Annotated in this window: 56 protein-coding genes and 3 pseudogenes (1 of these 59 cut by a window edge); 15 read left to right on the top strand and 44 right to left on the bottom strand. The window is 59.2% G+C overall.

Going from position 1 to position 55,996, the window contains the following annotated elements; translation table 11 throughout:
* Positions 1 to 715, top strand: the 3' portion of a protein-coding gene (locus AB3X96_RS37075; RefSeq protein ID WP_368593636.1) for a porin. It extends 437 nt beyond the left edge of the window; the window shows 715 of its 1,152 coding nt (coding positions 438-1,152); its start codon lies off the left edge, out of view; its stop codon occupies positions 713 to 715.
* 918 nt (positions 716 to 1,633) lie between these two features.
* On the opposite strand, the pseudogene AB3X96_RS37070 reads toward AB3X96_RS37075, so the two are convergent.
* A pseudogene (locus AB3X96_RS37070) lies at positions 1,634 to 1,815 on the bottom strand (helix-turn-helix domain-containing protein); the annotation flags it as partial.
* A gap of 132 nt (positions 1,816 to 1,947) precedes the next feature.
* Here AB3X96_RS37070 and AB3X96_RS37065 point away from each other — a divergent pair.
* Entirely contained in the window at positions 1,948 to 2,211 is a 264-nt protein-coding gene (locus tag AB3X96_RS37065) for a helix-turn-helix transcriptional regulator (protein WP_368593635.1), read from the top strand.
* 25 nt (positions 2,212 to 2,236) lie between these two features.
* Here AB3X96_RS37065 and AB3X96_RS37060 read toward each other — a convergent pair whose 3' ends face one another.
* From AB3X96_RS37060 to AB3X96_RS37050, 3 genes are all read right to left on the bottom strand, one after another.
* On the bottom strand, positions 2,237 to 3,544 hold the full coding sequence (locus AB3X96_RS37060; RefSeq protein ID WP_368593634.1) for an MFS transporter: 1,308 nt from the start codon (positions 3,542 to 3,544) through the stop codon (positions 2,237 to 2,239).
* A 542-nt stretch (positions 3,545 to 4,086) separates the two neighbouring features.
* Positions 4,087 to 4,458, bottom strand: a complete 372-nt coding sequence (locus AB3X96_RS37055) for a type II toxin-antitoxin system VapC family toxin (protein ID WP_368593633.1) — start codon at positions 4,456 to 4,458, stop codon at positions 4,087 to 4,089.
* The gene (locus tag AB3X96_RS37050) at positions 4,455 to 4,652 is read right to left on the bottom strand and encodes a type II toxin-antitoxin system VapB family antitoxin (RefSeq protein WP_086910444.1); all 198 of its coding nucleotides are present in this window, start codon (positions 4,650 to 4,652) and stop codon (positions 4,455 to 4,457) included. The genes AB3X96_RS37055 and AB3X96_RS37050 overlap by 4 nt, the downstream gene beginning before the upstream one ends.
* 319 nt (positions 4,653 to 4,971) lie before the next feature.
* Here AB3X96_RS37050 and AB3X96_RS37045 point away from each other — a divergent pair, with 319 nt between their 5' ends.
* Positions 4,972 to 5,517, top strand: coding sequence for a hypothetical protein (locus AB3X96_RS37045; RefSeq protein ID WP_368593632.1), 546 nt, complete (start codon positions 4,972 to 4,974; stop codon positions 5,515 to 5,517).
* A 92-nt stretch (positions 5,518 to 5,609) separates the two neighbouring features.
* Here AB3X96_RS37045 and AB3X96_RS37040 read toward each other — a convergent pair.
* Together AB3X96_RS37040 and AB3X96_RS37035 are read right to left on the bottom strand one after the other, a co-directional pair.
* Positions 5,610 to 5,792: pseudogene (locus AB3X96_RS37040) on the bottom strand (DUF1488 family protein); the annotation flags it as partial.
* Positions 5,793 to 6,262: 470 nt separating this feature from the next.
* Positions 6,263 to 7,729, bottom strand: coding sequence for an ATP-binding protein (locus tag AB3X96_RS37035; RefSeq protein ID WP_368593631.1), 1,467 nt, complete (start codon positions 7,727 to 7,729; stop codon positions 6,263 to 6,265).
* A 701-nt stretch (positions 7,730 to 8,430) separates the two neighbouring features.
* On the opposite strand from AB3X96_RS37035, the gene AB3X96_RS37030 reads away from it, so the two are divergent.
* On the top strand, positions 8,431 to 8,604 hold the full coding sequence (locus AB3X96_RS37030) for a hypothetical protein (protein ID WP_368593629.1): 174 nt from the start codon (positions 8,431 to 8,433) through the stop codon (positions 8,602 to 8,604).
* A 72-nt stretch (positions 8,605 to 8,676) separates the two neighbouring features.
* Here the strand turns inward: AB3X96_RS37030 and AB3X96_RS37025 are convergent, their stop codons facing one another.
* On the bottom strand, positions 8,677 to 8,994 hold the full coding sequence (locus AB3X96_RS37025; protein ID WP_368593628.1) for an XRE family transcriptional regulator: 318 nt from the start codon (positions 8,992 to 8,994) through the stop codon (positions 8,677 to 8,679).
* Between the two features lie 19 nt (positions 8,995 to 9,013).
* Complete coding sequence (locus tag AB3X96_RS37020; RefSeq protein ID WP_368593627.1) at positions 9,014 to 9,358, bottom strand: hypothetical protein; 345 nt, start codon at positions 9,356 to 9,358, stop codon at positions 9,014 to 9,016.
* Here AB3X96_RS37020 and AB3X96_RS37015 point away from each other — a divergent pair.
* Positions 9,357 to 9,650 (top strand): hypothetical protein, encoded by a 294-nt coding sequence (locus AB3X96_RS37015; RefSeq protein WP_368593626.1) that lies wholly within the window; start codon positions 9,357 to 9,359, stop codon positions 9,648 to 9,650. The genes AB3X96_RS37020 and AB3X96_RS37015 overlap by 2 nt on opposite strands.
* 738 nt (positions 9,651 to 10,388) lie before the next feature.
* Here AB3X96_RS37015 and AB3X96_RS37010 read toward each other — a convergent pair.
* The 4 genes from AB3X96_RS37010 to AB3X96_RS36995 form a co-directional block, all read right to left on the bottom strand.
* A complete protein-coding gene (locus tag AB3X96_RS37010) occupies positions 10,389 to 10,511 on the bottom strand; it encodes a DUF3717 domain-containing protein (RefSeq protein ID WP_368593625.1) in 123 nt (40 codons plus the stop codon).
* Between the two features lie 55 nt (positions 10,512 to 10,566).
* A complete protein-coding gene (locus tag AB3X96_RS37005) occupies positions 10,567 to 10,761 on the bottom strand; it encodes a hypothetical protein (protein ID WP_368593624.1) in 195 nt (64 codons plus the stop codon).
* Entirely contained in the window at positions 10,758 to 11,078 is a 321-nt protein-coding gene (locus AB3X96_RS37000; protein ID WP_368593623.1) for a hypothetical protein, read from the bottom strand. Before AB3X96_RS37000 ends, AB3X96_RS37005 begins: the two co-directional genes overlap by 4 nt.
* Before the next feature lie 61 nt (positions 11,079 to 11,139).
* The gene (locus AB3X96_RS36995; RefSeq protein ID WP_368593622.1) at positions 11,140 to 11,553 is read right to left on the bottom strand and encodes an antirestriction protein; all 414 of its coding nucleotides are present in this window, start codon (positions 11,551 to 11,553) and stop codon (positions 11,140 to 11,142) included.
* A 299-nt stretch (positions 11,554 to 11,852) separates the two neighbouring features.
* On the opposite strand from AB3X96_RS36995, the gene AB3X96_RS36990 reads away from it, so the two are divergent.
* Positions 11,853 to 13,757, top strand: coding sequence for a ParB/RepB/Spo0J family partition protein (locus tag AB3X96_RS36990; protein ID WP_368593621.1), 1,905 nt, complete (start codon positions 11,853 to 11,855; stop codon positions 13,755 to 13,757).
* A 269-nt stretch (positions 13,758 to 14,026) separates the two neighbouring features.
* Here AB3X96_RS36990 and AB3X96_RS36985 read toward each other — a convergent pair whose 3' ends face one another.
* Positions 14,027 to 14,509, bottom strand: a complete 483-nt coding sequence (locus AB3X96_RS36985) for a conjugal transfer protein TraD (RefSeq protein WP_368593620.1) — start codon at positions 14,507 to 14,509, stop codon at positions 14,027 to 14,029.
* A gap of 86 nt (positions 14,510 to 14,595) precedes the next feature.
* Here AB3X96_RS36985 and traA point away from each other — a divergent pair, with 86 nt between their 5' ends.
* Positions 14,596 to 17,559, top strand: a complete 2,964-nt coding sequence (gene traA, locus AB3X96_RS36980; RefSeq protein WP_368593619.1) for a Ti-type conjugative transfer relaxase TraA — start codon at positions 14,596 to 14,598, stop codon at positions 17,557 to 17,559.
* A gap of 455 nt (positions 17,560 to 18,014) precedes the next feature.
* On the opposite strand, the gene AB3X96_RS36975 is transcribed toward traA, so the two are convergent.
* The 12 genes from AB3X96_RS36975 to virB11 all read right to left on the bottom strand — a co-directional run bounded on the left by AB3X96_RS36975 (position 18,015) and on the right by virB11 (position 29,896).
* Entirely contained in the window at positions 18,015 to 19,025 is a 1,011-nt protein-coding gene (locus AB3X96_RS36975) for an alpha/beta hydrolase (protein WP_368593618.1), read from the bottom strand.
* 51 nt (positions 19,026 to 19,076) lie between these two features.
* Positions 19,077 to 19,646: a TetR/AcrR family transcriptional regulator gene (locus AB3X96_RS36970; RefSeq protein ID WP_368593645.1), complete on the bottom strand. Its 570-nt coding sequence runs from the start codon at positions 19,644 to 19,646 to the stop codon at positions 19,077 to 19,079.
* A 449-nt stretch (positions 19,647 to 20,095) separates the two neighbouring features.
* Positions 20,096 to 20,824 (bottom strand): hypothetical protein, encoded by a 729-nt coding sequence (locus AB3X96_RS36965; protein WP_368593617.1) that lies wholly within the window; start codon positions 20,822 to 20,824, stop codon positions 20,096 to 20,098.
* Between the two features lie 523 nt (positions 20,825 to 21,347).
* Positions 21,348 to 22,649: a DUF1173 domain-containing protein gene (locus AB3X96_RS36960; RefSeq protein ID WP_368593616.1), complete on the bottom strand. Its 1,302-nt coding sequence runs from the start codon at positions 22,647 to 22,649 to the stop codon at positions 21,348 to 21,350.
* Positions 22,642 to 23,160: a PH domain-containing protein gene (locus AB3X96_RS36955; RefSeq protein WP_368593615.1), complete on the bottom strand. Its 519-nt coding sequence runs from the start codon at positions 23,158 to 23,160 to the stop codon at positions 22,642 to 22,644. Before AB3X96_RS36955 ends, AB3X96_RS36960 begins: the two co-directional genes overlap by 8 nt.
* A 20-nt stretch (positions 23,161 to 23,180) precedes the next feature.
* Positions 23,181 to 24,836: a type IV secretion system DNA-binding domain-containing protein gene (locus tag AB3X96_RS36950; protein WP_368593614.1), complete on the bottom strand. Its 1,656-nt coding sequence runs from the start codon at positions 24,834 to 24,836 to the stop codon at positions 23,181 to 23,183.
* Positions 24,837 to 24,838: 2 nt separating this feature from the next.
* Positions 24,839 to 26,314, bottom strand: a complete 1,476-nt coding sequence (locus tag AB3X96_RS36945) for a hypothetical protein (RefSeq protein ID WP_368593613.1) — start codon at positions 26,312 to 26,314, stop codon at positions 24,839 to 24,841.
* An 11-nt stretch (positions 26,315 to 26,325) separates the two neighbouring features.
* Positions 26,326 to 26,925, bottom strand: a complete 600-nt coding sequence (locus tag AB3X96_RS36940) for a phospholipase D family protein (RefSeq protein WP_368593612.1) — start codon at positions 26,923 to 26,925, stop codon at positions 26,326 to 26,328.
* 222 nt (positions 26,926 to 27,147) lie between these two features.
* Positions 27,148 to 27,801, bottom strand: coding sequence for a hypothetical protein (locus AB3X96_RS36935; RefSeq protein WP_368593611.1), 654 nt, complete (start codon positions 27,799 to 27,801; stop codon positions 27,148 to 27,150).
* Positions 27,792 to 28,139, bottom strand: coding sequence for a hypothetical protein (locus AB3X96_RS36930; RefSeq protein ID WP_368593610.1), 348 nt, complete (start codon positions 28,137 to 28,139; stop codon positions 27,792 to 27,794). Before AB3X96_RS36930 ends, AB3X96_RS36935 begins: the two co-directional genes overlap by 10 nt.
* Complete coding sequence (locus AB3X96_RS36925; RefSeq protein WP_368593609.1) at positions 28,129 to 28,899, bottom strand: lytic transglycosylase domain-containing protein; 771 nt, start codon at positions 28,897 to 28,899, stop codon at positions 28,129 to 28,131. Before AB3X96_RS36925 ends, AB3X96_RS36930 begins: the two co-directional genes overlap by 11 nt.
* A complete protein-coding gene (gene virB11 / locus AB3X96_RS36920) occupies positions 28,886 to 29,896 on the bottom strand; it encodes a P-type DNA transfer ATPase VirB11 (protein WP_368593608.1) in 1,011 nt (336 codons plus the stop codon). The genes AB3X96_RS36925 and virB11 overlap by 14 nt, the downstream gene beginning before the upstream one ends.
* Here virB11 and AB3X96_RS36915 point away from each other — a divergent pair.
* Positions 29,871 to 30,188 (top strand): hypothetical protein, encoded by a 318-nt coding sequence (locus AB3X96_RS36915; RefSeq protein ID WP_368593607.1) that lies wholly within the window; start codon positions 29,871 to 29,873, stop codon positions 30,186 to 30,188. The two genes, virB11 and AB3X96_RS36915, sit on opposite strands and share 26 nt — an antisense overlap.
* Here AB3X96_RS36915 and AB3X96_RS36910 read toward each other — a convergent pair.
* From AB3X96_RS36910 to AB3X96_RS36890, 5 genes are read right to left on the bottom strand one after another with little or no spacing between them, the layout of a single operon-like run.
* Complete coding sequence (locus AB3X96_RS36910; protein ID WP_368593606.1) at positions 30,158 to 31,411, bottom strand: TrbI/VirB10 family protein; 1,254 nt, start codon at positions 31,409 to 31,411, stop codon at positions 30,158 to 30,160. The genes AB3X96_RS36915 and AB3X96_RS36910 overlap by 31 nt on opposite strands.
* A complete protein-coding gene (locus AB3X96_RS36905) occupies positions 31,408 to 32,184 on the bottom strand; it encodes a TrbG/VirB9 family P-type conjugative transfer protein (protein ID WP_368593605.1) in 777 nt (258 codons plus the stop codon). Before AB3X96_RS36905 ends, AB3X96_RS36910 begins: the two co-directional genes overlap by 4 nt.
* A gap of 17 nt (positions 32,185 to 32,201) precedes the next feature.
* The gene (locus tag AB3X96_RS36900) at positions 32,202 to 32,582 is read right to left on the bottom strand and encodes a TrbG/VirB9 family P-type conjugative transfer protein (RefSeq protein ID WP_368593644.1); all 381 of its coding nucleotides are present in this window, start codon (positions 32,580 to 32,582) and stop codon (positions 32,202 to 32,204) included.
* 31 nt (positions 32,583 to 32,613) lie between these two features.
* Entirely contained in the window at positions 32,614 to 33,321 is a 708-nt protein-coding gene (locus AB3X96_RS36895) for a type IV secretion system protein (RefSeq protein WP_368593604.1), read from the bottom strand.
* Positions 33,315 to 34,406, bottom strand: a complete 1,092-nt coding sequence (locus tag AB3X96_RS36890; RefSeq protein WP_368593603.1) for a type IV secretion system protein — start codon at positions 34,404 to 34,406, stop codon at positions 33,315 to 33,317. Before AB3X96_RS36890 ends, AB3X96_RS36895 begins: the two co-directional genes overlap by 7 nt.
* Between AB3X96_RS36890 and AB3X96_RS36885 the strand changes: the two genes are divergently transcribed.
* Complete coding sequence (locus tag AB3X96_RS36885; RefSeq protein ID WP_368593602.1) at positions 34,405 to 34,932, top strand: hypothetical protein; 528 nt, start codon at positions 34,405 to 34,407, stop codon at positions 34,930 to 34,932. The two genes, AB3X96_RS36890 and AB3X96_RS36885, sit on opposite strands and share 2 nt — an antisense overlap.
* Here the strand turns inward: AB3X96_RS36885 and AB3X96_RS36880 are convergent.
* The 4 genes from AB3X96_RS36880 to AB3X96_RS36865 form a co-directional block, all read right to left on the bottom strand.
* The gene (locus AB3X96_RS36880) at positions 34,914 to 35,765 is read right to left on the bottom strand and encodes a type IV secretion system protein (RefSeq protein WP_368593601.1); all 852 of its coding nucleotides are present in this window, start codon (positions 35,763 to 35,765) and stop codon (positions 34,914 to 34,916) included. The genes AB3X96_RS36885 and AB3X96_RS36880 overlap by 19 nt on opposite strands.
* Before the next feature lie 101 nt (positions 35,766 to 35,866).
* On the bottom strand, positions 35,867 to 38,386 hold the full coding sequence (locus AB3X96_RS36875) for a hypothetical protein (RefSeq protein WP_368593600.1): 2,520 nt from the start codon (positions 38,384 to 38,386) through the stop codon (positions 35,867 to 35,869).
* Complete coding sequence (locus tag AB3X96_RS36870; RefSeq protein WP_179741880.1) at positions 38,373 to 38,657, bottom strand: VirB3 family type IV secretion system protein; 285 nt, start codon at positions 38,655 to 38,657, stop codon at positions 38,373 to 38,375. Before AB3X96_RS36870 ends, AB3X96_RS36875 begins: the two co-directional genes overlap by 14 nt.
* A gap of 9 nt (positions 38,658 to 38,666) precedes the next feature.
* On the bottom strand, positions 38,667 to 39,050 hold the full coding sequence (locus AB3X96_RS36865; RefSeq protein ID WP_368593599.1) for a mating pair formation protein: 384 nt from the start codon (positions 39,048 to 39,050) through the stop codon (positions 38,667 to 38,669).
* 433 nt (positions 39,051 to 39,483) lie between these two features.
* Between AB3X96_RS36865 and AB3X96_RS36860 the strand changes: the two genes are divergently transcribed.
* On the top strand, positions 39,484 to 39,771 hold the full coding sequence (locus AB3X96_RS36860) for an Arc family DNA-binding protein (protein WP_368593598.1): 288 nt from the start codon (positions 39,484 to 39,486) through the stop codon (positions 39,769 to 39,771).
* A gap of 71 nt (positions 39,772 to 39,842) precedes the next feature.
* Here the strand turns inward: AB3X96_RS36860 and AB3X96_RS36855 are convergent, their stop codons facing one another.
* The 6 genes from AB3X96_RS36855 to AB3X96_RS36830 form a co-directional block, all read right to left on the bottom strand.
* On the bottom strand, positions 39,843 to 40,562 hold the full coding sequence (locus AB3X96_RS36855; RefSeq protein WP_368593597.1) for a fatty acid desaturase: 720 nt from the start codon (positions 40,560 to 40,562) through the stop codon (positions 39,843 to 39,845).
* Between the two features lie 238 nt (positions 40,563 to 40,800).
* Complete coding sequence (locus tag AB3X96_RS36850) at positions 40,801 to 41,520, bottom strand: autoinducer binding domain-containing protein (protein ID WP_368593596.1); 720 nt, start codon at positions 41,518 to 41,520, stop codon at positions 40,801 to 40,803.
* 14 nt (positions 41,521 to 41,534) lie between these two features.
* A complete protein-coding gene (locus tag AB3X96_RS36845) occupies positions 41,535 to 41,798 on the bottom strand; it encodes a hypothetical protein (RefSeq protein ID WP_368593595.1) in 264 nt (87 codons plus the stop codon).
* Between the two features lie 326 nt (positions 41,799 to 42,124).
* Positions 42,125 to 43,180 carry a hypothetical protein gene (locus AB3X96_RS36840; protein ID WP_368593594.1) on the bottom strand — a complete coding sequence of 352 codons (1,056 nt, stop codon included), beginning with the start codon at positions 43,178 to 43,180 and terminating at the stop codon, positions 42,125 to 42,127.
* A 258-nt stretch (positions 43,181 to 43,438) separates the two neighbouring features.
* On the bottom strand, positions 43,439 to 44,467 hold the full coding sequence (gene mnmH / locus AB3X96_RS36835; protein ID WP_368593593.1) for a tRNA 2-selenouridine(34) synthase MnmH: 1,029 nt from the start codon (positions 44,465 to 44,467) through the stop codon (positions 43,439 to 43,441).
* A gap of 516 nt (positions 44,468 to 44,983) precedes the next feature.
* Positions 44,984 to 46,192, bottom strand: a complete 1,209-nt coding sequence (locus AB3X96_RS36830; protein ID WP_368593592.1) for a replication initiation protein — start codon at positions 46,190 to 46,192, stop codon at positions 44,984 to 44,986.
* A 981-nt stretch (positions 46,193 to 47,173) separates the two neighbouring features.
* Here AB3X96_RS36830 and AB3X96_RS36825 point away from each other — a divergent pair.
* Complete coding sequence (locus AB3X96_RS36825) at positions 47,174 to 48,400, top strand: ParA family protein (RefSeq protein ID WP_368593591.1); 1,227 nt, start codon at positions 47,174 to 47,176, stop codon at positions 48,398 to 48,400.
* Positions 48,397 to 49,416, top strand: coding sequence for a ParB/RepB/Spo0J family partition protein (locus AB3X96_RS36820; protein ID WP_368593590.1), 1,020 nt, complete (start codon positions 48,397 to 48,399; stop codon positions 49,414 to 49,416). The genes AB3X96_RS36825 and AB3X96_RS36820 overlap by 4 nt, the downstream gene beginning before the upstream one ends.
* Before the next feature lie 343 nt (positions 49,417 to 49,759).
* Here AB3X96_RS36820 and AB3X96_RS36815 read toward each other — a convergent pair whose 3' ends face one another.
* The 3 genes from AB3X96_RS36815 to AB3X96_RS36805 form a co-directional block, all read right to left on the bottom strand.
* Positions 49,760 to 50,356 (bottom strand): tyrosine-type recombinase/integrase, encoded by a 597-nt coding sequence (locus tag AB3X96_RS36815; protein WP_368593589.1) that lies wholly within the window; start codon positions 50,354 to 50,356, stop codon positions 49,760 to 49,762.
* A gap of 752 nt (positions 50,357 to 51,108) precedes the next feature.
* On the bottom strand, positions 51,109 to 51,774 hold the full coding sequence (locus AB3X96_RS36810) for a hypothetical protein (RefSeq protein ID WP_368593588.1): 666 nt from the start codon (positions 51,772 to 51,774) through the stop codon (positions 51,109 to 51,111).
* Positions 51,775 to 52,324: 550 nt separating this feature from the next.
* Entirely contained in the window at positions 52,325 to 52,579 is a 255-nt protein-coding gene (locus AB3X96_RS36805) for a hypothetical protein (protein WP_368593587.1), read from the bottom strand.
* Positions 52,580 to 53,883: 1,304 nt separating this feature from the next.
* On the opposite strand from AB3X96_RS36805, the gene AB3X96_RS36800 reads away from it, so the two are divergent.
* Positions 53,884 to 54,255 (top strand): hypothetical protein, encoded by a 372-nt coding sequence (locus AB3X96_RS36800; RefSeq protein WP_368593586.1) that lies wholly within the window; start codon positions 53,884 to 53,886, stop codon positions 54,253 to 54,255.
* A gap of 306 nt (positions 54,256 to 54,561) precedes the next feature.
* Here AB3X96_RS36800 and AB3X96_RS36795 read toward each other — a convergent pair whose 3' ends face one another.
* Positions 54,562 to 54,876 carry a hypothetical protein gene (locus AB3X96_RS36795; RefSeq protein WP_368593585.1) on the bottom strand — a complete coding sequence of 105 codons (315 nt, stop codon included), beginning with the start codon at positions 54,874 to 54,876 and terminating at the stop codon, positions 54,562 to 54,564.
* An 86-nt stretch (positions 54,877 to 54,962) separates the two neighbouring features.
* Here AB3X96_RS36795 and imuA point away from each other — a divergent pair, with 86 nt between their 5' ends.
* Both imuA and AB3X96_RS36785 read left to right on the top strand, forming a co-directional pair.
* The gene (gene imuA, locus AB3X96_RS36790; protein ID WP_368593584.1) at positions 54,963 to 55,670 is read left to right on the top strand and encodes a translesion DNA synthesis-associated protein ImuA; all 708 of its coding nucleotides are present in this window, start codon (positions 54,963 to 54,965) and stop codon (positions 55,668 to 55,670) included.
* A pseudogene (locus AB3X96_RS36785) lies at positions 55,600 to 55,996 on the top strand (DNA polymerase Y family protein); the annotation flags it as partial. The gene imuA and the pseudogene AB3X96_RS36785, both read left to right, overlap by 71 nt.

The following is a 55,996-nucleotide window of genomic DNA, read 5'->3' as shown; positions in this document are numbered from 1 at the left end:
TACCGACAATACCTTCCGCGTCAACAACACCGTCAAGTACACCAGCCCATCGTTCGCTGGCTTCCAGTTTGGTGGAACGTACAGCTTCAGCAACGACACGAACTTCGCCAACAATCGACAGTACAGTGCAGGCGCGCAATACACCGTTGGAGGGTTGCTGCTCGCGGCGGCGTACCTGCAGGCCAACAATCCGTCCGCAACGTCATATGGTGCCATCAACAACGGCGGCGATGAAAACTTCGTCGCCAAACGTCTGCAAATTTTCGGGGCGGGCGTGAATTATGTGTTTGGCTCGACAACCGTCGGTTTCGCCTACACCAACACCTATCTTACGCAGCCACTCAGTTCCGCTTATGTTGGCCCGATCACGCCTGCTGGCGGTGCGACGTTGTCATCACTTCGCTTCAACAACTTTGAGGTCAACGCAAAGTACCAGTTCACACCGGCCTTCTATGTGGGCGGAATGTACACCTACACGCACGTGAGCTTCGATGCGACGAGCGGAAAATCGCACCCGGTTTTCCATCAGGCGGGACTCATGGCGGACTACAACCTGTCAAAGCGGACGGACGTCTACGTTCAAGGGGCCTATCAGCACGCAGGAGGTGACAAGACCGGCTCAGTACTGGACTTCGCCTATGTGCCCGGCGCCGCCGACGTATCCTCGACATCCAATCAAATTGTGGCCAGGGTCGGAATCCGGCACAAGTTCTAAGGCGGTGTTCGTCTGAGACGTGTGAGTGCGTCTCGGACGAAGAGCCTTTGACGAAGCTCGGTAACGTGAGCCTGGATCGACAGTGGGACCGTCGTTGGTTCAATACAGCAAAATGGTTATTACGACAGGATCTGGAATCAATCGAGCTACGACACCGTCGACTGATAGTTGGACTCGAAGCGAGTAAGTTCAATTGGTGGGGGAAACGACATGGAACGCAGCGAGGGTATGAAAGATAGCGAGGCATTTTGCCGGGAGGCAGGGAGGCAGGTTAACACCTGCGCTTCGGGATCATTGCAATTGTTGAGCCCGGTCATGTCGGCATCACCCCTCGCATTTGCTATAAGTGCTCATTTTGAGCCTCGATCCACGCCAGCCGGAAAACCGGAAGGGCCGCAATCGATGGGTTTGCCAGGACGGAGGGCATTGCAAAGGTCGCTGACTCATCGTGCGCATCGTCTCTGTCTCGAGTTGACGGTAATCCTCAGGCATACCGCGAGCAGCTACTTAAGTCGGTATAGTTGTTGAATTAAGCCATGCACGTCGTTAACGACAGCTATCGCCGCAGAAAGAAGCATGTTTTAGGGGGCCAGCTATAGCCGTTGCGACCCATCCGGCAAGTTCGATTTAGGCGGTGCGCACATTCAAGATACTCCGCGGCCAGCCCGATATCGAAGGGCGCGCAGTTTGCCTGCGGATTAGAGTGGTTCTGCGTCTTGGATGCGGTAGAGTAGATACCTCTACGCGGCGTCCTGGCACGTCATCAGGTCACACGCTCGACGGAACTGGCCGAACTCGGAAGTCCGTCCAAAGGACGCCGGATTATCCCATTCATTGGCTTCCCAGAATGACCCGAGCAGTCCTCGTCAAGCGCTCGAGAGGAGTGCGAATTGACGAACGGAACGCCTTGCGCTTGCGTGAGGCGCTGCCTGCAACGCCGGATTCACAATACCGCGTCACCAGTCGTTCGACTGACGCACAGCGAGGTCCAGACGTTCCGCGACGCGGCCGGGCTTGAGTCCCATCTCGACGATCGCCTGAATGACATTGAGTCGGTCCAGTTCTCGCATCGTCATCGTGATCGTCCCATTCGCGTTCATCGCCGGCTCCCTAAACGGGTGTCCGAGGGTCGACCGAGATTCGCGAATACCTGAAGCTTCGGGTATTCACGAATCGCGGCCAACCCTCATATTCAGGCGCACCTGACCGAAGACGAACTCTCCCCTGAAAATGTGATAAATGCGCTTCAACTTCCTCGCCCGACCATCTATCGCCTGTTTCAGCATGAAGGCGGCATTGGCGCTTATATCCGCCACCTGAGGCTACGCCATGCGGCCGATGAACTGATCCGGTATCCGCACTTGGCGGTGATGGAGATTGCCTACGGGCTCGGCTTCAAAAGCGCGTCCGATTTCACGCGCGCCTTCCGGCGAGCCTACGACATGGCGCCGCAGGATTTTCGGGCTCTGCACCACAAGATGGTTCAGACGCTGTGATAGGCGTCAACGCTTGCGTGACGGTTCAGGTTTCGAAGCGCCTTTCCTTGAAAAGCATCAGCGCACAGAAGCTCACCACGCACGCCGGCGCCACATACCAGGCTGGAGACATGGGATCGCCGGTCCACCTGATCAATGCCGTCACGATGAATTGAGCAGTACCGCCGAACAAGGCGACGTGCAGCGCATGCGAAACGGCCATGCCGCTGGCGCGCACCCGGGCAGGAAGCGCTTCGAGCACAAGCAGGGCGACCGCGCCGGCGCCGAACGCCACCACTGTGCTAATGAGCCCGACGCCGCACAGGACAGGCAGCGCGCTGGTCGCACGGGTAATCATCAGAAAGACCGGATAGACCAGAAGCGCCGTGCATCCGGAGGCGAGGAGAGCCAGTGGCTTGCGGCGAGGCAGACTGTCTATGAGACGGCCAGCCAGCGGCGGAATGACGACCAGCAGCAGCGCAGACAACGCGGAAGCCAGAAATCCGATGACGGGGGGCATGTGCATCACGCGAGTCGCATAGCTCGGCATGAAATAGACGATCGCGTAAACCGGTATGGTTTGCCCGATCATCATCAGCATCGCCAGCAGGATCGTCGTCCCATGTTCGCGACACAGTTCGGCGAGCGGTGTCCCGGCGTTTCTGGTGGTGTTGGTGGGAATCGGATCATCGCGCAGCCGGTAGCGAACGTAGAGGCCGACGGGCGCGATCAGCAGACCGATCAGGAATGGGATCCGCCAGCCCCACGAAGCAAGGGCGGCCGGCGACACCGTGCTGGTGAGAAGCACGCCCAGGGTTGCGCCTAGCAACGCGGCCGCGCCCTGGCTAGCGAGCTGCCAGCTGACCCGATAGCCGCCACGCGACACGGGCCCTGCCTCCAGCACGAAGGTCGCGGCAACGCCGATGTCGCCGCCGACGGCAAAGCCCTGCAACGATCGAGCGGCGATGACAACGAACGGCGCAATAACGCCCACGCTGGCAAATGACGGGCACAGGGCGAGAGCGGCGGCTCCCAGAGCCATCATCCAGCTGGTCCTCGTCATCGCGGCGCGGCGTCCCACGCGGTCCGCGTAAGCACCGATGATCATCGCGCCAACAGGTCGCATGAAAAAGCCGACGCCGAATGTACCGACGGCCCACAGCAATGAAGTCATCGGATCGTTCGCTGGGAAGAACCGGTCTCCAATCATCACCGCGAAGAATCCGAAAACGGTGAAATCGAACATTTCGAGGCCAGTGACAAGCGATGCTGCGACCACGGTTTTGAGAAGCTCGCGGGGATTTTCCTGATTGCCGGCAGGCTGGTCGCACGTCGCGAAGGGAGGCGTGAACATTTTTTTGTAAGGTCGTCAGTAAGGGCGCATGAGTTTCACGTTGAAAACGCATTCTCGCTACGCGGCGCGTTGCACGATACCACGTGCGCCCCTTCTCTGACCGGCTGCGCACATGGCTCTCGCCCCGGCAGTCTGGTCCGGTAACATGCCTTGCCAGATGAGGATATTCGATAATGTTTGCATCTTGACAAAGCGAATGTCCAACGAGGGGGCAAAGCCCTAATCCGCACTACACGGAAGTCGACGGACATAAACTGGTAACTGGGGGAAAGGCGCGGCAGCTTTCCCAGACGTTCATTCGAAACGTCATCGGCGATTGACTGGTGCTGGCCTTGGAACGGACCGTGGTAAATCTCGTCGGATCGGCTGCTTCACGCCCTGAGGCGGTCCGTCAAGGTTTTTCCGAGGCCAGATGCAGCCCACATCTCTGGCCTAGTAGCCTCGGGTGCCGCTCATTCATCGCAACTCCTTATTCGGATGAAAGTTGACTGAGGCCTTGTCTCGCTCGCTGACGATTTGCTTTTTTCAATTCTTCTAAATTCTTAGTGCTCCAGAACCGCGCTCAGGGCAAGCTCGTCGGCGATTTTTTTCAACCTCTTGTCCCGCGTCCAGATCGTCACACCAGGCTGTAGCCTCGCAGATGCGAGCAAGGATGCATCCACGTAGCCAATTCCCCGACTGAACAATTGCTGTTGCTCGATCAGATAGAAGACTTCGTCAGGCATGGCGACGGGCACGCGAGGCAGGTCATTCAAAGCACGAAGCACAGTGGAACGGTCGCGCAAACTGCCTAGCGATATTTCGCCGATCACATATGGATGGATCCGGACTCGGTCATGGAGCAGAAGGTCGACCATTATCGGCTCTGAACGATCGATGTGATCAATCCACACAGACGTGTCCACGAGGATCATTCAACCTCCTGCCGCCGGCGCGGCGCGGCAGTGATGCCCGGCTGACTGCCACCCAGGGCGGCGAGCCTGCGCGCAGCTTCACGTTCGATCAGCGCCTTCAATGCTTCCCGCACAAGAGCGGACTTCTCGTTCAATCCCGTGTAGTCTTGTGCCCGGGAGACCAAATCATCGTCCAAAGCAATTGTGGTTCGCATCATAACCTCCATGATAATGCACGATTATAGCATCGTTTGACGTCTAAATGTGTGCCTAACAAAGGAGGGAGTTGGACTAGATTTGACATAAAAGAAATGATCAACATTTGAACGGTCGTGCTTTTATTTCGCCCCATGGGACATCGATCCCGACGAAAGAATTGATCTCCGCCTCGATAACTGACAGCGTCCGTTACCGCCCGGATGAATGCATTCCGTGCAACGCACGCTGATGCATATTTACGTTACGCGTAACGAAATATAAAATTATCGTTACGAATAACGTAAAGTAGATGTGATCAACCACCTAGGAGGGATCATGTCGCCCCCGGCCAACGACAAGGTAACCGGCACCACGGAAAAACGTGGCCGTGGCCGGCCACGGAAGCCCGATGCACTGTCGAACGCCGAGCGCCAGGCGGCGTGGCGGGCCCGGCATGGTGTTCGCACAAAATCCGTTACTGTAACGAAAAATATCCCGCCGCCAACCGAGGCCTATGACGCCCTGGTGCGGGAGTGCGGCCAGCTGCATGGTGAACTGGCGCAGGCGCGGCGCGAGCTTGAGGCGATGTCACGGGCGACGCCGTCTGCCCGGGCGGCTTCGGACGCAGCGGCGGTCCTCGGACGTCGTCCGGGTCCGGAAGACCCCGGTTCTGGCGAGCGGCGTCTCTCCTTGACGATGAATGGCTCCCGAGTTTTCGCACTGGAACGGCTGGTCGCGCACGTTGGCCTATCCAGGCGCGCGGTGATCGAGCGCCTGATCGACTGGGCCGACGACGCGCTGTCGAGGTCATTTTACGAGGACGAGGCCGCATTTAACCGTTACATCGACCGTGGCATAACGAAAAATAGACCGGCCAGATAACCTCGAGGTGTTAAGGACGGGACATGAACGATCGCGCTTTTATTTGACCGAGGCGTCCCCGGGATTGCAATCATGCGCCCGTCAATCGCGGTTTACCGCCTTGCGAAGTCATTGACGGCTAGCCGTAGCGGCTCGTCCGGGCGCGCCGACAATTTTCTCAGCGCAACGGCGACGATCCGGTTACGCCCGTCTTCGAAAGTCTTGAGCGTACGGGCTGCATCGGCGCCGCGCGGCAACCAGAAATCCTGTTCAAGCGCGTGACGCGCGACGTTGCATTCGACTTGCCTGCGCTTTTAATGAGGTCAGCATACGCACACCAACCGTCCGTACGTGCGGCACCATCTTTGTCAGCGGGTTTTTTGGTTTGCTGTCTGTCTGCGCGATCGATATCGACCGTTAGTTGCGTATTTTCCACAGACGCCAGCCTTGATGGTGAGCATTTTCGGGAGCACGTTCGGACCCTTGTGATTTACTTCTCGCAAAAGAATGGGGGGCCGAGCAGTCATGCTGGACTTCTTGCGACTGGGACAAGTCGGCGTGAGAGCCTAGCGCCTTGAGCGCCACACGAGCCGATACAATTTTTGGCGAGCCGTCGTTGGGGACGGCCACCTGCCCGGCCGCGCTATCAAATGAGCATCAAATAGAAATTTCTACGCTAATCACTTGATTTTAAACACAAAAGCACCTGCTCCTATCCGACTTTTCGGCATCGTTGCGATGTCGGATCAAATAAGATCAGCTCGGTCTAGGCCCAATGAGGCACATACTTCATGTATTTTCGACCCGCCAGTTCGTCATAGGGTCGGATTACTCCGGCTTCGACCGCTTCCTTTATGTAGCGGGATGCTGTGGCACTATTTTGCGGCTCGATGCCAAACCGTTCTCGCAGCGACGTGTTAGTCATGTAGTCTCGCGAGACATATCGCAAGCACGCGTGTAGATAACATGCACGGATGCGATCGCGTTTGTCCATCTGGCCCAACTCCTGATGGGCGAACAGACAAGCTCGCGTACTTTCACTTGCCGTTGCGAAATCTGGAGCCGGAAGCTGATACAACTCTGTCTGATAGACGACTTTGTCGACGCCGCTCCCTCGCTCCTCGCAGATACCGAAACGCCGCATCAGGGAAGCAAGAGTTTCATTGCGGGATCGAGGAGGCGTATCAAGAAATCGGTCGACGTCCACCAGCGGAATACCTGGATTAGATATCTCCATCCGGTCAGCGAAAATCTCGATCATTGGTCCAGAGCCGCCGACAGTGAAGTCCTGGTGGATAAGGGCATTAGCTACCAGTTCGCGCACAGCCAACTCAGGATACATGGGTACGGTGCGACGCAGCGCTTTTCCGATGACCTCGTTCGACGGAACAAGATTATTTACAAATCCGATCAGTCCTTCGAACCCGGAGGCATACCCTTTATTGCCTACCTGCTCCTTCAGCGTTTCGATCCGGCTATTGCTCGCATACGCGATGACCCGGACTGCCTTCCGACGCAGATGTGGGAAATCATCAAGCCGCTTTGCAAAGAGAATCGCGCCAAGATTCGTGACGTCCCATCGACCGGAGATATTCCTGGTAACTAGCCCTTCACTTCTGAGACGCTCGAGTATCTGTGATCTGCTCTCTGGCAACGGCACTTCGGCCAGATCAAAATATGCTGGGTAGTCGAGTAGGGTAACAAGATCCTCCTCGCTCACATCCGGCGCTGCGATCATCGCTTCGAAAGGGGTTTCGTCAAAGATGCGCCAGAGCGTTCGCTCTTTTTCAGGGTGATCCTTGAGCTTCTTGCGATACGAACCGATCCGGATAAATTCCGTATTTTGAAATTGTACTGGGTGTCGGTACGCCCGCCCAATCTCCAATAATACGAGGCGTTTGTCGTCAATGACGATGTTAAAAAACTGAAACGGTACCTTCGGCGTCAACAACCGCAACAACCAGTTTTCCAGCTCCTCATTTCCGACTTTCGCTGACGTCGGATCAAACGTCGTGCCGACGATGGCATGTGTCCTGTCGTCTATTCCCCAAAGCAGATACCCAAATGCCTTATTTAACAACGCAGCAGAGTTCGACAGTGCCGATATATATTCGCCGATGTCTTCGGGCCGCTCGTTGTTCGCCTTGAACTCTACCCATCCTGTCTCGGACGGTAATCCAGCGAGTTCTCTAACAAGGCTGATGAGGCGTTCGGGGTGTCTGATCTGAATCATGTATGGTGCCAAGAATTGACCTGTATATTACCGCAGAGAGGAGCGTCCTGAAGATTCGACTCACCCTCGAAACACGATCCGCTAGCGCCTCCCTGTGCCTTTCCAATGGGAGGAGACGGGATACAGTTCATGGACTCTGCTGAGCGAACTCAGATCAAATTCGGCGCCGTTGAGGCATACGCGAAACGCCGCTTACGTTTGCAACAAGGATAGTGCGCGCTGGACCATGAAGTAGTCGCGGTCAGCAAAGCTGCCTGTGCGCGGGGTATCGATCCCCGCGTCGATGACGATGTTGCCTGAAGCATCGAACAGGAGCATCAAGCCCAGATTATTTCGGCTGTACGCTGTCGAACAGGAGCTGATTTCGCAGACGGGGTGCCACGGCCATCACTTGCGGATTGCCGAGTCCGTCAAAACTCTCTGCAGTGAAAGCGCGTACAGCTCGATATCGCGCTCTACAATGAGCGTGACGTTTCGCGAGTTTTCGCGTGGCCGGTCCGGCGCGCCCTGTCGGCTTTCGTACAGGAAGATTGCGCATAGCGGCCCCATGACGAGAGCGATGACAAAGCCGCTCAAAAAACAGTGCGCGGTCCCATGATCCATCTGGGCAGGTTTTTCCTGTTGGGCAGTGACAGCATGTTTACCTTGTTTTTATAGAGTTGGAGCGCTGCGACAGGAGGCTAAACAGAGTCGACCGGTAAATGCCGAACAACGAGGCGATAGATCTGGTCAACCTGCGCCCGCGAAAGCATCGGTTTGCGGCCGAACTTCGTGCCGCAAACCTTGGCCACAGCCCCGCCGCTGCTCTGAAAACCTCTCAGGTTCTGGCTGGCCTCGAAATCAGCCAGGACATTCAGCCCATCTCCTTATCGTGAAATGCATTCAGCCTGCGCGCCTCGGTGCGCAGGCACTTCTTTTTATCGCGCAACATCAAACGTAACGTCTGGTCATTCGTCGTCGGGCACTGACTCAGCCACACCACTCAAGCCCAATTCAAGGGTTTTGCCGCGCCAGATTGTGCCCAGGCCCGCCATATCACAGAGAATTGCCCACGCTATATAGGGAACGGGCGTTTCTCCGCTTATCCAGCGTCTGACCTGGCGGCCGCCATGCTCACTCAGCCCGAGCACTCGGGCAAGAGCCCGACCCGACAGGCCGATGCGGCGGACCACCTCCTGAACTTCAGCGCCTCGAGGCCGCTCCCATCCCTCATCCGCCGGAAGCAGACACTCGGCCCGAATGGGTGTATGAATATCAACCGTCATTTTTCTACCACCTTTTCTCTTAGTCGGACTTCCTGGTTCGGACGGAACTTCGCGCCCGGTCGATCGCGTCCGCAGCGACCTTTTCCTCCAGCCGTAATATGTGCGCGTGGAACTCATACTCTGGCCACCGCGCTTCGCACTCCTTGAGCGTCTTGACTGCCTGATCGCGAGTCATCGGGTGCGATACCCGGGCAGGTTCGTACACGTCGCCGCCGGCACTCGTCACCCGTATACGCACGGCAAGCTGGATGATCCAGTCGTCCGTCCAGATTTCGGGGGCTGCCGAAGATTCACCGGTCTCTATGCCAACCTCCGGCAGATTGCGCCCATCAAAGTGTCGCTCCCCGGTCGGCATGTCGAGCATGCGTAACGATCGCGTCGCCGAATCGTTCCTGCAGGTCAACTGCATCTCGCCATGCCTCCCCCGGATCGTCGTATTCCGCCAGCGTATCGCCCAACTGCGCGTGTCTGAATCCGACCGCGCCCCACTGGTCAAAACTGAGCACCACATCAACGTGGCAGTTCGCGTCGTCATCCCAGACCTGAACTCGAAACATGGTGCCCTCCTGATCCTGAACGATTCATTGCTGCGCCGGACCTCGATCCAGCCCTACGGCCTCGCCGCGGATGGAAACACGCAGCCTGCGGCTGCTTGACGACCCCGGCCACAGGTGCACAACGCCTCACCGGATCGTCCCTCCCCTGCACTCCGGTCCGGCGCTCTCCCCACGCTGCCGGCGCGGGTCCCCGTGCGCCTCGATCCGGGCGCGCAGGCGCGCGCGATACGCTTCCGGTCATTACGAGTCCTGGTTTAGCAGGAAGGAGGCGCCCGGCACAGATGTCTGCGATCGGGCTGACGAACCGGAGCCTGTCAGCCTCGGACCCGCCTACCAACCAACGTAGTTCAGCAGAAGCTCCGCTATCAAGCTTGCGACGAACAATGTCAAGCCCTGACAGGTCGGTAAAGCCCCTGATGCCTGCTTTCTCCCACAGAAGAACGCTATCGTCCGAGTTGTAGCGCAAATACAGCGCGCCAAGGAAGGTGCGCTCGCCGCTGCTGAGAACACCGAAGGCACCGAGAATGACCGCCCCATTGGGCGCGAGAGCCGACTTGTCTTTTGCGTTCTCAACGGCCTCTCTGGTGCCATCGCCGAAATAGACTGGACCGGCCAGCATGACAGCCTGGATCCATGCCTCAAAAAAGCCGCGCAGGCGCGGTAGTAAAGTGGGCGTCGCTTTTCTCCTGCTCGCGGCGGAACTGTTCGAGCACATAGGGGGAAATTTTCGATTTGTCGGTCATAGCGGCAATTCCTGTTGATAAAGGGCGGTGGTCACAGCTTCCGCCTGCTCGGTGGTCAGGGTAGACACGTCGACGGCCGTTGCATGTGTATAGATCATCTCGCCATCTCGGCAAGGTGACGCGCTTTCGGGCACAGCGCCGCGCCTTCTCCTGACGCCTGGCGGTTGCGCCATACGTTGATCGCCTGTTCAATCCCGGCAATTGTAAAGGTTGGCATGTCAGTCTCCGAAGCCCGCGCGCAAGTGTGTCCATACACACGTGGGCGGTTCAGCTTATTGGGCGAACAACACTTCGTAGAGTCCGCCCCGGTCGATCGACATTTCGGCATCCGGCAACTTCGCCACACCGCAGATGAAGTCAAACGGGCCGCTGTATGGCTGCATTTCAAGAATCGTCTGATTGCCGAACCATGTGCACAGCACGTCGCCGCGCTTCAGTTCGCAACCTCGCCTCAGTTCTGTCGTCATGCGGCACGCTCCCGAGTGTGGCGGACCGCTTCGTGAACCGCTACCAGAGGCGCGCGGGGTGGTACGCGGTCAAACTCCGAAAGCGCGGCGCGCGCGATCGCGCGAAGCTCTTCGCGGTGCATGTCGATCGCATGACCGTCCCGGTCGAGCATGTTGGCGATGCGGTGCAGCGCGTCGGCTGTCTTCGCCGCTGCATCCGCCGACAGCGCCATACGGAACAGTTCAGCACGCACGATGTCACGGTCCCCGTACTGGTAGACGGCCAGCAAAGGCAGAAGTGCGGTCAGCCAGGTTGGCCGAATTTGGGTCAGGTCCATTTCTTCCTCACTGATTTTCAGGTAGGGCGAAAACCCCAGCCCGCAGGCCGGGGCTGGCTGATTAGTCGATAGCGCGGAGAATGTTCGCGGCCTCTGCGTGCTGCGTCGCAAAGGCACGCAGGGAGTGGTAGTGGTCAATGATTCTGTCATCGCCGCACTTTTCCGCCAGGTGGCACAGGGCGAATAGCGTGACGACGATCCCGAACGCGTCCGCGCCCATCATGTCGCTGTAGCCGTTCATATGCCACCGCACGTGCACCCGTCCGCAGTTCGAGGGGGCCATATAAAAGCCGCCATTCGACAACTGGAAGAAGTCCCACGAACCGCCGTTGTAGGCACTCGATAGGCGCGCGGCCCAGTCGTACACCAATGCCTCGCCCTGGAGGTATCGCGCGCCCAGGTAGTGAGGAAGGAACTTCAGACGCAACTCATCAACAACAACGTTTGACGAGATTCTGGTTTCATTATCAATCACGGTTATCTCCGGTTATGGCCATCGCACCACGCGAGGCACAATTTAATTATAGTGACATTTTGTCCTAACGATAGCATATTCTTATTTTCATTTTAAATCGCTTTTGTTGTTCAATTAAAAAATTCAAATGATATCCATCAACATATTCTTTGTTTAGGTCATTATGTCCTTATAATGGTTATGTGCCTCGCGTGGTGCGATGGCCATAACCGGAGATAACCGTGGATCAAATCGTTGAAAACCGTACAACCGAAACCGTTCCCGAAAGCAGTTTCGGCAACGACACCCAGATCGAATAGGTGCCGCTCGCACTGTTGTGCAAGTCACCGCACAACGTGCGCCGCAAAGCCCCTACCGGCATCGAGACACTGGCCGGGAACATCGCTGCGGCAGGCGTCATGCAAAACCTCGTCGCCCACGAGGTGAAGGCGCGCGGCAAGCAGCGCAAGCTGGGCGTATGCGCGGGCCAGCGCCGCCTGCTCGCACTGGAACTGCTGCGCACGACTGGCCGGGTCGATGACAGCTACCTCGTACCGGTCAAGGTTGTGAGCGAAGCCGATGCCGTCGCCGTGTCGCTGATCGAGAACCAGCAGCGCGAGCCGATGCATCCGGCGGACGCCTGTGAAGCATTCCGCCTGCTGGTCAATGAAGGCCGTACGGTGGACTACATTGCGGCTCTTTTCTCGCTGTCTGAAATCCAGGTGCAAAGGCACCTGAAACTTGCGAACGTGTCGCCCCGCCTGATCGACGTCTTTCGCGACGACGGCATGACGCTGGAACAGATCCGCACGCTTGCATTGACGGACGATCACGAACTGCAGGAACGCCTGTGGTTTGATGCCGCCCAGGCGTGGCAACGCAACCCGGCGCAGCTGCGCGCCGCGATCACAAACAACGAAATCGACGTGGCCGACAGCAACCTGGTTGCGTTCGTCACGCTCGACGCGTACGAGGCAGCAGGAGGCAACGTGCGCCGCGACCTGTTCAGCGACGAGCACAACGCCGGGTATGTGACCGATGCCGAACTGCTGCATCGTCTGGTCGCGGAAAAGCTGGTTTCTGTCGCGCAGACCTTGAGCAACGAGGGCTGGAGTTGGGTCGAAACACGTGTGCGCCGGGACTTTTCCGAAATGGCCCGCTTTGGCCGGTTGCCGTCTGTGTCGCGCGAGTACACGAAGAAGGAAAAGACCGAGCTTCGCGCGCTGGCGAAAGCGAGCGAACAGGCTGCAGCGGAACTGAACGCGTACTACGACGCCGAGGACGAATCCGAGGATGACGCCCGCCGCGACGCACTGGAAGTCGCAGCCAACGCAGCTTCCCAGGCGCTGGATGACTTCGCGGAACGTCTCGAAATCTGGAGCGACGACCAGAAGGCGCGGGCAGGCGCGTTCGTGACCCTCGACCATGACGGCAAGGCCGTGATCGAGCGCGGACTGGTCAAACTTGAGGACCGGGCCAGCGTGAATCGCGAAGGTGTGACGGGTGCTGACGAACTGCCAGCGCCAGCAGAAAAGCCGCTGCACGGCAAAGACCTCAACAAGCGATTGACGGCGCACCGCACCGCCGCCGTCCAGATCGAACTTGCACGGAACCCGGTGGCCGCACTGGCGGTATTGATGCACCGCCTGATCCCGGTTGTGTTCGATGACCGCTATGTCTGCGTCTACGACCAGCATGCCGCCGACGTGCGGGCCACGTGCGCACACAACCGCCTGTTGCAGACAGCGGACGACATGGAAGCCAGCGCGGCATGGAAAGAGATTTCGGCCGAGCGCGAAAAGTGGACCGCGCTGCTGCCGGAGCGTTTCAGTGATGTGCTGCCCTGGCTCATGACGCAGAGCGAAGACGTGCTGAGCAACCTGTTTGCCTTCTGCGTGGCCGCGACCGTCAACGGGGTAAGCGAATCGGATGGCACACACCCGGTGAACGTGCTGATGAATCTGCTCAACGTCGATATGACGCAGTACTGGACGCCGACGCGAACGAGCTATCTGAACCACGTTTCGAAATCACGTATCGTTGACGTAGTAGCGCAGGCGCTCTCCCCCGAAGCGGCGGCACCGCTGGAGAAATTGAAGAAAGACGCAGCGGCAGACACGGCAGAACGGTTGCTGGCCGATGCACACTGGTTGCCCGAGGTGCTGGTGAGCCGGGAAACCCCGGTCGTCTGGGACGACGAAGACGAGGAGGAGGAAGAAGCCTAAGCGAGCCCAGTACAGCGCCCCGGATGAAGCTGTTCCGGGGCGCTGATCGATACCCGGCTCATTTTCCAGAATCCCCTTTTATGCCTCCGGCGCGTCGTTCCCCACGACGCGCTTTTTCTATTTCTGCGAGCCCGAAGCCACGCAGACCGCTGTGATATCGCGCGCGCCTGCGCGCCCGGATCGAGGCGCACGGGGACCCGCGCCGGCAGGTGCGGGGAGAGGGCCGACCCGGAGCGCAGCGCAGGGACGATCCGGCTGGGCACAGTGCGTTACGCGGGGACTTTCTCCGCCGCAGCCGCTTCAGCAGCTACCTCCGCGCTGGCCTGCAACTCCACTTTTTTCTCATTTTCGCGCTCAGCGATGAAAGCGTCACCGCGTTTCTTGAGCGTGTGCTGCAAATCGTCGTCCGTCCTGAACTGATCGAGTGCCCATAGCAGCGCGCCGGTCAGCGTGCCGCGATCCACCGGAAAATTAGTCATCGAGACAATGCCACCTAGTTCAATCAGTTCGCGCGTGCGGGCCTTGCGTTGATCCTCGCGCCGTGCGCTCAGCATGCGGGCCGCTTCGGCCTTCATCGCGTCGGCCTTCTGGTTAATCTTTTCAAGCCTGACCAGCTTGTCTAACTGGCGGGACTCCTGCGCGGTCGGATTCGGAATTGCGGCCAGTTCGACCAGCAACGATTGGGTGGCGGTGGGCGACTTCAAACTCTTGATGTACTGGACGTGTTCCGTGAGCCATTCGGCCTTTGCCATCATTTCTCTCCTGGATCAAATTCACGTTGCATCGGGCGACAGCGCAGACCGACCATCGACCCCTTTCTGCCAAGCCATTTCAGATTATGAAAACCGCAAAAGCGAGCCAGCAAGGAGGCGCCACCCGGCAGTATCTGGCGAGCAAAGCGAGTCAAAGCGCGCTTCCGCGTTTCTATGCTAGCATAGAAACAGCTTATGATAAGACGAAAGCCAGACCGCCAATGCCAACGTACCACCTGAGCGTAAAAGCAGGCAGGAAGGCCGCCGCAGGGGAGCACGCAAAGTACATTGCGCGGGAGGATCACTATGCCTACATTTCCCGCGGTGGGAAGTTCGAGGAACGCGGCGACCTTAAGATGACCGAGAGCGGCAACATGCCGGCGTGGGCCGCGCACGATGCCAGCATTTTCTGGCAGGCAGCGGACACGTACGAGCGAGCAAACGGTCGCCCGTACACGGAGATCGAGGTTTCGATTCCGCGCGAACTGGACGATGAACAGCGCGTCGCACTCGTGCGTGAGTTCGTGGAAAACACCCTCGGCGAGCGGCACGCGTACACCTGGGCGATCCACAATCCGGCGGCAAGCGATGGACTGGAACAGCCGCATGCGCACATCATGTTCACCGAACGCGTGAACGACGGCATTTCGCGTGATCCGGCGCAATACTTCAGGCGCTGGAATGCGCAGGAACCCGAAAAAGGCGGTGCCGGAAAGGACCGCTACCTCACCAGCCGACAGTTTGTTCGCGACGTGCGGGAAGAATGGGCCGTCACGGCCAATCACTTCATGGCACGGGCGGGCATCGAGGCCCGCATCGACCATCGCAGTTACCGGACGCTGGGTATCGAGCTGGAGCCGTCCGTTAAAGTGGGCGTCGCGCGCTACGCGGGCGAGCGTGGCGTGATGGCCAGTGTGCTGAAAGAGAATCGCCAGCGCGCTTACCGCAATGGCCAGCGGCTGCTCATCAATCCCGCGATCGGCGTCGCCGCGCTGACGATCAATCAGTCCATCTTCTCGCGACGCGACGTCGAGCAGTTCGTGTTTCGCAATACCGATGGTGCCGAACAGTTCCGGCAGGTTTACGCACGCCTGATGAATTCGAAGGAACTGCTGGCGCTCAAGGATTCCGGCCGCCAGGGCGAGTGGTTCACGTCGGCAGATCTGCGTGCAATCGAGGTCCGGCTGGTCGAGCGTGCGCGTTCCATGAGTCGCGCCGGCGACGCGGCAACGGGCGACGCCGCGATTCGCAAAATGCTACGGGCGACCCGGAAGTTCAATGCGGGACAGGACGCGGCTTTTGTGGCGCTCGCCGGCAGCGGCCAGCTCGTGGTGGTGAATGGTGCGGCGGGTACCGGCAAAAGCTATGTGCTCGCCGCGGCACGCGAAGCCCTCGAGACGGACGGACTGCGCGTGATCGGCGCGGCCCTGCAGGGCAAGACGGCCGACGACATGCAGCGCGACGCCGGCATCGCAAGCCGGACGCTGCACAGTCTGCTTTCTGGCATAGAACACGGCACGGTGACGCTGGATGCGAAAACGGTTCTGGTGATCGACGAAGCCGGGATGGTTGGCTCGCGGCAGATGGAAAAACTGCTTGGCCACGCGCAGGCGGCCGGTGCGCGCGTGCGGCTGGTGGGCGATGCGTGGCAGCTGCATGCGGTCGACGCGGGCGATGCTTTTCGCGCCGTGTCGCGCGAAGCGGCCGCCGCAAACCGGCTCGAAAGCCTGACCGAGATCAAGCGGCAGGACGAGGCCTGGCAGCGCGAAGCAACGTCGGCGCTGGCCCGGCACGATGTGCAAACGGCCGTATCTGCGTATGCGGAACACGGTGGCGTGCAGCTGTATGCCACCGTCGCCGACGCGCGAGAGCAGCTGATCGAGCAATGGCAGGATGATCGCTGGGCAAGCCCCGGCAAAACCCAGCTGATGCTGACGCATACCAACGAAGAGCGCTGCGCGCTGAATGCGCGCGTGCGCGAATTGCGGCGGGCCACTGGCGAGCTGGGCGCCGAACAGACCGTGCGAACCGAGGAGCGGCACATCGCGATCGCCGCCGGCGAGCGGATCATGTTCCTGCAGAACGAATACGTAATGCAGGTCAAGAACGGGACGCTGGGCACGGTCGAGCAGATCGAGGTGCTGCCGGATAGGCACGCGGCAGGCATCGTGCTGCATGTGCGCCTCGATGACGGCCGGCGACTCGCGGTCGACACGGCGCAGTACGGCCATTTCGATCACGGCTACGCGCTCACAGTCCACAAGAGCCAGGGAGTGACGATCGATCGCGCCTACGTGCTGGCCACGAAGAGCATGCACGCGGAACTGGCCTACGTCGCGATGACCCGACACAAGGAAAATCTGATTGTGGCGGCCGGCCGAGACGAGTTTGCGGACGGCGCAGCGCTGATGCGCAGCCTGTCGCGCGCCGACGAAAAATCGTTCAGTGCGCAGCATGAGCTGCAGGCGGAACGTGATCGCCGTCCCGAACTGGGCTACCGGCACACGCTGAACCAGCGACGCGCGGAATTCTCCAATGCGCCGCGGCCGCAACGGGCCGAAAAGACCCTCGATCGTACAGTCGAGCAGTATGCCGATGCCCTCTCCGCTGCGGCGGCCGCAAACCGGGCAGGCAAGCCGGTGCCGGCGAAGGATCGTGCGGCGCTGAAGCGGGCGAGTGTTGGACTGAACCGACTCGATCCGGGAATGCGCCGCGAGATCCGCCACGTAGTCGAGCGGGATGACCGCGCCTGGCGCGCGCTCGTTGAACTCAGCGGCGCCGCGCGAGCGGCAGCGCTTGTCCACGAAGTAGCGCAGGCCCGGGCGCAACGCGCTGGCATCGACGCGGCAGCTGCCGGACACCCGCAACCGCCGACGCCAGCCACCGCATCTCGGCGTTTCGCCGACCTGACGCCAGAAGAACGTCAGGAACGGCGCAACGAGTTCAAGGCTCAACTGCGCGAAGCGGCTGGCCAGGCGGTCGAACGGGATAAGCCGCCGCGTGAGCGCACAGCATCGCGCGGACGCGGTGGGCCGGAAATCGGTGATTGATCCGGTTATCCAGGGGATTAGTCAACGTTAAATAAACCAACTGATTTTCACTCAGCCTTATGCTTAGGCGAACGCCCCCTGTCTCGGAATGGCGCTGTTTTACAGCTCGCACTTAATCAGGCGCGGGCTTTTGTATTGCGTTTTTCAGCGTAAAAATACCCCAAACAGGGTGCTGCCAAGATTCGGGCCTTTTCGTACGCCGAGCGTTCAGGGGTGCGTTTCGAACGTCGCTGACCGACCCTTCAGCGACATCCGTGATCCTGAACTCGTCGCCTCAAAGCGGTCAGTCGGACCCGTGCGGAGCCACCCGAAGGGGGCTCCGCAGGAGGAACACATAGGCAGACGACCGTTTGGTCGATTGAGCGTGAGCATCCAGCCGTCGCACTTTGACGCCGGCGATCAGTCGCTCGGAGGCTTGATCTCGTCGGTAGCCTCACCCGTGTCATAGAACATCCCTACGACAGATGTTTGTGGAGGAAGGCGGCGACGTTCTTTACCGCATAGTCGATCTGCGCCGGTTGATCGTAATAATCGAAATGGGTGCCGTCCCCCCACGCCAATTCCTTCACTGCCCCCAGAAGCGAGTAGAACTTCTTGGCCTGCTCAGGGAAGGCGCATCCGTCGGAGTGAACCATGATCGTCGGAACGTTGATGGCCGGCGCCTTGCTCACCGGATCGAAATCCAACCAGGGCCCGTGCGACATCACGGCGAACTCGTTCTTCCACTCTGGAACGCCGCCGCGCGCCTTGTTGAAGTAGTAGTCGTAGTTTCCCTTCGGGTTGTAATTCAGGGCGCTCGGATCATCCACGCTGTAGGTCGGCACCATCACCTGCTCTCCGCTCTGCTCGAATCTCAGCTTCGCCTCCGCTCCCGCCGCGCGACGCCGGTCAATTTCCGCCGTGCCGACAAGACGTTCGTTTAACTCGGGGTCTGGCAGGAATGCAGCGACGGTCGCAAACGCCTTGACGCGCGCATCGTCAGCGACGAGGTAGGCGCCGTTTCCGCCTGATGTGCACACTCCGACCATCCCGACAGCCTTCGTATAAGGCAAGGCAGTTAGATACGAGACGGCGGCTTTCAGATCGCTCAATTTGGCGGCGGGAGACTCCAATTGCCGAGGCTGCCCTTCGCTTTCGCCATAGTGACTGTAATCGATCACAAGCGCCACGAACCCGTTCTCCGCGAGCTTGCGCCCGTAAGCGCCCGCCATCTGCTCTTTAACCGAACTGAGAGAGCCCGTCACGACGACCGCCGGGTAACGGCCGCTCTCGTTGTTGAAGTTCTCGGGCTCGAACAGGTTTCCCGCCAGCGTCAAGCCATCTCGCTTGAAACTCACTTTACGCATCATCATGCTTCCTTCCAAGTTGTGTGGATTCCGTCCGGCCAGCGACGCGCAGCCCGCGACAAGTCCGGCGCCGCCTAGGGCCACGACCGCGAGAAAATCGCGTCGGGTTGGTTCATTCATCTTCGTTCCTTCTTGAGTTGGGCCGAAGGACGGCGGGGCGCTCGTTAGAAATCAGCCCGTCGCGATGGCGCGCCAGAATGCCGAGAAGCCGTCGGCGCAAGCGGTCTTGGCGAGCTTGGGCTCCGCGGCGATCGAATCGATAGTGGCCTCGGCCATCGCAACCATCAGCGCGCCGACGAATGCCGACGGCTGCTTGCGCAGCGCCCCCTGCGACCTGGCCTTCATCAACAGGCCGCTGACGACCTGGAAGCTTTCCGCGACCGACTCCCGCGTTGCGGGGCTGATTCGGTCGGAGACTTGGAGCTTCGTCATCGCCTGGCGCTGCGCTGGATGCGCCAGCCCCCAGCTCACGTAGGCGGACCAAAACTGCCAAAGACTTTCGCGCAGATCCTTCGAGCCCGGCAGGTCCGAATAAGCCAGTCGCAGCTGGCCTTTGAGGTCCAGATACAGCTGGTTGGCCAGTTCATCCTTGTTCTCAAAGTAGATGAAGATGGTCCCCTCGGCGACGCCGGCTGCCCTCGCGATGCGAGCTGTGGAGGCGGACAGTCCCTCCGCTGCGATCAGCCGGGTGGCCGCCTCGAGGATCGCTTGGCGCTTGTCTGCACTGAGAGGGCGGGCCATGAAGAACAATGAGTGAGTGAACGCTCATTATATGGAACGGAGCACATTCGTCAACCGACCGATTGCCGACAGGGTTGTCAGTCAGTTGCCGGGGAGTCGACAGTCGCCAAGGGCAGCTGATGGCCGAACCCGATCCGACATCGAACAGCCGGCGTGGTCTGGCCGAGCGCTGCCTCATCAGCCATCATGCCATGGGTAGTGAAAAGAGACTGTGATAAAGAACCGACAGTTAGATCTTGAGCTTCCCGACACTTATTCGATTGTCCATTGCAGCCTCTGTGGATAACGCCGCGGACCGAGCTGAAATTTGCCTTGCAGTCGACGCTGAGCATGCACGAATCCGCCGGTCACGGCCTGGATGGCGCGGGGCCGCCACGAATCGCAGTAGTTGGGCGAGCCACTGCCTCGCGATACGCGATGGCTCTGGTGAGTTTGGAACATGGTAGAGACTAGCTGGGTGGAGGCGCGAGCTGCTGACGAGCGAGCCGGAAACAGGCCTCGTGGTCCAGCGAAGGATCAACCTCCTTGAGCTGGCCGGCGCGGATCTGGACCTGGCGCTCGAACTCGAATTCGGCGTCGACGCCCATGCCACCGGACGATCGGGGCCGTGAGCGACAGGCACGGTCTGTTACACCGTTTTTTATGCCGGTCAACCAGAGTTGGCCACGGGCGTGCTCGCGCGCGTCGCGTGTATCGCGCCAGTGTTGCTTCGAGTCGGCGGCCGCCCGCCTCTGCTGACGCAACGCCGCTTTGCTACGCTCGTGCCGCAGCCATTTCGCGAGCCCAAAGGCACCGAAGAGCGCCGGCGGCACGAACCTGATCGCAGCTAGTCCTCTGTAGTCACCGTCCTCGCTGCGCTGGCAGCGAGGACGCACCGACGTCAGCCCTGCCTTCTGAAGGTCGCGCATTGCACGCTCCGCGCGCCGCTGATCAAGTCCAGCCTGCCCGGCGAGAAACGGCAGCGTCAGATTCTGCATGCCGTTGTCCGTCGACGGAACACCCACGCGCATGGTCAACAGATCGAGGTATTTGAGGCTCGCGCGCAGCAACTGCACGCACGCGACGCTGCGTTCAGTGCGTTGCTGGCGTGTCGAACCGTTCGCGCGGTTCAGGCTCGGCAACCACTCGTCGGGCGCATCGAGATAGCGCCCGAGGCGGTGCATCAGTTCGGTCAGCACGCGCGGGTGTCCGCCCACCCCGGTTCGGGGCGGGTTCGGCAACCCAGGCGGGAGTGCCGCGACGCGACGTGCGTGCAACCGACCGGACATACCGGAGCAAGTGCGGGATTAACGTGGCATCACGAACACGAAGGAAGAAACGGCTTTCGCCTGCATGGCCCTGTCTGCCAGGGCCGCGGAGATATTGCGGATGGAGCGGGTACGGGCTGTCTGGCCCGGTTGACAAGTCGTCGATTCATGCGGTCACCCATTTTTTGCGATCGGACGCCCACGGACGACGCTTGACACAGAGCGAAGAGTTGCTAAAATCGATTTCAATTCGCTGAATTCGATGTCTCTGGCACTTCTGTGCTGGCTGTCATCAAGAACTACCCTCGCTGCCAGGCGGGGGTTTTTCTTTTGCAGGTTCGGTTTTGTCGTGTGCTACGCAGTCCTGCTGAACAGAAATAGAAATCTTCCGACCGAAGCGGCTCATGACTTTTGTTTGCGACAAAAACGGTAAGCCGGCTCAGTAGCCCTCACCTCACCATGCAGACTCCTGCGCCGCTGATGATGCGGAAGCAACCGCCGCAGCTGCATTGACTTCGTCCAACGTATTGCCGGCGCGCGTCGATGGTTTTGCCGCACGGGCCAACGTCGGTGCTGGCAACTCTGGCATCTCCTCACCCGCACGCCAGATCCACGACGGCATGTCGCTTTCCTCGATCAAGCTCGACAGCGCATCCTCGTCTTCCTGTTCAACACCCGGCGGCTGCACATACAGCGCAACCGGCTTCGGCAACACGTCGGCAAGCACCGCGCACGCGAGCGGCTTGTTCGCGGCCAGGTTGTATCGAAGGCCCTTTACGAAGCGGCGCTTGTGCGCCGTGAGCGCATCGAGCATCAGCTTGTCGTAAGCATGCTCGAATGGAATCCATCTGGAAGACACGACCATGACGGCCAGCGTCTCGATCGAGGCGATCCCGGTCGGGTTCAGGCCGAACGTTGCAATGAACACGAGGTGCGAATCCTCAATGCTGTCCCACAGTGCCAGTTCATTCGCAAACCGCTTCTGGAGCCGCCGATGCAGATCCTCGCTCAGCATGAATGGAAAGTCTGGAAGGTGTTTGACGACGATCTTGAAGCCATAGCGCGACTCCGCAATCTCCTTCACTTCTCCGATCGCGATCATCAGCTTGTGGGCTTTCTTGCTGGTTGCCAACTCGGCCATGTGCGCGATGCGACGCTGCGTAACGCTTGCCGCGTGTTCCAACGAGAACGACTCGGGCACATACAGTAACCGCCCCAGCGGCTCCCCCTTTGACACCTTGCCGGCTGCGGCCTGCAGAAGAAATTTGCGCACGACGTACCAGCTGCGCTTGCCCTCCATCGCCGGATACCAGCGATTCAGGCCAGCTTCTTCCCACAGGTAGTGCAAGGTGCCGCGCAGCGTCAGTTTTGCACCGTCTGTACGTACCGTATCGGCCGCGGCGCCTGATGGAGCTGGAGCTGCCCTACCCCCGGCTTTCGAGAGGCTGAAATCGAGCTTGAGTGTGGTGATGCCATCCTCGATGTTCTCCTGAATAGCCTCACCTTTCACCTCGCCCAGCCCGGACAGTTCCGCTGGCGGTTCGTATGACACACAGTCCGGCGCATGTGCGCCTCCCGTGTTCGGCATACGCTTGATCACATGGTGTTCGCCGACTTTTGCGACATACATCGGGACACCTACCGGCGTACACATGCACAGAGGCCGAATCTTCTCGCCGTGCGCGTCGGCCAGGTACGTCTGCAGGTCATCGGCATTAGCCGCGACGATTACATCGTCAAATCGATACTCATGCATGATGCTCTCCACGTGTCAGACCCGCCCCATATTCACTTCCCGAATACCTTTGTAGTCGCGCAGCGCGATTGAGCGCGTTACGCATCTGTTCCGCGTTGACCATGCCCGGCAGACAGCACCGAGGGTTGCTCGAATCGCTCGTCAGGATGACGACCGTCCCCACGTTAAACACGCGCTGCCACCACGGATGAAGCGAGATCACATCCTGAATGCGGAACAGCTCGAGGCTCGAAACCTTCCTGGTCAGAATTCCCTGTCGGCAGGTAATCCGCTCCATGTCGTTCACGATTTCCGTGGGCGCCGTTTCGACGAATACAAGCGCGAGCCGCGCCAGGCAAAGCAGAAAAAAGGCGATAACTACGGCGGGAGATACCGGCCACCTCGGCACCACCCATGAAAAGACGACGGCCAGCCCACCGATCGCGACGCTGGTGCCAAACAGGTCCGGCATGTTGATAACGTGCGACGGCGCGCCGTGAAAAATCACGGTTGGCTGGGCAGATGCCGACATGAGGTTGGTCGTGCGCCCGGTCATAATTTAGTGGCGCCGCTAATGATTGCTGCAGTGCCGCCATCCTCCGGCGCAGGCGCTGGATTGACCGGTGCGGAGACCGCGGCCGACAGCTGAGCTTCGCGCAGCGGCGCCTCGATGTAGGCAGGCACGCGCACCGGATAGTCGCGCGCACCGAACCTGATTTTCGCGAGCGGCCAGTCCTTGCCGTATTTCAGATAACCGTTCAGGTCGGGCAGATTCGAGAGTTGCGACGACGTGACGACGAGCTCCGGATCGCGCTTGCGCTCACGTGTGTTGATACGCCACTGGCCCTGCACGCCGATCGGGTGGCGCTCCACTTCGTGCCAGCCGATCATCTCCGCCACATTTTTGGTTGTCAGTGCGTTGGCCCCTCCCAACGCAAGCAGACTGCGAAAACACGAGAGTGTTGCTTTCGCAGGTAGATCTCCCAATTGCTGATGCAACTGAATCAGATCCTGCAGATCCCCCACGACACACAAGCCATGCTTGCGCCCCTTCGATACCGCAGCCTCGAAACTGTAGAGGCGCCCAAGGGATGCCAGTTCGTTCTTGAACACCCACAGCCGCCGGTCGAACGTCGGCGCCTCACTCAGAATCATCGCGTAGATCAGGTCGAGCCAGACGGGGATCGTCGGGCCCAGAGCCGTACGCTGATCTTCCCGCCACGTAATCCAGATGTTCCCTCCGTTCTCGTCGCCCATCCAGCGCCGGATCGAGAAATCGCCATCAGGAATGCGACGCAGCGGCCGGATGTACTTGTTCAGAGTAAAGATGATGCTGGCCGTCGCCCTATCCGCATCCTTCGCGAAGAAGCCCACCGAATCCGTATCTTCAAGGTACTTTTGCAACACTGGGCGCTGCTCGCGCACCAGCAAATCAGTAAGCGTCACCATGTCACGCATGTCGTCGCCGGCGAGCTTGTTCATCGTGTCCGCGAGTAGCGCGCGTGCATAGCCTGCCCACTCTTCGGCCTGATCGCCGTTCTGCGGTGGAATCGCCGAATGTGCGAGGCGTTCGAAGTCGAATCCGTGATCGACCTCGTTGAACAGCGACCAGCCGACGCACCGGGCGTCGTACGGGTTGATCACGATGTCGCCTGGCAAATAGAAGCGCGCCATGAGCGACCCATTAGGATCGACCACCACCATGCGGTCATCGCGGCGCAGTGCCGATGCGATCAATCCATTTATCGCCTGACTCTTGCCGGAGCCTGGCGCGCCCACGACTATCAGGTTCTGCGTTTCGAGGTCCGTCGGCATCTCGACGCCACAAACGGCGACTGGCGCGCGCGGCGCATCGCCGTGCTTCACGGCCTGTTTGCGGTACTGATTGTTATGGCGCGCGATGCGGCGGCTCAGCTGGTGCCGGTTTTCCATCTTCGTGCCACGGATAAACCTGGCATACCGGTAGCCTTCGAAGCCATTGAACAGGTATTCGTGGCATGCCCATGCCGCACCCACGGCAAGCGCCGCACCCGGCACCGCGCCCCAGAAAAGCAAGGGATCATGCACGGCCGCCATGAAGCCGTGAATGATCCCCGCAGGAAACGGCAGCGGCGGATACCCTGCCAAAGTGAAGGACACGCAAAGGCCAAGAACGAGCGCGAGCGCCGCGCCCGCCCACTGCATCATCACGATTTCGTGCTTTTGCATGTTTAGCCGATCCCGTGCCCTTCACGTTGCTTTCCCGGCCTGACGGCCTCCCTGGCCCGCTCCGAGACTGCCTGCTTGCCATCGCGCGTAAAGCCGGCCGACTCGCGCAGGTTCCCGAAGAACTCGGCTCGACGCTCAAGCTTTTCATGCGCATTCAGCTCCGCAAATTTCTTTCGTGGTCCGGCCTCTGCTCGCACGACGCTGGCACCTTCCACCTGCTGTGTCTTGCCCGCATCAGCCGACTTGCCGGCATCTGGAGCGCCCCGGTCGGCAGCATCCTTCGTTTTGTTACGACCAAGTTTCTTGAAACGCGCAACCCCGTCGACGGATTTCTTTGCCTCCGGTGTCTGGCCGCTGTTCTCAACTGCCGCAGCTGACGGCGTTCGCTTGCCGTTTTCCATTTCGATAACATTGGACTTTTGCGTGGCCGGTTTCTCCGCGGCCTTCTCTGCTACCTTCTCGACCGGCCCCATGCTCTTCCCGCTGCCGCGCGAGAAGAACGCATTGCGCGCAGCTTCGATCGCGGCCTTGTCAGGTGTCCCTGCTGCAGGCGCCCTGCCCGCGTTGGCTTCCCTCATTTCGCGCAGCATTTCAAGTGTGGCTTTGGCCTGTTCCGCACTGACCCCCGAGGTCTTCGCGACCGTATCGACAGTCGCCGCAAATTTAGCCGGATCTTTCAAGGTCTCCAGCGACGTATCAATACTGACGCTCTCTTTCGCGCCCGCTGCCACAGCCTTGCCCGCCGCTACTTCGACCGTGCGGTCTGCGGTCTTCTGCGCGGCCTGCTCCGCAACGGGCTGCGCCGCGGTCTTCTCCGGCCCCTCGATCGCACGGCGCACCTGCGCCCGTAATGCCTGCTCCTGTGCATCGAGCTTGATCTCGGCAAGCTCCAGCTCACGATTGCGGGCTTCCAGCGATTTCGCCCAGCCATCGAGCGTCTTGGGGTAGGTGTGCGTGGCGCCCTTGTCGTCGACCCGCGCCTGCGCTTTCGCGAACATGTCGGCTACTTCCTGCCGACTCCACTCACGCTGCACATTCAGATCCTTGTTCGCGTGCAGGATCTCGGCGGTCTTCTTCGCGTCGATCAACGCCAGCTTGTTCAGACCCGACAGAAGCGACGCCCGATCGGTAATCTGCTCGGCCCGCTGTGCCTGCTCGACTTCTTTTTCTGCTAACGCCTGCTCAAGCGCACCCCGCATCGCGGCCGTGTCGATCAGTTCACCCTCTTTCAGGCCGAAGCGTGTCTTGAGCGCCTTGGCATCGGTCGCGAGCTGCTTGTCTTCACGGCGCTGCTGGTCCTCGCGCTCGACTGCCTGCGCGACTGCGTGAGGCTCCCTTTTAAGCCAGTCCTGCCGGTATGCGAGATTCTTCTGGCGGGCCTCGAGACTCGCGCGACGCTGCGCGAGCGCCTGTTCCTGCTCCGCAAGCTGTTGCTGACGCTCCTTGTCACTAAACCGCAATACGGTGTCTTCAAACATAAAAACCTCCGTCAGTTCGACGCCTGCCCGGACCAGGGGCGCCCTTGGTTAAACCGGCTTTGCCAGTGCTGCTGATACGCCTGCGCGACGACCGGCACATGCCACATCACCACAGCGTTTTCGCTGTTGTACCTGGCCGCCGACGTCGTGTAATTGAAGCTGCCCGTCTCGACCGATTCACCGTCGATCACCATGAATTTGTCGTGATGGATCGGATACACGTCGATCGTCCGGACACCGACGCCCGCACCCGACAGAAGATCGAGCGCGATCCGGCCTTTGCCGCTGCGATCCTCGACCAGGTTGCTCTTCCGATCGGCAACCACCGCCACGTCAACGCCGCGCCGATGCGCGTCGATCAGCGCCTGCACGATCGCCGGCGACGTAAAGCTGTACGCCGACAAGTGCACTGAATGCCGGGCCGTACAGATGGCTTTGAGAACCAGCCGCTCGGCAGAACCTTCCGGCGAAAAGCCCGTATCGATTGCGGGACCGTCAGGGGCTACGCATGCCGCTTGAACACTGCTCGGGTAGGTCAGAAGGGGGAAGGCAAGAACCGCCAGGACCGACGTGACGGCTGCAGATCTGAGAGGACGATAGAGCCTGCTCATCCTCGCCCTCACCGACCCTGACCCGATAACTCGACGTGCTTCGCGACGGCGACGTCAACACTAGAAAAATTTCCTTGGGTCTCGCCACCGTGCCAGAGAATGTGTCTGGGCTTACCCTGAATAATGCAGCTAGCAATTCGCCATCCGGTCGGATGAACCAGTTCATACGGACCAACCCGTGTCCAACCATTCGCTGCCGCGTAAGTCATCCCCGCCACCCTGTTAGTAATGAATTCGTGTCTGAAACTGGCCCGCCTCGTACACGTCGACCGCTTTCGGCGATTGCGGCTGTTGCCAGACGACGTGGTCATACACAGTGACGGTGACTGGATCGCCGTCGTATCCGCCACCGTCCCGCCCGTTTCGCGAGCTCACAGCTAACGCATCGCCAGAGGGATCGCCATACACCTGATACGCACCGACCGGGCTGCCCACACAGGCCTGCGGCCCGTAATACGCGTAACCGCTATTGAGATCCGCCACGGAAGGCCTCGGCGTTCCGACCAGTGCGAAACCACTCATGCCGCTGTACGGACGGGCTCCGGCCTTGCGTTGTCCTTCGGCCACCCAGGCGCCGGCCACCGCAGCTGTCGTTCCAGCAGGGCACGGATCGTAAGGCGTGTTGTTCTGGCGGACCGTCATGTCGGAGTCTTTACATTGCGGCCAGCCGCGCCCGTGGCGGAGATCGTCCATCAAATGATCCATCGCCGGCCCGCAGGTAGACGGCGCCCACGGCCCGCCATTCGATGAGGGGTTGCCCAGACAGATCACAATGCGGCATCCGTAGTCGTCATCGGCACGGGCCATACCGGCGTGACCGCCAGCAGCGAGCACCGACATGACCAGCATCAGCCTGATTCCGTTTTTCATCGCCATACCCCACCCCCTTCCAAAGTAAGCGCCCTGCGTCTGCCCCTCATGTATCGCCAGGCACTCCACGTATTGCGCACGGCCAGACCCAACAGACAGAACGGTGACGCAGCCTCCGCACCCAGCCACATCAAGGCAAGCACGGGCGGCAGCACGATCCAGCCGCCGCTCTCCCGCACCAGCCGGGCTACCAGATAAAAGGACATAGGGAACATGAGCGCCGCGAACTGCGCTCCGGCCCCAGGCTGGTGATGCCACCATTGCGACGCCGCCACGCCCGCCGTGACGGCATAGACGTCCAGCACCAGGGCGGCAGCAAGCATGCGAAATTGGTTACTGGTCATCGACGGCTCCAGACGCCTTTACTGCCTTGCGCGAATCGCTATCGTGGCCATTGACCTGACCGTCTTCGTCGTTGTCCCCATAGGTCGTGAACCAGTCGTCTTTGGCCGCAGACTTTGCGGCGCGCTCCGGCCGTGCCACCGCGCGTCGTGTGGGTCCACCTGCAGGACGAACGTCCGGAACAACCTCGATCGGCTGCGCCCCCTGCACACCGGACGCCGGGACGGCAGCCGCCACCTTTTGCGCGTATGCGGCACCCCGCGTCAGATCGCCGCTGTAATAGCAGGAGAGCGCCGCACGTACCGCGTCATCAGCCTGCGCAAATTGCGGTTTCGCACGGGCGTAGCACGCTTTAAGAATCGCGGCACCGGTCTTGAGGTTCGTGCAGGGCTCGAAAATGCTCTCTGTGGTCTGTCCGTAACGGGCCAGATTGTGTACGTTGACCTGCACCAGTCCCATGCTGTAATTCCAGCCGCCGGCCTCGAGCGCCTTGACGGTGGCCAGCGCTTCCGGAAGGTTCTTTGGCTGTCGCGCAAGATGGCCACCGACGACGCCGATCGCAAACGGATTGCCGCTGCTCTCGACCGTCGCCACGCGCCCCAACAGCACGTGATGAACATCAGGGGCACACTCCTGAGCCAGCGAATCAAAGGACGCTGCCACCGGTGGGGAAGCGACCTGCATATCCTCTTGTGACGCTTGAGCGGACAGCAGCATCACACCCAGCGCCAGAAGCACGACGAGCGATTTAATGGGAGACATAGAGCACCTTGCCGATTCCCCGCACCCCATCGTCATAGCGATGCATCTGCACCACGACATCGATGAGACTGCGGGCATAGTCGATAATCTCGGCACGCTGCAAGGTCGAGCCGAAGCGCATGACCATCTGCGCTAGGCGTTCGAACATGTGTTCGGGGCTGGTTGCGTGCAGCGTCGTCATCCAGCCGCCGTGCCCGGAATTGAGCATTTCGAGCGCGACGTATGCTTCAGCGCCACGCAGTTCGCCCGGAATCACGCGATCAGGCGACAGGCGCAACGACGCTTCCATCAGTTCAACTGGCGTCACATTCGCCGTGCCCTGATTACCCCGCGAATACAGCAGGTTCACCGTATTGGCCTGCGGCGGCCGCAGCTCGCGCGCGTCTTCAATCGTCACGATCCGCTCATCCGGCGAGATCTCTTTCAGGAGCATGTTGATGAACTCCGTCTTACCCGCAAAAGTCGGTGCACTCACAACGATGTTCTTTTTCGCCTTGACGGCGAGCCGCAGGAAGGCTGGCCAGTTGCCGTCGCGGTATAGCATCGCCAGCTTCCTGCCCGTGTCTTCCGCATCGGGCAATGGTTCATTGACTCGCCTGAAGGCACCGCTTTCCTCGTAGTACTGCATCGTCAGATCAAGCGTTGACGGTTTGCGGATCGCAATCGCGATCGTGCCGGGCGGCACCGCTGGGGGTTGGACAACCTGAATACGGAAATCGCGATTCCCCGGCCCCGTCAGTTCCGAGGGGATCGAGGCCGCGAGAAGCGGGCGCTTCGCATCCGTCTCCTGGTCGGAGTGATGCGCCACCAGCTCGGCAAAGTCCCGCAACGTGCTTTCGGTCAATACTGGCGTATCCACCCGCTCCATGAAACGCATGCCCTTCCGGCCGGCCCATACGACACCCGGACCATTCACCGCGATCTCCGAGACATCAGCGTCATCAAAGAGCGGCCGGATGGACTCGGTCCGGTTGAAGAATGCCGGCACGATCGACATGTCAGTGCCCCCGGATGCGTTCAGCGCGGGCCACCGCACCGGCCTGTTGCACGGCTGGCCGATCGAGGCACACCTGCGCATCGAAACACTGGCGGGCAACGGCCTTAAGCTTTGCCTGCACAAGCATCAGGTGCCGTCCGTCATCCCGGGCGAAGTCCCTGAATATCTGTGCCTGCAACGCGTCGGCGACCGCGTCGTCCAGCTGGCGACGCAGTTCGCCTGCCGCGACTTCGCGTTGAACGCGCGAGATATTCGTTGTCATCAATCCCCCTCGCCATCCGGCTTGCAGTAGTCGGAGAAGTCCAGTTCGTGCTCGACCTGAATGCGCACGCGCGTGCCCTGGTCGTTTTTGAGCGTCGGCGGGATGTTGACGTAGCTGCCCAGCAGCTGCTGCGAAGACTGAGCCATCGACGACTGGACGTTCTCGCGGTACATCGCAGATGAGTTATTGCGGTCCGAGGACGACACCCCGTAATTCGATGCGCCCGCGCCAAGGATTGCCAGGGCCGCGCTCATGCCGAGGATCTGGCCAACGTGGTTATCAACGTCAGCGTCGATGCCCGCCGATCCGAGCTGATCGGCAACCGGTGAGTCGACAGGGATCTTTACGCCATCCGGACGCAAGGCGACGGCGCTTGCAATGAAGGTTCGCTCCTGCCCCTTGCGCACAGACGAATTCGGTTTGCCTGTAATGCGTGTGCCCCATGGCAGCAGCGGAATCCGGCCCTTCTCCCCATAAGCATCCCGATCCAGCATGATCGTGATTGAGCCAGGCAGATCGGAGATAATGCGTGGCAGCAAGTGGCCCTCAAGGATGGCCCCCGGCTCCATCTTGCATTGCAGGTTGTCGATCTTTTGCGCCTTGAACGTCGAATCGTCGGCGTTCGCAACACTACGCGCGAAGGCCGAATTCGGATCATTCGGGCCGTCGCCGCCAGAACGACGGCCGAGGCCTGCCTCACCCTGCTGAGCATCAGCGGAAGCGGCGCCTGCATCGTCCGAACCATCGCCCCCCGTGTCTGAACCAAACAGACCCGACTTCATCCTCGCCTCGTGCATTGCCTCGGCTTTTCTGCGTGCCTGCTCAGCTGCTGCGGCCGCTTGACGTTGACGCTCCGCAGCCCGTCGCACTTCGTCCGGATCAACGCCCGAGCTTGCCGCTGGTGCCGACGCAACTGCCGCCATCGACGCCGGAAGTTTCTGCCGGCCAGCGTCGAGCGGCGCGGCCTTCGTCGTGTCTTCGTCGATCTTCGGCTTGTCGGAACTACTCGATGGCGCCGGCGCGTCATGCTTCATCGCGTAGAAACCACCGGCACACAACAAGAACAGAATCGCGCCGGCGACCGTGAAAAAGGTCTGACGCCGGCCGCGGGCAGGATCGGCCGCGAGCGACGTCTGCCGCAGCGCATCAGCTGCGCGCCGGCGCTCATTCAGGCTGTCGCCTGCATCGCCCGGCTCGCCCCCTGGCTGCCCGCTGTCGCGAGGCAGATCATTCGGGTTATCAGGCGTATTCAATTTCCGCCTCCCCAGGGTGAACGCTGCGCCTGCGTCGCCGTACCCTGTTGCAACCGGATCACGCACAACGTGCGATCGCCATCGCGCAGGGTGAAGCGGTCAGCCATCTGTTCGACCACCAGATATGGCCCTTCCCTGCGCATGGGCGCAAGCGCCTCGGTGCCGTCGCGGTCCACTACGTAAATGCTCGGTTTGGGCTTGCCGATCGTGGTTAGAAAGTAAGTGAACTGTCCGTCGTCAAACACGCGCTGCAGCCCGAACGAAATTTCGTCACCCGACACCTGATAATTCCTGTTGACCATGCGGGGTTGCGAATACGACGCGTCAGAGACGCCGCCCGAATCGTCGCTCCATCCATCGTTGCCGTCAGCCGGATACAGGAAGCGCACCGCATAGGTCGCGCGTTCCGGATTCTTCGAACTGGACAGGCGGAAGTAATAGACGTGGTTGCTGGTCGTGACCGTCAGATTGGTTCTTGCATCAGGCTCGACCGGCTTGAGGACAAGATGATTGCGAAACTTCAGGACCTGCCAGCCGATTGAATCGCCGATCGCCTTGTTAAGGATCTTTTCCCCCGGCGCGAACTCGATCGTCGTCGCATAACCATAGACACCGGTGATTTCGTAGACCTGATTCGGATCGAACTGAAGCTGGCATACCCGGTTGTCCGTGATCACACAGCGCGGATTTTTGGCCGCTTGTGCGTTCACACCCATAACGGCGCACGCAATACCCACTGACCATGCCAGCATGCCGTGGCGACTCGTTTTCATGTCGTTCCCTCTCCTAGTTAGTACGCCGAGGGCGTCACGAAATGCACGATGTGCGCGGCCTGCAGCGCATCGTCAACAGACGCAATCTGTAGGTGGTAAGTGCCGCGCGTCGTCGTGACATTCAGCCCCATCTTCTCGCCCGGCCTGTCGGCCGTCACCTGCAGCGTGTCGCCCGTTCGTTGAACATGAAAAGCCGGTGCCGTGCTCTGCGCGATGGCCTTGATGTGTTCGTCGCGCGGAAAGTCAATCGCCAGCAAGGTCCTGTCAGCAACCGTCAGGTCGTAGATCTGATCAGGCATGTACGGCAGGCGCCGCACATTGCCTTCCGTACCCCGCAGGACAGGATCAGCAGCTGTTACTGCGTGAGCCACGGCCGACAGCGCCACTGCTACTGCCACTACCGTCAAGGCGCTCCTGACTGTTCGCATCTCACCCTCCAGATGGGGCCGGCGCACCCGGCTCTGTGTTCGGCTCGAAGCCGGTCACCATGAATCCCGTACCGTTGATGTAGCGGTTCTGCGGCGTCAACGCCTGCTTCACGAAGTCGTATCGAAACAGCACATGCCAGTACACAGTCTTGTTGTCGCCGTTGCCGTCGTTGTAGGTCGCGAACGTTGCTTCGGCCTTATGATCGTCCCGGTCGAGAATCCGCACGCGAACGTCCTTGACCCGGCGCACAGTCGTCTCGGCGATGCTGTAGTACGGGTTGTCTTTGTTCTTCGCGTCCATCTCGTGGTTAAAGCTGTCCGCCACGTTCGATGCAGAATGCAGCCTGACGTAATCAATATGGTCCTGGCGAAACGCGCGATCGAGCGTGTAGCGTTCCGTCACGTAACGGGCAAGCTCGCTTTCGATCACGGCATCTTTCGAACTGAGCACAGCAGGTGTGCCGATCTCGCTTTTTGCAACGTGGTTGTGCGTGTCAAGGGTGAGCACCACGGGTGGCACATACTCCTGATTAGCCTTGTCGTAGGCCATCGAAGCCAGCGCAAGGCCCGCGATCGGCCACGCTACCAACGCAAGCAGATATGCACGATTCCGGGATAGGCGAATCGCTTCATAGGATTCGGCTGGCGGTGCGTCAGGCGCAGACGCATTCCGTGCCCTGGATGATTTCTGAAGAATCGCGCTCACCATTGACCTCCATCAGATGCGTCGCTTGAAGGCGCCGTTCCGCCTGGGCCGCCCGGTTGCCCGGCACCCGATGGGCTCGACATGCTTGAAGGGCTCGTAGTGCCACCCGCGGAAAGCGCCCGCTCGATCCTGGCAAGCTGGTTGCCGTGAGCAGTTTGAGTATTGCTGATACTGGTCAGCGCATTCGTTGCGCCCGGATTTGCGCCGGCACCGCCTCGCCCACCGCCGGAAAACTTCGACATGATCTGGGACATCATGAAGCCACCAATCATGTCTGCCATGCCACTGCCGGCGGCGCCGCTCGATGTCAGGGCGGACGCCAGGGGGCGAATGGTAAAGGCCATGAAAAGCCCTATTGCGCCGGCGATAATGATTGCGGCGAAGGCATCCTTCGACGTCATCGCATTGGGATCCATCTTCGAGACAAACTGGTCGGTGATATCGAAGCTGAATTTCACGATGACACCAAGCAGGATTCCGACCAGTGCGAACTTCGCCATCGCCGCGAACCAGCTCATGCCGAATCCACGCGTGCTATTCCACATCAACGTCGGCACGAACAGCGGGAACAACAGCATCGTGACCGCAAAGCCCATGTCGGACCCAACCTTCAAGACCAGCGCGATCAGGACCATTGCTGAATTGACGATCTGCAAAAGTAATCCGAGAAGAACGATGCCAATGTTGAGCATCGACTGCTTCATCATCTGGCCCGATGCATCTGAAAACTTGTTGTAGTCGTTCTCCAGATATTGCGTCATTGACTGCCCACCCATCAGCGCACTTACGGTGTCGTCGCGCAGCTCCTGGAATGAGTGAAAGATCTGTCCGGCCAGCCCGCCCCAGTTCAATGCTGCAAACACGAACATGATCGTGAGCAGCATCCTCACCAAAGGCCACACGTCCGCTGGATCGCGCCCGGAATGAACGCGGATCACCTTCACCGCTACCCAGATCATCGCGAGGTACAACGCGGGTTGCGTGACTGCGTGCCCCAGCACCGGGTAGTTGGTAGAAAGAAACGTTTCCGTCCGCGACGGGATGCTGTCGAACAGCGTCTGGATGAATTGATCTACCGGATCGGCCATGTCACTTGCTCGCGCCGAAGAACCTATCGTTAAGCGCCGCGGCGGCGGCCGTGCAATCCCTTGCTTCCGGCGTGTCGGCTCCGACTCCGACACCCTGGTTCTTGCATTCAGCCAGTCGCTGCTTCATTTCGCCCTGGTGCGCGAGGTAATACGCTTCCGTCTTCGGCTCGAACGCCGGCGCGGTCTGTGCTGGCGGTTCGCCAGCGTTGCCAACCGAGTGACTGGTTTGAACGACGTAAAGGCGAACGAACATAAGGCCGCATCCAACGACTACGGCGGCCGCGAGAAAGTACCAACCAAGTTTGACTGTCTGCCACATATGCCTGTCTCCAGTTTCAATCACCCGTGCACCGGCAGGCCCACGGCGCTCCCGTTACGCCTGCTGCCCGATCGGATGAAAATCGCACGCGCACGGCGATTTCGATATCGCGCCGGAATGCGCACAACCGGCGAGACACGTGGCCCCGGCGATCAGAAGGTAAAAAGCGATGCGTCGCATGTCGATCCTCACTTCGATACGTTCTGAAAAAACTTCTCGCGTTCTGCGGTGGCCTGGTTACTCCCGTTGAGCTGGTTCGCCGTCAGATTCGCGTTGATGGCCTGCAATTTCGTCTGCGCGGACTGGGCCATCCCCAGTTCAGCCGACATGCGGTTCTGCAGATCGGCTGCATCCTTGACGTTCTGCGTTGTGTCGACCTGCTGCGACAGGTTCTGGAAGTTACGCAGGTGCGTTTGTGCCTCGTCGTACAGCGACTCTCCGCCGGCCAGTGCCGAGCGAACCGAGTCGGTACTCATTTTGTAGTTCGCGCCCTCGCCCTTGTCCGCGAAGTCATCGGGTGACATCGTGTTCATTACCTTTTCATACGTCGCCTGTCGGCTACCGTAGATGCCGCTCTTCTGCTGCGATACAACGTCCTGCCAGCTGCCCGGCACAATGGACGACGCGTCAATTGCATCGGTCAGCCCCTGCCCACCCCGCCCGTACGACCCGGTTACCGCGCCGTATTGCTGCTTGAGCGTGTCGTATTCCTGCTTGAGCTGAGCGAGTTGCGCGGCCAGCGCTGTCCAGGTCCCGGCATCGCCAACCGGAACGCCCGTTGCGAACGCTGACGTCGATATGGCCATCACTGCGATGGCCGCTACGAATGGTCCTTTCATTTCTGCGCCTCCACTTCCGGTTGTAAGGTCGATTCCGTCAATCGCGCTGCGCTCCCTGGCTTGCCCATCCAGTACAGCCTGATGCCTCGCGACCACGACCACGCATACACAAAACAAAGCGCGAGCACGCCGTACTGTTGCGATTCCCACGCCATCCAGAACCAGAAAGGTTGCCCTGCAAGCCCACAGATACAGGCCCACTTACGCCAGTGTTCGCGTCGGTCCTGCGACAGGAAAATGCTCGCCGCACCGAGTACACCAATTGCAATCTGTCCGATCACAGGTTCGCCTCACCACTCAACTCAAAGGTTGTGCGTCCGTTCAGATAGCGCACGTTTCATGAACACTGGAACCCATCGGCTCGGGTCCGTTGTGCCCAACTCAGCGCGGACACGATTCATCAGCTCAACCGACTTGTCATTCGACGACAGCACGGCCACGAGCTCAGGCATGTCGGACATATCAAACGAGGCGCGTACGCTGACTCCGCTGCCCTTCTTGATAAGTACCTTGTAGTCAGTAGGCGCAGCGCGCTCGATGAATTCGAACTCGCTCTGCGAAAAGTCCAGGTTATCGACGTAGTCCCGTCGATCTGCCTTGTCATTCGCGAAATAGAAGCTCGTCACCGCCTGATTCCTGACGGCCGCCACTGGCCGATAGAGAGCGCTCGGCTCGGGCGTAATGAAGAGCGTCACGCAGTTGCGCCGACGAAATGTCTCGCGATACAACTCGACCTTCTGTTGCCAGAACGGATTGCGAATGTACGTCTGGGCTTCGTCCCACACGATGATCGCGGGCGACCCGTCAAGCGACTGCTCGATACGGTGTGTCAGGTAGTTGAGCAGGATGGGAAGCTCTGGCTTTCCCTCCTTGTCTTTCATGAGCTCCCGCATTTCGTAGCGGTAGTGACGATGCGTTGTCACATCAAGCGTGTCGTGTTCGTTGTCGAAAACCGCAGCATTCGCGCCATCGCCATGCCACACGGCAATCGCCCGATACAGGTCCGAATTCTTCGCGCCGAAACGCCAGGCCAGATTCCTCAGGCGCCGGTCATCGAATTTAGTCTTGCTATCATCGAAGTTGTCATTAACCGCCGTGGCAATGCGTTCGATATCGTCGACCGTAAGCCTGTAGCCGTAGCACGTCGCCATCATCTGCAGCAGCTCGCGCAGCATCGCGCGGTTCCGTTCCGTGTCGGGCATCTTGCAGGGGTTGCCAAGGGAGCGTGACAGGCTGAGTACGATGTCGGCACCGTTCATTGCCTGCATGAACACGGTCGCGCCGTTCTCACGGTCAAACCAGTGCACCCGGGGTTCCACCTTATCGGCCTGACTGGTAACCATCGCGACAAACAACGTCTTGCCCACCCCCGTTTTCGCCGCGAAATTGCCATGCCCGGGCACCATCCCGGCGCGTTCCTCATGAAAGTTCAGGTAGTAGCCGGTCTGACCTTCAGTCGGCAGGACCATGAGGCATTCGCCCCACAGGTTTCCGTCGAAACGCCCTTGCGGAAAGCTGTGCAGCGATGCAAAGGCGGCAAACTGGATCGTCTCCACCTTGCCGACCCGGCCGTTGTGCCGCTTTCTGGCACCCGGTATCTGCGACCAAACGGCGCGCTCCATTCCGGTCGTCTCAACAACCGGTTTCACGCCCCAGCTCTTGAAGCACTCGCCCGTCTTGCCCACGGCATCATCCAGCGCTTCAAGCGCCTTCAGCGCCGCCTCCTGCGAGCGCCCTTCTACCGGCACATGAACGAGGACGCTCATGTGGTGTGTGCCAAGAACCGCCTTGTTGGCAGCCTGTCGCATACGCAGTGCCGTAATTTCCGCAGACATACCGGCAGTCGTCCGGTCGTGCGACAGTCGCGCCTCACTGGTCGACGTCGCCATGCTCGCGTCAAGCTTGTCGATCGGGAAAAACTTCTGCGTGACGATCAATTCGGCGGGCAACCGCTGAAACCGGTCTGCCATCCCGGCGACAGCGCCATCGGGCCAGCGCGACATGGCCAGCACCTGTCCGATGCGGCGATGGTTGAGCCCGTTGATCTCAAAAACGTCTTTCCCCAGGATCGGGTTGCGCCCGAAATGCAGATACGAACTCGCGATCGCCTGGGCCAGGTTGTATGAGTCAGCCAGCACGGGGCCGTCTTCCTGGGTGAGCAGATAGCGGAGGAAACGCGCGATCTCACAACAGGGTCCGATTTCCGTCTCGACGCGCCCCAGCCGGCGAGGGGCGTAGTGTGTCAACGATTTCATCAGCGAGTTGACCTTCTCTTCAAGGTCACGCGCCTGCCGCGACTCCGTTTCAAGCTTGTCGCTGGCGCCGGATGGATTGAACGCATTGAATACGCGATCGAGCCGCCCCACTACCCCGCTGTAGTGCCGGTAGCGCACGATGGCAATATAGATTTCGTGCTGATACAACGACCGCGTCTGAAACCCCGCTTTCAGCTTTTCATTGAGGAAATTCGGAAACCAGTTCGAATACTTGCCGGCTGGCCACCGGTTGGCCTTGCGCCGGATCTCGTACACGTAGATGCCCACATTGCTGTCAGCGATCGACTCCAGCGCGGTGTTCCGCTGATGCTTGTACGCATCGACGCCGGTGTCATCGAGCATTTCCGCGTAGAGACCCTGGAGACGCACAATCTGCACAAGTCCGCTGTCGAGCGAGCGCAACGTATGGCCGTTGTAGTACGCGTTCAGGCCAAAAGGGAGTTCGCGCGAGGCGTGCAGATCAGCCACATCATCCTTGTCTGACTCGCTCCGCTGAACGAATGGCGACGCGCCGAAATGCCGATCAAGAAAGTCACCGAGGGGCATAGGTCTTCGCTCCGCCCCAGTATTTGAGGCTACGTGGCTTTGCCGTCGCGCCAAAGCTCTGATACGCGACCGAGAACGCGAACATGTCTTTCGCGGTAATCAGATAGGAGCCGATGACCAGAAAGGGCACGGCGAGCATCACCGGCCACCATTTGAGGAACATGAAGACAACCGCGGGCAATACGAACGAGCCGAGGAACAGCTCAGCCAGGCAGCCCCATATCATCCAGGGTTGCACCATGCCTTTCGGGATTTCGTGTACTTCACGCATGACCTCACCTCAGATCTGCGAGGAAGCGACCGAAGCCGCATAGCGGACGATGGAAGGGACCGCGAAGAATACAAATGAGCAGATAACCGCGATCACGGCACCCTTCATCGGAATCCAACCCTTCGGCACCCCGAGGACACAGATGCCGAGAATCGCCATGAAGACATAGGGACCCGCGTCGACGAACAACCAGCTAACGAAGTCGCGAACCAAGCCAGTGCCTGTGCTGTAATCCATCGCATAGGCGTATTCGGGGAACAGCGCAGCAACGAACAACAGGGCTAGCGTGACCGCCGACTTTGTTTGCGAGCGAGTCAGCGAGGGTGGCTTGCTAAGCAAGAAGTGCTGAATTGCAGGGGCGGGCGTGACCGCGCCTATAATGGCGGTAGCCATAGTTAGTCCTCACAGGGTTGCGAAATGGTTAGGTTGGTGTCAGTGTTGGTAGCATCGACATCAACCGCTCGTATCGCTCTCCGGGTACCATCAACAACCTGGCCGAATCGCGATGCGAGCCGAATTAATCTCCTTCTGACACCTCCTCGTGTCGCGACGTTGGCGACGCCGGCGCATTCGATGCGCATCCCTTGCAGACCGCCTCATCTTCTAGTTCGGCCCGACGAGTACGCAGCTCAACAACCAGCTGCGCATTTTTCGACCGCGCCTCCTGCTTTGCTCGCTCGATGAGCCACTCATTTAGCTCTCGGGGGAGTCGACACTGCGAGCGAACGATGTCACCCATTCCCTCTCCTCTAGTGCTTTTTAGTCACTATTGTATAGTGACACTGTGTCACTATATTCCAGCGCCACCATAGTGTCAAATGTCACTATGAAAGACAGCTACCGCTCACAATTCCGGCTACCGTGGTCCCTCTACTACCAGTTGAAGGAATCCGCCACGAAGAATCGGCGCCCACTCAACGCTGAGCTGGTCGCTCGTTTGGAGTCGACCTATCCCCAGCTCAGCGTTCGCGACGATACAGATGTCGACGAAATGCGTGAAACCGTCACTACAATGTCTCTCGCCGAGCTCATGACCCCAGACGAGATAACGATGTTCGCCGAACGCATGCTCGCTATTGCCGCACGCAAGCGCACTACTAAGACAACACCGTAGTGACACTTTCCGGCAGATGGTGTGACGAATTCAAGAGGCCTACTTAGCCTTGCTACCGCCAGCGTTTTGTGCTAGTCGTTTGCGTTTGACAGCCTATGGTTCATGACCGAGAACCAGAGCGGTGGAATTAACGCCAGACCGAACATGTGCAGATAGCCGCCAGGAAGCGCTCTCCCGGTGTGAACCAGGCGATCATAGGTACGCGTCTGCTCTAAATGGTGGTGAGTGTGAAGACCGTTATTTACGAATAACCGGTTGGACAGCCAGAAATTAACATCCCACGCGACCTGATTTTCCAATTCATCAGGACTGCCACACAGGCCATAGTGCTGCAGATAGCCAACCGTTTCTACGACGAAAATGGAGACTATGCCTTGCCCGACGTAGAATACGACCCCATGCCAGCCGGCGAACCACGCGAAAAGAGCCGCTACCGCTACGCTGACCAGGACGATTTGCAGGAGCCGGCTTTCCCTCCAACCGCTAGCCTGGCGCACCTCGTAAGCGATAGCGGATCTCAGCGCCGAGAAAAAGGAACGGCCGACGTGACACCAAACCGACAGGCCAACATGGGCCGTTGAGCCGAATCGCGGATCGCCGACGTGACCATGGTGGAGTTGATGTACGACTCGGTAGTGAGGGTATCCAGCGACGGCTAGCGCAACGTCGGAGATCAACTTGGACCGACGCCCGCCCCGGTGCAATACCTCATGAATGTGCGCCATCGCAAAAGCACTCAACACCCCGGAGGCAATCACCAGTCCGGCAAACTCCAGCGGTCTCGCGCTCATCGCTCTTTCGAGGGCAACAAGCATCGCGACGCCCCACACGCAAATGTAAGTGACCGGAACCACGGGCCCGATCGGCGCTTGGCTTGCCCTCTGGTTTGTGCCCCCCACGTCCTGCCCGATAAGCGCGTCAGCGGCGGGAACCACCGCAACCAAGAGCAGCAAAAACGTCCAAGGATGCCGGCAAGAGAACAATGCCGCCGCAGTCGCTGGTAGTAGCGTCGATAGCCAGAACCCGCCCTTACTGTTGTGCAAAGATGTCATTTTCTTCCGCAAACCGCACCGCCGCGGTAATGTGCGAAACACCAATCTTTTCGTTGATCCGCCGGAACTGCCTATAGACAGTTGTGGAAGACACATTCAACTCGTCGGCGATCGCACCCGCATTGAAGCCAGATCTGACGAATCCAATCAACTGTACGTCCTGGTGCGAAAGGCCGCATTTTCTGATCGCATCTTCTCGCACTGCTCGCGATGACCAATCGAGAAGCTCCAGTGCCAAGGCCCGGAAAAACGCTCTCCCCTCCCTGAGTTTCGGCTCACCTTCCTCGGGCTTCGTGCTCGAGCCGAGGTAGAGAGCTCCAATCCGCCCTTTCTCGCTAGCGTGTGCAGGAATGAGGAATGTGCTGAAAAACCCGTGTTCCGCGGCCACTTCAAGCATCCGCTTTTGCCCAGCAGTCCGGACTGGCAACTCCGATCCCAACACTGGCGCCGTGTTCGATCGTGCGTAATCGAGACAAGGGTCCGTCAGATACCATCGGTTCGCGTTGTACAGTTGACACCATTCAGGGCGACATCCGATCAGGAATCGATGGGTGGAACGACTAGCTGAATGATCCGTAGGATGCAACGAAACGAACACAAACCATTCGGCCCCCTTCGATCGGATCGCGTCTCTAACAAGCGGTATCAACTCCAATTCATCCGCTGCGTTTATAACGGCATCAAAGCTCAGTTCCATTACGATCGATCCGTCTAGATTACGTCACTAACCCCATCCGCCCAGACAAGGTTTCGCACTTCCATATAAATTGCCCGCATCACCGAATGATGTGGGTCCGAAAGCACGAACTTTTCAAACTCGCCTTTTGATGAAACCGGCAAAATCTGAACCAGCATCAGTTCGTCACCCTGAATCAGATACCTTTCCGCAATGAAACCGCTTGGCACCTGATAGAGGCGAATGCCCACCTTCTCGACATCGGCGCTAACAGCTCGCTCATAGACAAGGTTCTTCATAATCCTCGCCTTCGATCTCGGGGCGATGTCCACACGCACGACACGTCCTATTCTTGACTTCATGCTCAGACAGAGACGAAATCACATTGTCTGCCACACATCTTTCGCACTCGAAGATCGACACGAGAAATTCCGCGTGGCAGACTTCGCACCTCATCCGATGGACGTCGTTTTCCTGCAAGACTTCCCATCCATCATCGCCGTGATTGGCCCCACAAGAGGGGCACACAATGCTGATACAGTCGCTCATAATTCCCAATCCAACAAATCTCATCACTCCGGCGAATCGCCCGGCCACTTCCTGCGCCCGAGTGCAACGCCAGCCTTCACCCAGCCCGAGCCCGTGCTGGATACGTATCGCGCGGTCGACTCGAACGCAGTCTTTGCACGTAATTGACGAACCGGTCTATCTCAGACTCGGCCATCCCGAGCCACGCGAATCGTATGGTCCCGGGCTCCCACGGGAAAATTAATTCGCGATCGATGCCGTGATGTTCGAGATACTGAAAGAACACGGACAGGTCATCGTCCTGCAGCTGCTTCAGCCACGTTCGCAGGCGCTGCAACTCCTCGCCAGTCAACTCCGCCGGCGACGTGTTTAGAACGCTCAATGCGAAACGAGTTGGGCAAGGCTCTCGCGGGACGTAGTAAAGATCGCAGTGGTCCTGGTGCGCTGTGCGGGGATCGGCGCCCAGTATGGGTAACGAAAGCCCCTGTTCCTTTGCATCCTTGGCGCGCTGAACCCACGGCCGATCGTCAGGGGATGTTGGCCAAATGCGTTTCAGGTCATCAGCCCGGTACTTCTCGCGGGACTCCCAGATCTCACGCAGCTCGCAGTACTCTCTCGATTGAGAGATCCGGTAAGCCGCATCGACAAGCGGGCTGTCGTGCCAGTGAGCGAGCGGCCTGGTGCGTTCCGTTGCATACATTCGCTGATGGTCATCTTCCAGATTGACGCCCGACTCTTCGAACAGTCGGCGAAATAGAATCAGTGATTTGCGGAAATACTGGGATGCGCCATCTGACTGCGCATACAGGCGTTCGGGAAATGTTTGAGCGTTATCCGGTGCGACATGGCCATTAGCCGCGTCTGTAATGCCGGTGACAAGCCAGAAAGCATAGTGCGGGAAAAGACGCGCCAGCGCCTCGATCATGTCTGGCGTGGGTCGTTGTCGACGATGAAACACCTTACGCCAGCGCTGAACGGAAATACGGGTGTATTCCGTCAGCCGCTCCAAATAACCGCGACCAGGCTCGGGCCTCGGGAGCAGAGTACCGAACGCCCTGCGCAATGCCCCCTCTGGCCTTTCGTCTTCACCTGGCGCGAGGCGTGCCTGCTCATTCAGGAGCAAGATCATGCGGTCTTCGATCGTCGTGGTCATATTCCGAAGCAATCCCAATCAGTCAATCTGTCCCGATTAGATCAATTCATAAGATATGACCATACCCGTCCTCCCTTGGCCTCCACCAATTCAGTTACAAACGGAAACACGAAGAAAGGTACCAACCGGTACAACGCGGAAATTTTTCTGCGCGCTATGTTTCTTGCATGGAAGATATGGAAAATATGCCCTATCCCACCCGTTTCGCGTGTGGTTTTGCGCCGAAGCAGCGGCTCTAGCGAACTTGAGATAAGGGCCTTAGCCGAAGCGCTCAATGAGCGCAAGCGCTACGGCGCGGAGACTGTCTGGTGACAGTTCCGGCAACTCAATGACGGGCGCATCTTCAAGTGCAGGGTAACTGCGCCTAGTCGAACGCGCATAGGTGGGATCGTAGTGAGCGGCCATGACTCGCTCGAACAACTCGGGTATTCGCCGTGATCTGGCCATTTCCTGCCACACCTCGAACTCTTTTCCTCCGACATGGCTCCGTAGAAAGGCGAGCTTTGATACGAAGGCATCGGGATCTTGCTCAAAATGGTGATAGTCCTCTCGCCACAATATGACTCGCTCGGCCATCGGCGCTTTCACGCAGACAAGCTTGCCCTTCTTATGCATCGTTTCGAGCAGCGCTGGCGGTAGCTGTACGTTGCCAATCTTCTTGCTCTCTGCTTCCACCCACACCGGGCGACCGGGCGAGAAGGTACAAAGCTTCTGTTGCAGCAGGCTATCAAAGTATTTCTGCGTCGGCTGCGGCGTACCGGGTATCGCACCAATGACCGAGCCCCGGTGAGATGCGAGCGCCTCCAGATTCAACACCTGCGCGCCGGCGGCTTCGAGTTGATCTAGCAGGCGAGTTTTTCCACAACCAGTCGAGCCTGACAGGACCACATACGAGAGCTCGCGCGGCAGCGTTGCCAGTTGCTCGTTTACCCAACGTCTATAGCCCTTCCAGCCACCAGGCAGGCGGTCCACCTTATAGCCGATCGTATCGAGAGCATCAAACCAAAGGCGACTGCGCTTTCCGCCGCGAAAGCAATACACAAGCACCCGGCCATGACGTGGGCGGCCCGCAATTACGGTGTCAAGGTGACGCGAAATGTTTTTCAGCGAATAGGAAACGCCGATCAGATAGGCCCGCATTTTGTCGGTCCGATGCAGGGTGCCGACCTCGGCGTATTCGTCATTGCTGACTACGGGTAGGTTGATCGCCCCAGGGATGTGGTCTACGGCGTATTCGCGTTCGCTACGCGCGTCGATGATAAGATCGTAATCTTCGAATCGGTACATGCCCACCTATCCTGTAACTTTTGGCGTACGGCTAATGTACTCTATGCTGACCGGTTGGGACTCAACGCATCGAGAGATTAAGCGCTCACGATGTCGTTGTACTGAAGGCCTCCCGCGAATATCGGGCGGCTTCAAGGATTCCCTAGATTACCCGCGAACGCTCAAACAAACAGAGGGAATGGCACCGCCCGCATAGTTGGTGCAGCGTGGACGAAAAACCTCGCAGGCAGGGTCAGGAGAGTCGTTGGTGTCGTCCTGCACGACCGTCTCGTAGTCCTGTCGCCCGTAGAGAATGCCGATCGCAGAGACCTGCTCCCTTCGACGTCGAAAACTATCTCTATTCTCTTGCCGTATTCCGTGGCGCGCAGGCCCTCGCGAATGTCATCCATTGGATTCCCACGATGCGGAAACGTCCGCAACTCTTCGTAGTACGTAGTGATTGCGTTGGTATAGCGTTCCGCGGTCACCGGCTAGGCCGCGGCCGCAACCTAGCGATACAGCTCGAGCAGCGCGGAATTACTCCGCCGCGCCCGCGATCTTGGCGCGTAACCATGAGGTATAAGCCGTTCGCTCCAAGGCGTTCTTGAATGTCCCAGTTTCGGGCTGGTAAGTGTTTCCCTTGCCTCCCTCTGCCATGTATTCGCCGGCGAACTTTTGCTTCTCCTCAAGCGTCAACGATTTGATTTTCGCAGTCGTCCGGCGCGAACGGTCTTCAGCAGAAGTATCGTTCTCGGCAACTGCGGGGTGTATTAAAGTCGATTCGGTCTGCCCATTTCGCTGAGACCCCGCTTCGATGCGAGCGCCCTTCTCGAATACGGTCCTTGCGTAGCCCCCAGCATTTCCGCGAATCTGTTTGCTTTTCGCCTTCGCTTCGACATAAATGGCTGTCTGTAACGCTCGATCCGGTTCCTGCTGAATCCAACTTATAGCCAGCCTGTCTCCGACTCCAAGGAGAGTGAGTCGCTTGAATGCTTCGGAGCCCCGAATAGATTTTTGCTCTTCATCCTCCTGGTTGTCGTACATGGACTTTTGAGGATTATCTTCGACTAGGAAGCGTATCTGGACGACGCGTCTTGCCTCTCGCTTGTACTCCGGAGACACGATAATGTTCGAGACCTGATTGATCTCTTTAACGGCCTTTTTGATCACTTCGGCGGAAAAATGTTTGAACTCATCGTACATACTTGCATCTGCGCCGAGCAGCCGACGCCATGTTTCCACCGAGATCCACCCCGTCGATCCCGTTCGCTTGAATCGAAGACAGTTCTCGTAAAGGGCAAGCGCGTAGCCTCCGCTGAACTGCCGCTGAACGTTGATGTTGATGAGGGTGTAGATATCAGGATTCGCGAGCTTCCCGGCGAGCCAGTCGCTGTACTCGTAGGAGCAAATGCCATTCTTGATGCCGGCGTATGCGATGAGCGGCGACGCTTCCCAGTCCGTTTTTCCGCCATCGTGCAAAAGGTCGAACGAGATTGGTGTTGACATTACCTTCAGCAACGCACGCTTCAATGCATCGTGATTCTTGCTGTCGAAACCCAACATTGTACAAAGGATGCCCACTGGCAACGTGTGGCGCTTCTTCGTGAGTAGATCGTCAAACGCGTTGAGTAGCAGGACGTTGACGATCTTGCGCTCGAGCAACGACAGTTCACCGCTGACGTGAACTGTCGCAACGTGCTTTTTCAGTTCGCTAGGCGGAAGACCGAGCGGCTTAATGTTGGGCATGCACTCTCCATAAGACTTTCCGGATTCTAGGAGCTAAAAGTCATGCCGGCAACCGTCTCATACTGACTTTTGTTGTATTTCCGTTTGACGTTCCCCATGAACCCTGACCTTTCCGGAACGGATTGCGAACATCGGGAAAGGTCAGGGTTTGTGGGGACGCCCATTGCGGCAGCGAAAAGTCATATTTTGTGGGTAGCTTTCGGCAGGTGAGGAATCGAAAGGTCATGGTTTGTGGGGACCTTTGCCGATGTGGGTGACGGAAACGGTAAAAGTCAGGGTTTGTGGGGCGAGACGATCCTGTGGGCCAGCGGGATCTGGCTTCGGTATATCGCATGACGCCCTTCAAGGCTGTGACCGCGGGTCATGAAAGGTCAGGGTATGTGGGGAGAACTGAGTTCCGCGCATAACAGCGGCCCCACCGCCCCATACACCATGACCTTTGCGAGGGGGGGAAAATTAGAAAATGTAGGCCAATCAATAACTTGCTCTACGCACATGCGATCGCCCCATAGACCCTGACCCAACCCCATGAACCATGACCCTTCGCCCCATGAAAGCTGACCTAAAGGTCCTGCATCTACCCATAAACCCTGACCGACCGCCCCATAGAATATGACCTGACCTCCTGCAAACCCTTGCCTGGCAAGCATCCGACGGACGTAAACGTTTTTAAAGTCGTTGTTTCTTAAAGAACAACAAACAGGTGTTGTTTCTCGGACGGTTGGTTAAAGCAGAAAACCAGCGGTTCAACTCCCTCCGAAGGTCCGTCGATATATTGACGATCTAACGTGGTTTCTAGGAAAAGCCCGTCATGCTCCGGCACACGGGACTCGTAGGAGTTGGCAAATTGTCACGTATCACTTGCGCTCACCCCGATTAACCACTAAGCTTCCGCGAAATTCAACATCGGATGCTGCTTTCAGTTCTCTGTGTTGAATAAAACATGTGACGGTGGTCGTTACATCGATAAGGGAGCCGTTGATGAACACAGCAGTCCGACGGGCTGAAAAGCCACAAATGTCGATAAAGCTCAAGCATGCACCGAAGCCGATGCCACTCAGCGCAATCAAATCGATTGCGGATAACGCCAGTGGAATGCTCGTAGATGTTCGCGAAAGCATGCTCGCCCCTCACCCGCGCAAGAATCCCCCCGTGTTTACGACAGCTCAGGTCGGCGACTTGTGCCGGATTGACAGGCAACGCATGCATTATTTGTCGAGAACGGAGTCGGGCCTGCCTCAAGGCACGCTCCGGCATAGTCGTAGCCGGGAATTTACTCTCTCTGAGGCGCGCGTGTGGATTGACCGCATTGGCCCCTATTTGAAGCGGCCGACGGGAGTCAATGGGAAGAAGATCGCGATTGGCAACTTCAAGGGTGGAGTTAGTAAAACCACCACCGCCATGACGCTTGCACAAGGCCTTTCTTTGTTTGGTCGCAGAGTCTTGCTCGTCGATCTCGACCCTCAGGCGTCACTTTCGGCGCTTCACGGCATCTTGGCAGACAGTGAAGTCTCGGATGAGCAAACCGTGCTTCCCTTGATCTATGGCGATGAGGAAGACCTTCAATATGCGGTTCAGTCGACTTACTGGGACGGCGTGGATCTCATTCCGGCGAGTGCGGCATTGTTTGGTGCGGAATTCTTTCTACCCTTCAAGCAGTCGAAGGATCAGTCATTCCAGTTTTGGAATGTGCTGAACAGGGGGCTCGAGCCACTCTTGCCTGAGTACGACGTTGTCATCATTGATACGCCCCCTGCCCTGTCCTACTTGACCATCAACGCTTTCATGGCCGCAGACGGACTTATTGTCCCCACGCCACCGAGTGCGCTCGACTATGCGTCGTCGACACAGTTTTGGAATTTATTTTCTGATCTGTCCGAAAGCATGCAGCAAGTCGCGCCCGAGCTCGTCAAGAGCTTTGACTTTATTCACGTGCTGTTAGCCAAAGTCGATCAGAGTCAAGCCGCGACGCCGATCGTGCGTGACTGGATTAACAAGACCTACGAAGGTCTCGTTCTCCCGATAGAGATTCCCACGACGGCGGTTACTCAAACGGCCGCCGCCGAATTTGGCACGGTATACGACATCTCGCGTTACCAAGGAAGCTTGAAAACTTATCAGCGCGCGAGAGAGGCGTACGATCGATTCGCAGAAATCGTCGATCAGCAACTCGTCGCACTCTGGAACGTACATCAGGAGGCCGAATGAGCATCAAAAACAGTCTTGCCGCAAAGTCTGCCACGATTGGAACACTGCCGCGGGCCCCGAAAAGCAACGAAGACGCGCCGGGCAGGCCGAAGACAGCACCAGGTCAATTGATGGCCTCACTGCCCTTGCTCGCGGAAAAGGAAAAGGAACTACAGGTCGCGATCAAACGCATTGAAGAGCTTGAGTCGAACGGCAGTGCGTATTCGGAAGAGGTGGAAATATCGACCCTCGTGGAGGTGCCCGGCCGCCGACGCGTGTTATCACAACAAGAGTACGGTGAACTTCGCGCAAATCTCGAAGCTAACCCTCTTATTCACCCGATCGTATTCCGACCTCTGAGCGACGGTCGGAATGAGATCATTTCCGGGAACAACCGGGTAGCTATCTACCGGGACGATCTGAAGCGAACCAAAATCCGAGCGGTGCCTTTTACCGGAAGCGACACAGAGGTTGAGCTGGGAGCCGCGTTTTCAAATCTGCTTGCGCCATCGCTTCCTGATTTTGAAAAGTATCGACAATTTCAGCGCATTCAAGAAAATCTGGGTCTCACACAGGCGGACATAATCCGAGCGTCCGGCCTAGCGCAGAGCCACGTTGCACGAATTCTCGCGTTCGAGAATCTTCCCGTGGCAGCCAAGACGATGATTGCGGCAAAGCCGCATCGACTTGGCGGTACCGCGGCGGCCAAGCTTGCCGCTTTGGCCCAGCAAGGGCACGAAGAAGCGGTCACAAGGGCGATCAAGGCGTTGATGGATTCGGACGAAATGACTCAGGAAAGGGCACTGGCGCTCGCGACTCCGGTTCGCCCGAAAGCTCCGCGGCCGACCGCGACCACCATTACTGTGGGTCGGAAGAAGTATTGCGACGTTACTGTGCGAAGCGGAGTGATCGGCTTAAGGTTTTCGGGTAAGGACGGCGAAGCGCTGGCGGAAGAGTGGAGTGAGCGAATCGCAAGCTTCATTCGTAGCGAATTGGACCGTCAAGGCGATCCACCATCCAATTTGGATGTCCAGTAAAATCAATAGCTTAGGCGGAAGTCCAGAAAGTAGGGGCGCGCCATCCAAATTGGATGTCCCACAAAATCAGTAACTTATGCGGAAACTGCGGTCGCCCGTGCAGACGCATCCATGCTCCTCGCTCGGCTAGCCTGTGGCATCGCACCCCGATTGCATCATTTATACGACGGCCGCCATCCGCCTGAGCCTTATTTGCTGCACTAGACCGAAACACGCTGGGTGCGCTGCGCGTCAGTCAGTCTTGACTGTCAGCCCTTTGCAATGACAAAACACCTCAATCAACGCCAGATCATGGTGCCCACAAACCATGACCTTTCGTGGCGAGGCGGACGGTGAGTGGGACTCAACAGACCATGCGGGGCAGTCGTTTTGCAGCAGGAAATAGCTCCCTCTGCATCGTTCCCATGAACCATGACTTTTGAGTCTCGCAGATGAATCCGGTGGCCGCAGTGGCGATCCACGCGGTGGACGGCGGCAGGAAGTGCTCCGTAGCTTGCCGAAATCGTGCTTTCGCTGTGAGCCGTTCCAACCCCGAGAGCGCCCGTCTTTGCGGCCTAGTCATTGGCAGGATCTGTTGTTCAGCCCGATTGACCGCTATCGTGCAGGTCACCGTTGCTAGCGGTCGTCGCGCGTTGAGCAGTTGAGGTGGACGCGAGCATAGTGCTGGGTGGCGAGTGCGGGGGCAGCCCTGTCGTTGGAAATAGCCGAACGCCTCGTGCAGCAGCCGTTGCTTTTCCGCCTGCAGATAGATTGTTGTTGTCTGAAGGGACGCATGGCCGGGAATGCGCCGAACGACATCCAGTGGCACATCGTGGGCGCCTGCCTGAGTGCCGAACATGTGCCGGACCGCATGCGGAGAGGTACCCGCCAGCGACTTCAATTCATCGGCGGTCAGATCCGGCATCCACGAAATGAACCGTTTTTGCGCCGATTCCATCATCGTGTTGATGGAGTCGGGATGGTAGGGTGGAGGCTTCCGTCCGCATGCTTTTTCCGGGCGTACCTAGTTCTAGGAATAAACGTTGGGGCCAGCGGTCGGTCTCCCATCCCGGCATTTAAGTCGAGGCAGAGCTCGCGTGAGTGCGACCGCTGTCAGCGTGCACGGTCGCCGTGCTGACAGGCATAATCCGCTCCCGGCTACGCTTGCCGGTCGTGCACAGTTGCCAGATCGTAATCCCATCGTCGTTGAGCAATGCAGGTGACATTTCTCCGTGGCGAGGATTAGCCCAATACCTCGCGCCGAAGCCCAGAGTTGCCGCCCAGCAACAGGGCGACCCGCACGGCCTGCCAGTACGCGGCCTCCGGTGCCTCGCATGAAGATCCGAATGCGACGCCACAAGGTGGCGGGCGAGGCGCGGCCGACCTTCATCACGTCGATCCACTGGACAATGAGATGATAGGTCACGCCATCCCGCGGGTTAGCGGCGAGGTGTCGCATCTTCACCTGCCGGGCAAAGGCGGCACGCGCACTGCATACTTCTGCGTCTCACCGCTCAAAACTGCAGACGCGAAAGGCCGCCACCGGCCCGCTTCGCGGGACCTCGTCGGATCCACGGACGACGGACGGACATTCCGAGGAAATCTTTGTGTGCCGCGCAGTCGTCGACCAACGATGAACTGATTGGCTCACGTATGCTGACCGCCACAGCAAAGAGCGTTCGAGTACCTTCGTGTAGGCGCGCACGGCCTCGATCATCTCGCGGCGATGTACGGAATGGTGGTGCACCGGTCGGTTCCGTTTATGCCGGAGAGTGCGTGCCTGACGGGCCATGCGCTTGAGCGACACAGGCCCGCGCGACGGACCCTCGATAAACCCACGCTCGCTGGCGGCGCCGCAAAGTGATCGTCGACCGCAATATCTGCGTAGGCGCACCCGTCGTGCGCGACCGGTCCCGATGCGCGGTACAGCACGCTACCAGCTGCCGTCGCGCAACTTGCGAGAAGTCGACAAGATCGGCGACGGTGCCGATGCACCCGGCCTTTAGGCACCCAGCCAGCATCGGCCCGCCGCGTTCCCCGCCTGCGTTTGCGCGATGGCGCGCGCGCAGTCGCCTGTTCGACCATTTTTAGGCTGTGCGCCGTCAGCCGGAAGCTGTCGTGGGCTTTAGTCGAAGCCTTCAGGTGTCCAGCCAGCACGGGGGAGGCATGCACAATCGCCAGTTCCATCCGATACACCTGCATACGCCGCGGGTACGACTCTACCCAGCCCGCGGTGGGTTCGTTGCCGTTCTCATCTTGGGCGAAGTACAGGCGTGCGATGGTGGCGGGCGCTGTGCGCCGCGCAAAGGCGCGCAGCATCGGAATGTCGCTGCGCGCGTAGGCCCGCGTGAGGGTGATGGCGTGGCGCTGGTTAGCCATGCTGTTATCCGGGCATGTTCAAATAATTCGGTGCACTCAATTGCCGCTGCAGCCAAGCGTCGTCGGCCAGCGCGTGCGCGACGGGCGGGGTAACTCGCTGCCACCTGCACCGAAATGCATCGTCGGCCGACGGGCTTAACCACATGCCCATTCGGGTGCGGAGTTCCGCCTGTGGGGTAAGTTTTGTCAGTGTGAGCGACGCGCGAAAAATGGAAAAAATGCACGTCGCGGCCTGAAACCAAGCCGAGCAGGGCGCGTCCGCTTCTCGCACCGTTCGAGTCGCCCGACACGTGGACGGTTTCCCCTCGCGTGATTGCGTCGCGATTCAGTTGCGCCGATGGGGCATACACATCCTGGCTCTGACATTGACCTTGCGAATATCGAGCGGCCTTCTGCCGTGACCGCTGTTTCGCGCCCGCCGCTCGCGAGCACACGGCGGCGCCTAGCCGGTGCATACCATTACCGCAGCGTACTGCGCATCCGATGGAGTGCAGCCGTAGATCGCCCGTAGCTTCCGGTGCCGCAAAGCATGTTGTGTCGACGTCTGACTTTATCCGAGTGAGCGTGTCATCGCCCCACCGGTGTCATGCAGTCGCATCTGCAAGGTCTCCCAGCTTGTGGCTTCGCGAGCGAAGTTCCGATGATCGAGCGCGACAATCGCAGCGGCGGGAACGTAGAGATAGCGCCGACGCGGCGCGTTTATGGCGAGTGCTTCCAATTGCAGCACGACTTCGCGCGGCAGTCCCACCTCTTGATCCAGTGCAGGATGGCCCGAGATTGTGGTGGCCGCCTTGATTTGCTGCATGGCAGTCTCCGAGCACCGAAGGATGATGCCACGATCTATGTCGAACTGCCTCGCGCTACGGGGGCTGGATTCGGACTCCGAAATAAATGTTCCGCGAGAGAAAAAACCGTGGAGCCTCACTCGTGAAACAGGCGGACAAACAGGCCGATACTTGCAAGGCATTGTTTCACTGAGCTTATTTATGTTCGCCGCAGAAATGTTTCACGACAATCGGTCAACATCGGGCTTGCGACGGGCTCTGTGGGCGGCAATTTGACGTGCCGGGAGTGGTCTGCCTCGCCGCGGGTGGGTGTTGTAGTGAATGATACATTGTTTGTGGTGTTTTTTACGCCGAAGCCGGGCGACGGCGCACACCCTAACAGCGGAACGGGTAGCAGGGCGATTGCGCAGTCTCAACCAGCCACGACAGCACGCACGGTATCGCCGGGCTGCGTTTTTTACCAGAACTTTAGCATTGCGTTGAGGGTTCGGGGCGGCTTGGTCAACGGGAAGGAGCGGGCAGAATGGCATGGCCCCACAGCATGTAGCCCTTATATTGCTCGCTTTGCGTCAGCGTTCGACCTCGACCTCTGCGCGACGCCCACCTACGCGAAGTACATTGCCCTCAGGCGTGATCTGACGGGGAATGTCGTCGTAGCGTGGCTCTCCCGTGCGGTGCCCGACCGCGGCGACGGATGCCTGTGGGCCGGGCGCTGCCGCAACGACGCGGTGCTGCAGCTGGCTACGCCCGGTTCGCATACTCGCGCGCCGATGCTTCGGTGCCTTGCGGACCGGTTGTACCCGCTGCGTGTCGCCTCGCGCCTCAGGCGGATTCCACACTTCAACGTACCGGGCGCCAGCAAACGCGGGAAAAGCGATCGCCAGAAGGAACATGCCGTACCTGATTACCGTGCCCATCCTTTCTCCGATTCAAAGACGCTGCCATTGGACACTTGGTGCGTGCTCGCCCACGCACGCTCACGGGAGCCCGTTGCGGTGTCCGCCAATCTTCTCACGGCTGGATTACACGACCGTGCGCTCCTGCGCCGTAGGTCCCGTTCATTCGCCGCGCCGGCGTCGTCCTCCGGATAAGGTCTGCTCCAGTAGCACGGACTATCGCGGAAAGACGACGGACGGGGAGGGGCTCGCGACGCCAGAATCGCCGATCACGGGGAAGACCTCGCTAGAATAGCCGCACTGTCACACCTACATTTTCAGACAACATGAGTTCCAGGCGAGGCGGAGCAGGTGTTTCGCGGCCACGAAAGCACCTCACCAAAGCGATGTTATTGCCGATGGACCAGGCGTCGGCGCGGGAGCAATCATTGACCTCCCATCTTGCCCTGGTTGCCTGCCGCGACGGTCACGGCAACGGGCATCTGTTTAACGAGCTGATCCGAACCGTGTACCTCGCATGGTTTCTCCAGCAGGACGGTTACGGAAGCGAACCGGTTGGGCGGTTCAAGGCGGCAGAATACGCCGTGGAAGCGGCGCTGAAACTGGCCCATGCGGCAAACGAGTGGGTGCTCGCGAAAGACGCTGTTCCCGCTTTTGAGAGCCTGCTGGCGTTGCACGATGCGCAGCTCGCCGCCGTACCCCTGCACAAGATAATCAGCGCAGAACGCCGCCTCAGGCAATTCCTCGCCGGCACCGCGAGGTCACCTGTTCCGGACGTCGATCCGGATGGAATGTCATAGCAGCCTTTGCGGGCGGTCGCAAAAGGATTGCAGAGATCAATTCAGGATAACTGATCGTTCAGGGTTATCTTCACCCCGGAAAGCGATGTGCACGCTTTCTGTGCCTGCCGCGATCGATGCGCTGTCGCCGCATGAACCGAGGTGCTACGGATGCGCATTGGGATCGATACCCCTGGAGGCTTGTGCGCAGCACTGACCCTGTGTGGGCAGTCGCGCGAGCTTCTGGCGGATTCCAGATTTCCGTGTAGGTGCCAACCGCAGCCGTCGACGCAAGTGCCGCCATTAAAACGCCCGGTCCGATTTGCTTCACACGTTCTCCTTGCCTGCCTGCCGTTGCAGCCACTCCGTGCAACCTACACCCTGTCCGACGCATCGGGCATCACAGCCGGGACAGTAATACCGGTCGCGTACGTCTGCGTTGACGCGCCACACATTGTCGTTCGCCGGACTTGCGGTGCCAACGGTTCGACCATTTTCACAGGCGTAAAACGTCGCCTCACCGGCTTTGCCACGCCGGACCGCATCGTCGACACATGCGTCGCCGAAGGCATCACGCATGTCTGCCATGAACGCCGCCATCTCCGGCATTGGATGGCCATCCTTCCGAACGCGAGCATCCATGTTCAGCCCCCGATTAAAAGTGCCTGTTCACTATCCTAGAATTGCGTGTAGCATACTGTATAAATATACAGGCTTTTTGATGCACCATGCCCACCGCTACCGTTCCGGCTGAAGAAATACACCCGTCCCTGTGGCGGGCTTCCCAGCTCGCGCGTGGCCGTGAGCGGGTCGTGGAAACGGGCTACCCGGCGCTGTCCGCCGAGTTGCCTGGAGGCGGCTGGCCGGTCGGCGCGCTCGTCGACCTGCTGGTGCAGCAAGCCGGCGTGGGTGAACTCCGGTTGTTGCGTCCCGCGCTCAGTGCCGCCGGGGAGCGGCCGGTAGTATTTGTCCAGCCACCGCATACCCCAGATGGACTGGGCCTGAGCTACATCGGCCTCTCCATCGGGCAGGTGCTGCGGGTGAAGGCGCAGAAAACCGCGGATGCGCTCTGGTCGGCGGAGCAGATTCTGCGAGCCCGAAGCTGCAGCGCACTGATTTTCTGGACGCAGTACGCACAGGCGTCATCGCTTCGACGCCTGCACCTTGCGGCGCAGTCATCCGAAACACTTTTCGTGATGGTCAGGCCTCTTGCCGCAGCGCAGGACTCATCGCCGGCGCTGCTGAGGCTGGCTTTGAGACCATCAGCCGACGGGTTGACTGTCGACATTGTTAAACGACGAGGGCCCTCCCGCGCAGAGCCTCTATCGATTCCGCTTCAACCAACCCCAGTTCTGCTTTCCCGACATGCGCGTCTTTCTCGCCGTTCATCTGCCTACGCTTCAGCTAGAGGTATTCCGACCGAAGTGGTCGCCTGAGCCGCCTCAGGGCAGTGCTGTGCTCGAGAAAGACAAGGTGGTCATTGCCGACAGTGCGGCGCGCGCGGCTGGTATTCGCCTCGGCATGAAGCGTGGCGGGGTGCTAACCCTGTCACCCGAGACAGAGATGCACGAGCGCGATGTGGGCCGCGAGAGCGCGGCGCAGCGCGAGGTCGGCATCGCGCTAGTGCGTTTCTCTGTAAGCGGTCAATTAACGACGCCCATCAGAGTTGTTGAACAGGGCAATAGACTTACCGCAGTTCGGCGGGCATGCACCAGGGAAGAAGCGCGGCGTAGTCGTCGACGGTCTGCGCGAGCGGTAGGCA

Source organism: Paraburkholderia sp. BR13439, from assembly GCF_040948805.1.
In the GTDB taxonomy this organism is placed as follows: domain Bacteria; phylum Pseudomonadota; class Gammaproteobacteria; order Burkholderiales; family Burkholderiaceae; genus Paraburkholderia; species Paraburkholderia youngii.
Note: the sequence above shows the minus strand (reverse complement) of the source record. Positions and strands in the feature narration are given on the sequence as shown.

Bases quoted from the DNA above. Each gene is read 5' to 3' on its own strand.
- AB3X96_RS37060 (WP_368593634.1), bottom strand. From the start codon at position 3,544: ATGTTCACGCCTCCCTTCGCGACGTGCGACCAGCCTGCCGGCAATCAG.
- AB3X96_RS36885 (WP_368593602.1), top strand. From the start codon at position 34,405: ATGTCACTTGCTCGCGCCGAAGAACCTATCGTTAAGCGCCGCGGCGGC.
- AB3X96_RS36850 (WP_368593596.1), bottom strand. From the start codon at position 41,520: ATGGAACTGAGCTTTGATGCCGTTATAAACGCAGCGGATGAATTGGAG.
- AB3X96_RS37000 (WP_368593623.1), bottom strand. From the start codon at position 11,078: ATGGACCTGACCCAAATTCGGCCAACCTGGCTGACCGCACTTCTGCCT.
- AB3X96_RS36815 (WP_368593589.1), bottom strand. From the start codon at position 50,356: ATGATGGAATCGGCGCAAAAACGGTTCATTTCGTGGATGCCGGATCTG.
- traA (WP_368593619.1), top strand. From the start codon at position 14,596: ATGAAAACCGCAAAAGCGAGCCAGCAAGGAGGCGCCACCCGGCAGTAT.
- AB3X96_RS37045 (WP_368593632.1), top strand. From the start codon at position 4,972: ATGTCGCCCCCGGCCAACGACAAGGTAACCGGCACCACGGAAAAACGT.
- AB3X96_RS37015 (WP_368593626.1), top strand. From the start codon at position 9,357: ATGCGTAACGATCGCGTCGCCGAATCGTTCCTGCAGGTCAACTGCATC.
- AB3X96_RS36935 (WP_368593611.1), bottom strand. From the start codon at position 27,801: ATGGCGATGAAAAACGGAATCAGGCTGATGCTGGTCATGTCGGTGCTC.
- AB3X96_RS37055 (WP_368593633.1), bottom strand. From the start codon at position 4,458: ATGATCCTCGTGGACACGTCTGTGTGGATTGATCACATCGATCGTTCA.
- virB11 (WP_368593608.1), bottom strand. From the start codon at position 29,896: ATGTCGATCGTGCCGGCATTCTTCAACCGGACCGAGTCCATCCGGCCG.
- AB3X96_RS36970 (WP_368593645.1), bottom strand. From the start codon at position 19,646: ATGGCCCGCCCTCTCAGTGCAGACAAGCGCCAAGCGATCCTCGAGGCG.
- AB3X96_RS36820 (WP_368593590.1), top strand. From the start codon at position 48,397: ATGAGCATCAAAAACAGTCTTGCCGCAAAGTCTGCCACGATTGGAACA.
- AB3X96_RS37030 (WP_368593629.1), top strand. From the start codon at position 8,431: ATGCCGAACAACGAGGCGATAGATCTGGTCAACCTGCGCCCGCGAAAG.
- AB3X96_RS36945 (WP_368593613.1), bottom strand. From the start codon at position 26,314: ATGTTTGAAGACACCGTATTGCGGTTTAGTGACAAGGAGCGTCAGCAA.
- AB3X96_RS36855 (WP_368593597.1), bottom strand. From the start codon at position 40,562: ATGAGCGCGAGACCGCTGGAGTTTGCCGGACTGGTGATTGCCTCCGGG.
- AB3X96_RS36955 (WP_368593615.1), bottom strand. From the start codon at position 23,160: ATGTCGGCATCTGCCCAGCCAACCGTGATTTTTCACGGCGCGCCGTCG.
- AB3X96_RS36940 (WP_368593612.1), bottom strand. From the start codon at position 26,925: ATGAGCAGGCTCTATCGTCCTCTCAGATCTGCAGCCGTCACGTCGGTC.
- AB3X96_RS37020 (WP_368593627.1), bottom strand. From the start codon at position 9,358: ATGCTCGACATGCCGACCGGGGAGCGACACTTTGATGGGCGCAATCTG.
- AB3X96_RS36905 (WP_368593605.1), bottom strand. From the start codon at position 32,184: ATGAAAACGAGTCGCCACGGCATGCTGGCATGGTCAGTGGGTATTGCG.
- AB3X96_RS37050 (WP_086910444.1), bottom strand. From the start codon at position 4,652: ATGCGAACCACAATTGCTTTGGACGATGATTTGGTCTCCCGGGCACAA.
- AB3X96_RS36960 (WP_368593616.1), bottom strand. From the start codon at position 22,649: ATGCATGAGTATCGATTTGACGATGTAATCGTCGCGGCTAATGCCGAT.
- imuA (WP_368593584.1), top strand. From the start codon at position 54,963: ATGCCCACCGCTACCGTTCCGGCTGAAGAAATACACCCGTCCCTGTGG.
- AB3X96_RS36930 (WP_368593610.1), bottom strand. From the start codon at position 28,139: ATGACCAGTAACCAATTTCGCATGCTTGCTGCCGCCCTGGTGCTGGAC.
- AB3X96_RS36845 (WP_368593595.1), bottom strand. From the start codon at position 41,798: ATGAAGAACCTTGTCTATGAGCGAGCTGTTAGCGCCGATGTCGAGAAG.
- AB3X96_RS36795 (WP_368593585.1), bottom strand. From the start codon at position 54,876: ATGGATGCTCGCGTTCGGAAGGATGGCCATCCAATGCCGGAGATGGCG.
- AB3X96_RS36870 (WP_179741880.1), bottom strand. From the start codon at position 38,657: ATGCGTGAAGTACACGAAATCCCGAAAGGCATGGTGCAACCCTGGATG.
- AB3X96_RS37005 (WP_368593624.1), bottom strand. From the start codon at position 10,761: ATGACGACAGAACTGAGGCGAGGTTGCGAACTGAAGCGCGGCGACGTG.
- AB3X96_RS36950 (WP_368593614.1), bottom strand. From the start codon at position 24,836: ATGCAAAAGCACGAAATCGTGATGATGCAGTGGGCGGGCGCGGCGCTC.
- AB3X96_RS36830 (WP_368593592.1), bottom strand. From the start codon at position 46,192: ATGCCCAACATTAAGCCGCTCGGTCTTCCGCCTAGCGAACTGAAAAAG.
- AB3X96_RS36865 (WP_368593599.1), bottom strand. From the start codon at position 39,050: ATGGCTACCGCCATTATAGGCGCGGTCACGCCCGCCCCTGCAATTCAG.
- mnmH (WP_368593593.1), bottom strand. From the start codon at position 44,467: ATGTACCGATTCGAAGATTACGATCTTATCATCGACGCGCGTAGCGAA.
- AB3X96_RS36895 (WP_368593604.1), bottom strand. From the start codon at position 33,321: ATGGTGAGCGCGATTCTTCAGAAATCATCCAGGGCACGGAATGCGTCT.
- AB3X96_RS36810 (WP_368593588.1), bottom strand. From the start codon at position 51,774: ATGGCTAACCAGCGCCACGCCATCACCCTCACGCGGGCCTACGCGCGC.
- AB3X96_RS36840 (WP_368593594.1), bottom strand. From the start codon at position 43,180: ATGACCACGACGATCGAAGACCGCATGATCTTGCTCCTGAATGAGCAG.
- AB3X96_RS36985 (WP_368593620.1), bottom strand. From the start codon at position 14,509: ATGGCAAAGGCCGAATGGCTCACGGAACACGTCCAGTACATCAAGAGT.
- AB3X96_RS36875 (WP_368593600.1), bottom strand. From the start codon at position 38,386: ATGCCCCTCGGTGACTTTCTTGATCGGCATTTCGGCGCGTCGCCATTC.
- AB3X96_RS36975 (WP_368593618.1), bottom strand. From the start codon at position 19,025: ATGAATGAACCAACCCGACGCGATTTTCTCGCGGTCGTGGCCCTAGGC.
- AB3X96_RS36805 (WP_368593587.1), bottom strand. From the start codon at position 52,579: ATGCAGCAAATCAAGGCGGCCACCACAATCTCGGGCCATCCTGCACTG.
- AB3X96_RS37010 (WP_368593625.1), bottom strand. From the start codon at position 10,511: ATGCCAACCTTTACAATTGCCGGGATTGAACAGGCGATCAACGTATGG.
- AB3X96_RS37025 (WP_368593628.1), bottom strand. From the start codon at position 8,994: ATGACGGTTGATATTCATACACCCATTCGGGCCGAGTGTCTGCTTCCG.
- AB3X96_RS36925 (WP_368593609.1), bottom strand. From the start codon at position 28,899: ATGTCTCCCATTAAATCGCTCGTCGTGCTTCTGGCGCTGGGTGTGATG.
- AB3X96_RS36860 (WP_368593598.1), top strand. From the start codon at position 39,484: ATGAAAGACAGCTACCGCTCACAATTCCGGCTACCGTGGTCCCTCTAC.
- AB3X96_RS36890 (WP_368593603.1), bottom strand. From the start codon at position 34,406: ATGGCCGATCCGGTAGATCAATTCATCCAGACGCTGTTCGACAGCATC.
- AB3X96_RS37035 (WP_368593631.1), bottom strand. From the start codon at position 7,729: ATGATTCAGATCAGACACCCCGAACGCCTCATCAGCCTTGTTAGAGAA.
- AB3X96_RS36825 (WP_368593591.1), top strand. From the start codon at position 47,174: ATGAACACAGCAGTCCGACGGGCTGAAAAGCCACAAATGTCGATAAAG.